Annotated in this window: 48 protein-coding genes, 1 other RNA gene, 3 pseudogenes and 1 other annotated feature; of the genes and pseudogenes, 30 read left to right on the forward strand and 22 right to left on the reverse strand. The window is 56.6% G+C overall.

The features are described from left to right. Positions 1–93 precede the first annotated feature (93 nt). The gene (hpxR, locus tag K5I40_RS20385; RefSeq protein WP_223074814.1) at positions 94–1,005 is read left to right on the forward strand and encodes a LysR family hpxDE operon transcriptional regulator HpxR; all 912 of its coding nucleotides are present in this window, start codon (positions 94–96) and stop codon (positions 1,003–1,005) included. 37 nt (positions 1,006–1,042) lie between these two features. Here hpxR and hpxO read toward each other — a convergent pair whose 3' ends face one another. Next, entirely contained in the window at positions 1,043–2,197 is a 1,155-nt protein-coding gene (gene hpxO / locus K5I40_RS20390; protein ID WP_223074815.1) for an FAD-dependent urate hydroxylase HpxO, read from the reverse strand. A 343-nt stretch (positions 2,198–2,540) separates the two neighbouring features. Here hpxO and K5I40_RS20395 point away from each other — a divergent pair, with 343 nt between their 5' ends. From K5I40_RS20395 to uraH, 3 genes are read left to right on the forward strand one after another with little or no spacing between them, the layout of a single operon-like run. Continuing rightward, the gene (locus K5I40_RS20395) at positions 2,541–3,923 is read left to right on the forward strand and encodes a nucleobase:cation symporter-2 family protein (protein WP_223074816.1); all 1,383 of its coding nucleotides are present in this window, start codon (positions 2,541–2,543) and stop codon (positions 3,921–3,923) included. Further along, positions 3,901–4,401 carry a 2-oxo-4-hydroxy-4-carboxy-5-ureidoimidazoline decarboxylase gene (uraD, locus tag K5I40_RS20400; RefSeq protein ID WP_223074817.1) on the forward strand — a complete coding sequence of 167 codons (501 nt, stop codon included), beginning with the start codon at positions 3,901–3,903 and terminating at the stop codon, positions 4,399–4,401. Before K5I40_RS20395 ends, uraD begins: the two co-directional genes overlap by 23 nt. Further along, positions 4,398–4,724 carry a hydroxyisourate hydrolase gene (gene uraH / locus K5I40_RS20405; protein ID WP_039030068.1) on the forward strand — a complete coding sequence of 109 codons (327 nt, stop codon included), beginning with the start codon at positions 4,398–4,400 and terminating at the stop codon, positions 4,722–4,724. Before uraD ends, uraH begins: the two co-directional genes overlap by 4 nt. A 42-nt stretch (positions 4,725–4,766) precedes the next feature. On the opposite strand, the gene guaD is transcribed toward uraH, so the two are convergent. Continuing rightward, positions 4,767–6,086: a guanine deaminase gene (guaD, locus tag K5I40_RS20410; protein WP_223074834.1), complete on the reverse strand. Its 1,320-nt coding sequence runs from the start codon at positions 6,084–6,086 to the stop codon at positions 4,767–4,769. Between the two features lie 105 nt (positions 6,087–6,191). After that, positions 6,192–7,679 carry an NCS1 family nucleobase:cation symporter-1 gene (locus tag K5I40_RS20415; RefSeq protein ID WP_039030070.1) on the reverse strand — a complete coding sequence of 496 codons (1,488 nt, stop codon included), beginning with the start codon at positions 7,677–7,679 and terminating at the stop codon, positions 6,192–6,194. A 144-nt stretch (positions 7,680–7,823) separates the two neighbouring features. On the opposite strand from K5I40_RS20415, the pseudogene K5I40_RS20420 reads away from it, so the two are divergent. From K5I40_RS20420 to puuE, 3 genes and pseudogenes are all read left to right on the forward strand, one after another. Continuing rightward, a pseudogene (locus K5I40_RS20420) lies at positions 7,824–8,539 on the forward strand (GntR family transcriptional regulator). Continuing rightward, positions 8,539–9,282 (forward strand): allantoin racemase, encoded by a 744-nt coding sequence (gene hpxA, locus K5I40_RS20425; RefSeq protein WP_039030072.1) that lies wholly within the window; start codon positions 8,539–8,541, stop codon positions 9,280–9,282. Before K5I40_RS20420 ends, hpxA begins: the two are co-directional and overlap by 1 nt. 16 nt (positions 9,283–9,298) lie before the next feature. After that, the gene (puuE, locus tag K5I40_RS20430; protein ID WP_223074819.1) at positions 9,299–10,243 is read left to right on the forward strand and encodes an allantoinase PuuE; all 945 of its coding nucleotides are present in this window, start codon (positions 9,299–9,301) and stop codon (positions 10,241–10,243) included. A 47-nt stretch (positions 10,244–10,290) separates the two neighbouring features. Here puuE and hpxZ read toward each other — a convergent pair whose 3' ends face one another. From hpxZ to hpxW, 4 genes and pseudogenes are all read right to left on the reverse strand, one after another. Continuing rightward, a complete protein-coding gene (gene hpxZ, locus K5I40_RS20435; RefSeq protein ID WP_139563446.1) occupies positions 10,291–10,677 on the reverse strand; it encodes an oxalurate catabolism protein HpxZ in 387 nt (128 codons plus the stop codon). Continuing rightward, on the reverse strand, positions 10,674–12,071 hold the full coding sequence (locus tag K5I40_RS20440; RefSeq protein WP_223074820.1) for an AtzE family amidohydrolase: 1,398 nt from the start codon (positions 12,069–12,071) through the stop codon (positions 10,674–10,676). The genes hpxZ and K5I40_RS20440 overlap by 4 nt, the downstream gene beginning before the upstream one ends. Further along, entirely contained in the window at positions 12,068–12,256 is a 189-nt protein-coding gene (gene hpxX, locus K5I40_RS20445; protein ID WP_223074821.1) for an oxalurate catabolism protein HpxX, read from the reverse strand. The genes K5I40_RS20440 and hpxX overlap by 4 nt, the downstream gene beginning before the upstream one ends. Before the next feature lie 9 nt (positions 12,257–12,265). After that, a pseudogene (gene hpxW, locus K5I40_RS20450) lies at positions 12,266–13,848 on the reverse strand (oxamate amidohydrolase). A gap of 165 nt (positions 13,849–14,013) precedes the next feature. Between hpxW and hpxU the strand changes: the two are divergent. The 7 genes from hpxU (at position 14,014) to hpxK (ending at position 20,418) form a co-directional block, all read left to right on the forward strand. Next, a complete protein-coding gene (gene hpxU, locus K5I40_RS20460; RefSeq protein ID WP_223074822.1) occupies positions 14,014–14,853 on the forward strand; it encodes a MurR/RpiR family transcriptional regulator HpxU in 840 nt (279 codons plus the stop codon). A gap of 214 nt (positions 14,854–15,067) precedes the next feature. Continuing rightward, positions 15,068–15,853, forward strand: a complete 786-nt coding sequence (locus tag K5I40_RS20465; protein ID WP_039030079.1) for a transporter substrate-binding domain-containing protein — start codon at positions 15,068–15,070, stop codon at positions 15,851–15,853. A gap of 9 nt (positions 15,854–15,862) precedes the next feature. Next, a complete protein-coding gene (locus K5I40_RS20470) occupies positions 15,863–16,528 on the forward strand; it encodes an amino acid ABC transporter permease (RefSeq protein ID WP_223074823.1) in 666 nt (221 codons plus the stop codon). Beyond that, complete coding sequence (locus tag K5I40_RS20475; RefSeq protein WP_039030122.1) at positions 16,528–17,184, forward strand: amino acid ABC transporter permease; 657 nt, start codon at positions 16,528–16,530, stop codon at positions 17,182–17,184. Before K5I40_RS20470 ends, K5I40_RS20475 begins: the two co-directional genes overlap by 1 nt. Further along, positions 17,165–17,902, forward strand: coding sequence for an amino acid ABC transporter ATP-binding protein (locus K5I40_RS20480; RefSeq protein WP_039030081.1), 738 nt, complete (start codon positions 17,165–17,167; stop codon positions 17,900–17,902). The genes K5I40_RS20475 and K5I40_RS20480 overlap by 20 nt, the downstream gene beginning before the upstream one ends. 15 nt (positions 17,903–17,917) lie before the next feature. After that, complete coding sequence (locus K5I40_RS20485; protein ID WP_223074824.1) at positions 17,918–19,159, forward strand: alanine--glyoxylate aminotransferase family protein; 1,242 nt, start codon at positions 17,918–17,920, stop codon at positions 19,157–19,159. Further along, a complete protein-coding gene (hpxK, locus tag K5I40_RS20490; RefSeq protein ID WP_223074825.1) occupies positions 19,156–20,418 on the forward strand; it encodes an allantoate amidohydrolase in 1,263 nt (420 codons plus the stop codon). The genes K5I40_RS20485 and hpxK overlap by 4 nt, the downstream gene beginning before the upstream one ends. A 104-nt stretch (positions 20,419–20,522) precedes the next feature. On the opposite strand, the gene ssrA is transcribed toward hpxK, so the two are convergent. Beyond that, positions 20,523–20,886: a transfer-messenger RNA gene (ssrA, locus tag K5I40_RS20495) on the reverse strand. Between the two features lie 90 nt (positions 20,887–20,976). Next, positions 20,977–21,459, reverse strand: coding sequence for an SsrA-binding protein SmpB (gene smpB / locus K5I40_RS20500; protein ID WP_039030084.1), 483 nt, complete (start codon positions 21,457–21,459; stop codon positions 20,977–20,979). Positions 21,460–21,615: 156 nt separating this feature from the next. Between smpB and K5I40_RS20505 the strand changes: the two genes are divergently transcribed. Together K5I40_RS20505 and K5I40_RS20510 are read left to right on the forward strand one after the other, a co-directional pair. After that, on the forward strand, positions 21,616–22,053 hold the full coding sequence (locus K5I40_RS20505) for a type II toxin-antitoxin system RatA family toxin (protein ID WP_205735749.1): 438 nt from the start codon (positions 21,616–21,618) through the stop codon (positions 22,051–22,053). After that, on the forward strand, positions 22,043–22,330 hold the full coding sequence (locus K5I40_RS20510; RefSeq protein WP_223074826.1) for an RnfH family protein: 288 nt from the start codon (positions 22,043–22,045) through the stop codon (positions 22,328–22,330). The genes K5I40_RS20505 and K5I40_RS20510 overlap by 11 nt, the downstream gene beginning before the upstream one ends. A gap of 97 nt (positions 22,331–22,427) precedes the next feature. Here K5I40_RS20510 and bamE read toward each other — a convergent pair whose 3' ends face one another. From bamE to nadK, 3 genes are all read right to left on the reverse strand, one after another. Further along, positions 22,428–22,769 (reverse strand): outer membrane protein assembly factor BamE, encoded by a 342-nt coding sequence (gene bamE / locus K5I40_RS20515; RefSeq protein ID WP_039030087.1) that lies wholly within the window; start codon positions 22,767–22,769, stop codon positions 22,428–22,430. 151 nt (positions 22,770–22,920) lie between these two features. Continuing rightward, positions 22,921–24,582 carry a DNA repair protein RecN gene (recN, locus tag K5I40_RS20520; protein WP_223074827.1) on the reverse strand — a complete coding sequence of 554 codons (1,662 nt, stop codon included), beginning with the start codon at positions 24,580–24,582 and terminating at the stop codon, positions 22,921–22,923. A gap of 85 nt (positions 24,583–24,667) precedes the next feature. Next, complete coding sequence (gene nadK / locus K5I40_RS20525; RefSeq protein ID WP_039030089.1) at positions 24,668–25,546, reverse strand: NAD(+) kinase; 879 nt, start codon at positions 25,544–25,546, stop codon at positions 24,668–24,670. A gap of 121 nt (positions 25,547–25,667) precedes the next feature. Here nadK and grpE point away from each other — a divergent pair, with 121 nt between their 5' ends. After that, complete coding sequence (gene grpE, locus K5I40_RS20530; RefSeq protein ID WP_072036665.1) at positions 25,668–26,261, forward strand: nucleotide exchange factor GrpE; 594 nt, start codon at positions 25,668–25,670, stop codon at positions 26,259–26,261. A 50-nt stretch (positions 26,262–26,311) separates the two neighbouring features. Here the strand turns inward: grpE and K5I40_RS20535 are convergent, their stop codons facing one another. Together K5I40_RS20535 and K5I40_RS20540 are read right to left on the reverse strand one after the other, a co-directional pair. Further along, a complete protein-coding gene (locus K5I40_RS20535) occupies positions 26,312–27,598 on the reverse strand; it encodes an HlyC/CorC family transporter (RefSeq protein WP_223074835.1) in 1,287 nt (428 codons plus the stop codon). A gap of 18 nt (positions 27,599–27,616) precedes the next feature. After that, entirely contained in the window at positions 27,617–28,408 is a 792-nt protein-coding gene (locus tag K5I40_RS20540; protein ID WP_039030092.1) for an inner membrane protein YpjD, read from the reverse strand. A gap of 166 nt (positions 28,409–28,574) precedes the next feature. On the opposite strand from K5I40_RS20540, the gene ffh reads away from it, so the two are divergent. The 7 genes and pseudogenes from ffh to K5I40_RS20575 all read left to right on the forward strand — a co-directional run bounded on the left by ffh (position 28,575) and on the right by K5I40_RS20575 (position 34,130). Beyond that, positions 28,575–29,936 carry a signal recognition particle protein gene (ffh, locus tag K5I40_RS20545; protein WP_039030093.1) on the forward strand — a complete coding sequence of 454 codons (1,362 nt, stop codon included), beginning with the start codon at positions 28,575–28,577 and terminating at the stop codon, positions 29,934–29,936. Positions 29,937–30,183: 247 nt separating this feature from the next. Continuing rightward, positions 30,184–30,432 carry a 30S ribosomal protein S16 gene (rpsP, locus tag K5I40_RS20550; protein ID WP_003863133.1) on the forward strand — a complete coding sequence of 83 codons (249 nt, stop codon included), beginning with the start codon at positions 30,184–30,186 and terminating at the stop codon, positions 30,430–30,432. Between the two features lie 15 nt (positions 30,433–30,447). Continuing rightward, positions 30,448–30,984, forward strand: a complete 537-nt coding sequence (gene rimM, locus K5I40_RS20555; protein WP_375540641.1) for a ribosome maturation factor RimM — start codon at positions 30,448–30,450, stop codon at positions 30,982–30,984. Positions 30,985–31,028: 44 nt separating this feature from the next. Beyond that, on the forward strand, positions 31,029–31,796 hold the full coding sequence (gene trmD, locus K5I40_RS20560) for a tRNA (guanosine(37)-N1)-methyltransferase TrmD (protein WP_039030094.1): 768 nt from the start codon (positions 31,029–31,031) through the stop codon (positions 31,794–31,796). 41 nt (positions 31,797–31,837) lie between these two features. Next, positions 31,838–32,184, forward strand: a pseudogene (rplS, locus tag K5I40_RS20565) (50S ribosomal protein L19). A gap of 130 nt (positions 32,185–32,314) precedes the next feature. Continuing rightward, a complete protein-coding gene (locus K5I40_RS20570; protein WP_309241912.1) occupies positions 32,315–32,710 on the forward strand; it encodes a DUF2946 domain-containing protein in 396 nt (131 codons plus the stop codon). 52 nt (positions 32,711–32,762) lie between these two features. Continuing rightward, positions 32,763–34,130, forward strand: coding sequence for a PepSY domain-containing protein (locus tag K5I40_RS20575; RefSeq protein WP_039030096.1), 1,368 nt, complete (start codon positions 32,763–32,765; stop codon positions 34,128–34,130). A gap of 4 nt (positions 34,131–34,134) precedes the next feature. On the opposite strand, the gene K5I40_RS20580 is transcribed toward K5I40_RS20575, so the two are convergent. The 4 genes from K5I40_RS20580 to K5I40_RS20595 form a co-directional block, all read right to left on the reverse strand. Then, positions 34,135–34,617: an OmpA family protein gene (locus tag K5I40_RS20580; protein WP_039030097.1), complete on the reverse strand. Its 483-nt coding sequence runs from the start codon at positions 34,615–34,617 to the stop codon at positions 34,135–34,137. Positions 34,618–34,630: 13 nt separating this feature from the next. Further along, a complete protein-coding gene (dgcN, locus tag K5I40_RS20585; protein WP_138370990.1) occupies positions 34,631–35,851 on the reverse strand; it encodes a diguanylate cyclase DgcN in 1,221 nt (406 codons plus the stop codon). After that, the gene (locus tag K5I40_RS20590) at positions 35,844–36,329 is read right to left on the reverse strand and encodes a YfiR family protein (RefSeq protein WP_231568133.1); all 486 of its coding nucleotides are present in this window, start codon (positions 36,327–36,329) and stop codon (positions 35,844–35,846) included. Before K5I40_RS20590 ends, dgcN begins: the two co-directional genes overlap by 8 nt. Positions 36,330–36,526: 197 nt before the next feature. Continuing rightward, entirely contained in the window at positions 36,527–36,901 is a 375-nt protein-coding gene (locus tag K5I40_RS20595) for a DUF2799 domain-containing protein (protein WP_039030099.1), read from the reverse strand. Positions 36,902–37,115: 214 nt separating this feature from the next. On the opposite strand from K5I40_RS20595, the gene aroF reads away from it, so the two are divergent. The 3 genes from aroF to K5I40_RS20610 are packed head-to-tail and all read left to right on the forward strand — an operon-like array spanning position 37,116 to position 40,251. Next, the gene (gene aroF, locus K5I40_RS20600) at positions 37,116–38,186 is read left to right on the forward strand and encodes a 3-deoxy-7-phosphoheptulonate synthase AroF (protein ID WP_039030100.1); all 1,071 of its coding nucleotides are present in this window, start codon (positions 37,116–37,118) and stop codon (positions 38,184–38,186) included. 10 nt (positions 38,187–38,196) lie between these two features. Then, positions 38,197–39,318, forward strand: coding sequence for a bifunctional chorismate mutase/prephenate dehydrogenase (tyrA, locus tag K5I40_RS20605; protein ID WP_223074828.1), 1,122 nt, complete (start codon positions 38,197–38,199; stop codon positions 39,316–39,318). Positions 39,319–39,378: 60 nt separating this feature from the next. Next, positions 39,379–40,251, forward strand: coding sequence for an SMP-30/gluconolactonase/LRE family protein (locus K5I40_RS20610; protein ID WP_039030102.1), 873 nt, complete (start codon positions 39,379–39,381; stop codon positions 40,249–40,251). Here K5I40_RS20610 and pheA read toward each other — a convergent pair. The 4 genes from pheA to bamD all read right to left on the reverse strand — a co-directional run bounded on the left by pheA (position 40,248) and on the right by bamD (position 43,017). Beyond that, on the reverse strand, positions 40,248–41,408 hold the full coding sequence (pheA, locus tag K5I40_RS20615) for a bifunctional chorismate mutase/prephenate dehydratase (protein ID WP_223074829.1): 1,161 nt from the start codon (positions 41,406–41,408) through the stop codon (positions 40,248–40,250). The genes K5I40_RS20610 and pheA overlap by 4 nt on opposite strands. Before the next feature lie 29 nt (positions 41,409–41,437). Beyond that, positions 41,438–41,563 (reverse strand) — a sequence feature (Phe leader region). After that, a complete protein-coding gene (locus tag K5I40_RS20620; RefSeq protein WP_193767862.1) occupies positions 41,515–41,562 on the reverse strand; it encodes a hypothetical protein in 48 nt (15 codons plus the stop codon). It overlaps the preceding feature by 48 nt. A gap of 103 nt (positions 41,564–41,666) precedes the next feature. After that, positions 41,667–42,008 (reverse strand): ribosome-associated translation inhibitor RaiA, encoded by a 342-nt coding sequence (gene raiA, locus K5I40_RS20625; protein WP_032613238.1) that lies wholly within the window; start codon positions 42,006–42,008, stop codon positions 41,667–41,669. Between the two features lie 271 nt (positions 42,009–42,279). Next, positions 42,280–43,017 carry an outer membrane protein assembly factor BamD gene (gene bamD, locus K5I40_RS20630; protein ID WP_039030104.1) on the reverse strand — a complete coding sequence of 246 codons (738 nt, stop codon included), beginning with the start codon at positions 43,015–43,017 and terminating at the stop codon, positions 42,280–42,282. A gap of 130 nt (positions 43,018–43,147) precedes the next feature. On the opposite strand from bamD, the gene rluD reads away from it, so the two are divergent. The 3 genes from rluD to clpB all read left to right on the forward strand — a co-directional run bounded on the left by rluD (position 43,148) and on the right by clpB (position 47,559). Then, the gene (rluD, locus tag K5I40_RS20635) at positions 43,148–44,128 is read left to right on the forward strand and encodes a 23S rRNA pseudouridine(1911/1915/1917) synthase RluD (protein ID WP_039030105.1); all 981 of its coding nucleotides are present in this window, start codon (positions 43,148–43,150) and stop codon (positions 44,126–44,128) included. Further along, on the forward strand, positions 44,125–44,856 hold the full coding sequence (gene yfiH, locus K5I40_RS20640; protein WP_223074830.1) for a purine nucleoside phosphorylase YfiH: 732 nt from the start codon (positions 44,125–44,127) through the stop codon (positions 44,854–44,856). Before rluD ends, yfiH begins: the two co-directional genes overlap by 4 nt. Positions 44,857–44,985: 129 nt before the next feature. Beyond that, positions 44,986–47,559, forward strand: coding sequence for an ATP-dependent chaperone ClpB (clpB, locus tag K5I40_RS20645; protein ID WP_223074831.1), 2,574 nt, complete (start codon positions 44,986–44,988; stop codon positions 47,557–47,559). Positions 47,560–48,019 lie beyond the last annotated feature (460 nt).

Raw genomic sequence — 48,019 nt, forward strand, 5'->3', positions numbered from 1 at the left:
TTAATTGTTGTGAGTTTATTGTTGCCATATTAGGGTGTTGACATCCATCGCCATTAATTCAGCTATGCGTTGCAAAAAAGAGAACAGGCCAGAATGAGTCCATTTTCGCGTTTTGCTGTCTATTTTACCGAAGTGGCCCGCAGCGGTAGCCTGCGCCGGGCGGCGGAAAAACTGCATATTTCCGCCTCGGCGATTAACCGGCAAATTTTGCAGGCCGAGGAGGCGTTCGGTACGCCGCTGTTTGAGCGTCTGCCCGAAGGGCTGCGTATGACCACCGCTGGCGAACTGCTGTATGAAAATCTGCTGCGCTGGCAAAAGGAGTTTCAGCTTACGCGGCAGAAATTTGACGAGTTGCAGGGGCTGAAGCGCGGCACCGTCAGCGTCGGCATGGTGCAGGCCCTGGCGGAAGGATGTTTTGCCGCCGCGCTGGCGGAGATTATTGGCAGCTGGCACTGGCTGGAGCTGAACCTGCAGGTGGCGGACAGCCATACCGTCAGCCAGCGGGTGCGGCAGGCGGATCTCGATTTTGGCCTGATCCTCGATTCCGAAGGCCAGGCCGGACTGAGCGTGCTGGCATTTGCCGAGCTGGAGATGGGGGTGGTGATGCGCCCGGATCATCCCCGGGCTCAGGCTGCGATGCTCTCACTGGGGGAATTAAGCGACGAGCGGCATATCATTGCCGGGGCACCGCTCATCGTGCATGAGCGGGTGTCGATGCTCTATCGCCATTATGATTTTTCCCCGGCAAATAGCGTGCGCTGCAACGACATCCGGCTGATTAAATCGCTGCTGTTGAAAGGCAGCGGCGTTACCGTCCTTAGCCGACTGGATGTTCTGGATGAGGTGAAGGAGGGGCGCCTGGCATTTATACCGCTGCGTAATAAGCTGCTGCGGCCGCTGACGCTGGCCCTGTGCACCGCACCCTCGCGCCAGCTTTCCCGCCCGGCGCAGATGGCTATCCAGAAGCTGACCGGGGTAATGGAGATGATGCAGGCTGCGCCCTAACCGGTGTTGTCCACAAAAGCCCGAACAGCCGCCGCGTTTAGCCCAACGGCCCGCCCTGAATGGTTTCACACAGGCCATTGATGATCCGCTCTCCGGTCTCAGCCTTCAGCTCCTGATACCACGCCTCTGTCAGCGCCCTGTCTTTACCGTGGGTGACATCGCACCGTTTGCGCGCCTTCAGCACCAGGTCGCGGACCCGGTCCCGGCGTAGCCTTTCATACTGGCCTAACACCTGTGAAATGTCCTGACTCTGGCGGAACAGATCCCCCAGCACCACCGCATCCTCCATTGCCGCGCAGCCGCCCTGGCCGATATCCGGTGTGGTGCTGTGCCCCGCATCCCCCAGCAGCGCTACTTTCCCGCGCACCAGTTTATCGAAGGGTTCGATATCATGGATCTCGATCCGGTTTGTGGTATGCGGGTCGAGAGTGGCGATCAGCTTTTGCACCTGCGGCGCCCATCCGCTGAAGTAGCGGCTAAGGTCAGCGCGCAGGGTACTGCGATCTTCCGGGAGGCCCAGCGGTAGCGGAACGTCGAAGAAAAAGTAAAAGCGGCCGCCGGAGACCGGCATCAGCGAGACGCGTTTCCCCTCGCCGACAAAGGTGGTCCATTGATTGCCGGGGGCGATGGTTTCATCTATATCCACCAGCCCATTCCAGTTGACGTAGCCCGCGTAGCGGCGCGGCGGGGTGTAGCCGAGCACATACGGGCGCAGCGCGGAATGGCTACCGTCGGCGGCAATCAGGAAATCCCCCTGTGCCGTTGAGCCATCGGTGAACCAGATGCAGACGCCGTCGGCACTCTCTTCGCAGCGGGTCACGCGTTTACCGAACTGCACGGCATCGCGTCCCCAGAAGTCGAGCATCTCGCGCTGCAATTCCGCACGGGATATCGGGCTGGGACGTCCGCCGGTGCGCTCCACCAGCGGAGCAAGGCTGAACTGCGTGAGGGTCTCTGCCCGGCGGTGTTCTTTATAGGCCAGAAAATGCATCGGGCCGCCGTAGCTGTCGATAATTTCGCCCATACCCAGGTGGCGCATGCATTTTACGCCATTCGGCCAGATGGAGATGGCGGCGCCCACCGGTTTGATCTCTTTTACGGCCTCAAAGACCTCGCACTCGATACCCGCATTTTTCAGCGCCACCGCCGCGCTCAGACCGCCAATTCCGCCCCCAATCACCAGTGCTTTCATATTCTTCTCCTGTTTTGCGTTGTAATAGCCTTGAGCAATTTGCGTACCACAATGACGATCGAAGGGATCTGGCGCTTTCCGGCGTCTCTTACGGCGGCATTTGCACAAAAGGAGGGCGTAATGGGGTGAATGTTGCTCTTTTGTGAATCAATAGTTTCCTGAAAGCTAATTAAGAATCTAATGTTTCATGGCGCTGGCGCGGTTCAGACCGCTGGTTATTGACTGAGGAAGCGATTAATTAACTGATATTAAAGGTGTAAATCCAGTAGTGACAAAAAGTGAGCAAATCTGGCCTGGTTTATGCAATTGCCACTGCACGCTTATTCGCAACGGGATGAAGACTATGTCAGAGGAAAAGAACGGTGGCTTACTGTACGGCCTTGAGCAGCAGATCCCGCCGGTTCCGGCTATTTTCAGCGCGCTACAGCATGTGCTTGCCGGGCTGGTGGGAATTATTACGCCGCCGCTGATTATCGGGGCTGCATTAGGGTTAGAGCAGTGGCTGCCTTATTTAATCAGCATGTCCCTGCTGGCATCGGGTATCGGCACCTTTTTACAATCTAACCGCCTGTGGGGCGTTGGCGCCGGCATGATCTGTATGCAGGGCACCAGCTTTGCTTTTCTCGGGGTGGCGATCGCAGGCGGCATGTGGGTAAAGGGGCAGGGGGGCACGCCGCAGGATATTATGGCTATGCTGTTTGGCGCCAATTTCGTTGCCGCACTGGTTCCCTGTATCGTCAGCCGCTTTATCGAACCCCTGAAGCGAATTTTTACCCCGATTATTACCGGTAGCGTTATTGCGCTGATTGGCATGAGCCTGATTAAGGTCAGCATCGTCAACTGGAGCGGCGGGGAGCATGCAAAAGAGTTCGCCAGTATGGGCAATATCACGCTCGGCGCCGTGACGCTGGGCACCATCGTCCTGCTCAGCTGCATGAAAAATCGCTGGCTGCGACTTTCGTCGGTGGTGATTGGCATTGCCGTCGGCTGCCTGGCGGCCGCCCTGAGCGGAAGTTTCCAGCTTAAGCCCGTTGGCGACGTCTGGTTCCGCCTGCCCCAGCTCTTCCCGTTTGGCTTTGAGTTTAACGGCGCGATCTTTTTGCCCATTGCGCTGGTATCGCTGGTCTGCATTCTGGAAGCCGTCGGCGATCTGACGGCCAACAGCCTGATTTCGCAGCAGTCCATCGACGATCGTGCCTTTCGTACGCGTCTGAAAGGCGGCATTCTGGCGGACGGGATCAGCTGTATGGTGGCGGCGATGCTCTGCGCTTTTCCGAACACCACCTTTGCGCAGAACAACGGCGTGATCCAGATGACCGGCGTTGCCAGCCGCTACGTTGGCCGCTATATCGGTGGGATCCTGATTTTGCTGGGGTTGTTCCCCCCCTTTGGCGAGCTCCTTCGTCAGATCCCGGCGCCGGTACTGGGCGGCGCGACGATGGTGATGTTTGGTTGCGTGGTCGCGGCGGGGATCCGCATCGTGACCCAGAAACCGCTGACCCGCCGCGATATGCTGATTGTCGGTCTGGCATTTGGCTTTGGGCTGGGTATCGAAGCCGTGCCTGAATTTCTGGCCCATTTCCCGCCGGTGGTTGAGAACCTGTTCGGCTCAGCGGCCACCAGCGGTGGTCTGGTCGCGATTATCCTCAATCTGATTATCCCGGAAGAGACATCAACCGCCGCGGCGGTAACAAGGAGCGCTGATGATCACGCTGAATCACTTTAACCGCCTGAGCGTCGCAGAGGCCGCTTCCCTGCTGGCTCCCTGCGTCGCCGTTCCCGGCTGGGCGACGGCGCTGGCTGAGGGGCGTCCCTGGCGCTCCCGTGAGGCAATGCTGAACGCCGCGCAGCAGCTGATGGCCTCCTGGGGAGAAGTTGAGCTGAACCAGGCCCTGAGCGCCCATCCGCGCATCGGCGAAAAGCCCGCGGGTGAGCAGCAGCACGCGGCGCTGTCGCGTCAGGAACAGGCCAGCGTTAACGATGGCGATGCCGCCCTGGCCCGGGCCCTCAGGGAGGGCAATGCCCGCTACGAGGCGCGATTTGGGCGGGTCTTTCTGATCCGCGCTAAAGGGCGCAGCGGGGAGGATATTCTACAGGCGCTGTCGCGCCGTTTAGGCAACAGCGACAGTGCAGAGGTGCAGGATGCGTTAGCGCAGCTGCGCGAAATTACGTTATTACGACTGGAAGGAGCCATTGGCGAATGAGTACCTTAAGCACCCATATTCTGGATATCTCTACCGGCCGACCGGCGCAGGGGGTGAAGGTAACGCTGGAGCGGGAAGGCGCGCAGATTGCCGCAGGCGTGACGGACGAGAACGGGCGAATCGGCGAGCTCGGCGCCGGGCAACTGGCGGCAGGGCGCTACCGCCTGACGGCGGCGACTGGAGAGTGGTTTGCCGCCGGTGGCCGGGAGACGATCTTTCTGAGCGCGCAGATTGATTTTGCCATCCGGGAGACGGCGGGCGATCGCTACCATCTGCCGTTTTTGATTGCCCCTGGCGGCTGGTCTACCTATCGCGGAAGTTAACGCAGTCTTTTACCGGCGTCATGTCAGACGCCGGTACCCTTGTTACTCTTCCTCTGCTTCCCCCCAGACGCATTTGCCGTTCACCCAGGTCTCGCTGATATTGCGCTCATCCCCCAGGGTCATCAACACGAACAGCTGCTCATAGATATCTTTGCAGCGTCCGCTGCGTAAGCGTTGCAGCGGCGTGACTGCCGGGTCAATGACCACAAAATCGGCCTCTTTACCCGGCTGGAAATTACCAATCCTGTCATCAAGACGCAGGGCGTGCGCACCGCCGAGGGTGGCATGGTAGAAGGCTTCGCTGGCACGCAGGCGATAGCTTTGCAGCTGGCCCACTTTATAAGCCTCTCCCAGCGTTCGCAGCATGCTGAACGTGGTGCCTGCGCCAACGTCGCTGCCGATCCCCATTCGCACCTTTTTCTGCCAGCAGGTGGGCAAACGGAACAGCCCGCTGCCGAGAAACAGGTTAGAGGTGGGGCAAAAGGCCACGGCGGAACCGGTATCGTGCAGGCATTGCCACTCTGCGTCCGCCAGATGGATGCCGTGGGCAAAAACGCTGCGCTCGCCGGTCAGTTGGTAGTGGTGGTAGACATCAAGATAGTGTTCATGCTCCGGCCACAGGCTTTTTACCCATGCGACTTCGCTGAGGTTTTCGCTCAGATGGGTATGCAGCCAGGTGTCGGGGAACTCCTCCCGCAGCTGTTGCACCGCAGCCAGCAGTGCTGGCGTGGAGGTGGGGGCGAAGCGGGGGGTAATGGCGTAACCAAGGCGCCCGCGCTGATGCCAGCGCTGAATCAACTCCCGGGTTTGCCGGTAGCTCTGCTCCGCGCTTTCGCTGAGATAGTCCGGGGCATGACGGTCCATCATCACCTTACCGGCAAGCAGGCGCATATTCAGCTTCAGCGCTTCGCTGAAAAGGGCGTCCACCGATTCAGGATGCAGGGTACAAAATACCAGCGCGGTGGTGGTGCCATGGCTCAGGAGCTGGCTGATAAAGAACTGTGCGATCTCCGTGGCGTAACCGGCGTCGGAAAACTGACCTTCCACCGGAAACGTATAGGTCGTGAGCCACTCCAGCAGCTGCTCGCCAAAAGCACCAATCATTTCGGTTTGCGGATAGTGGACGTGGGCATCGACAAAACCGGGGAGTAACAGTTTCCCGCTCAGATCGCGATAGCCTTTCAGTGGCTGCAGGTACTGCTCCCCCTCCAGCCAGGGGAGGAGCGCCACAATGCACCCGTCCCGGATAAAAAGTAAGCCATCCTCTACGTAGCGTGCGTGACGGGCGATATCGTCAGGGCAATCGGCAACGGTACCGATGTCGAAAAAGGCGCCGCGAAGGGCGATTTGGTAGTCCATCAGTCTCTGCCTTGTGGCTAAACGAAAGGGTAAACAGAGCGAGCAAAATTGATGCCAGTTTATCCGGAAGGAGGGAGCGCCGCGGCGGAGTGCCGCGGCGGGGCTGAATTACTCTTTCTGGGCAAGGGCGCCAAAACGGGCAGGCGCAGCGGCGCGATCCTCCCGCGCAATCCATCGGTAGGCGGCAGCGCTCACAAAGACGCCGATAAACCAGCTAAAGTTAGCCACTTCATGCAGGGCCGGAATAAAGCTGATGACCAGACCAATGGCGACGGAGGGAACCAGCGCGGCGATGGCCTTTGGGTTGAAGCCGTTGCGATACCAGTATTTCCCTTTTGGCGTATCGTCGAACAGGTCGTTAACTGAAACCTGACCGCGCTTAATCACATAAAAATCCACCAGCAGAATGCCGAACAGCGGGCCGATAAACGCCCCCAGCACGTCGAGGGTGTAGTGGATAAGCTCCGGGGAGTTAAACAGGTTCCATGGCGTCAGCAGGACCGAGCCGACGGCGGCAATCATTCCGCCGGTGCGGAAGCTGATCTTCTGCGGCGAACAGTTTGAGAAATCGAACGCCGGGGAGACAAAGTTCGCCACGATATTGATCCCGATGGTGGCGGTGATCATGGTCAGCAGGCCGATGGCGACGGCCAGGTCGTTGCCTACGCGGCTGACGGTTTCAATCGGATCGGTAATCATCCGGCCAAACAGGGACTGAGTACCGGAGACAATAACCACCGTAACGACAGAGAACAGCAGGAAGTTGAACGGCAGACCCCAGCGGTTGCCGCGGCGGATCTCGCCCATGCTTTTGCCGTAGCGCGAGAAGTCGCCAAAGTTGAGCAGCGGGCCGGAGAAGTAGGAGACCACCAGCGCGATGGCCGTGATCATCTGCCAGGTTTGCTCCCCGGTGGTGAGGGATTTACTGGCGAGGGTAAAGGAGATCCCGTCGAGCCCGGTTTTGTATACAATCCAGCCCGCCAGCGCCAGCATCACCACATAAACCGCCGGTCCGGCAATATCAATAAAGCGCTTAATCGCGCTCATTCCGTGCCAGAACACCATCGCCTGCAGCAGCCACATGGTAGCAAAGCAGAGCCAGCCGAGATGGGACAGACCCAGGAAGCTGGCTGAGGTAAGCGCCGACAGCGATGGCCAGAATTTCAGTAATACCAGCATCAGCGCATTGGCCGCCAGCCAGGTCTGGATGCCATACCACGCGAAGGCGATAAGCCCGCGGATCACCGCCGGGATGTTAGCGCCAAAGACGCCAAACGCCTGGCGGGAGATCACCGCATAGGGAACGCCCGCCATCTGGCTGGGCTTCGCCACGAGGTTAGCGCACAGCTGGACGATACAAATTCCCACCAGCAGGCACAGCAGAACCTGCCAGCTCGCCAGGCCGAGGGTAAAGAAGCTCGCGGCCACCACGTAGCCTCCCATACTGTGCACATCTGACATCCAGAACGAAAAGATGTTGTACCAGCTCCAGTTTTGATCGCGTGTCGGGGCCAGATCTTCATTGCAGAGCCGTGGGCTGTAACCCGCGTGAGGATCGGCGTCATTAACCTGATGCGTGTTTTGTCTGTTTGGCATGAAATCTGCTCCTGTAAGTGAAACCCGTTTTAAGTGGCTTACTGAGGCGTTGCAGGATCCAGGCCAGAAATCGTTCATTTTGTATACAATAATTTAATCGTATGTATACAAGATGCTATCTAAAAGTAAAAGCTGGGGTAATGAATGAGCAACCAACATCGTCTGCAGGCCGCGCCAGAGCTGCATGATAAGGACGAATCCATCTACCAGGCGCTGATGACGGCCATTGTCGAGCATCAGCTTCCCCGGGAAGCAGACTGCCGGAAGAGGCGCTGTCGGAGGTATTTGGCGTAAGCCGGACGGGGATCAGAAAAGTGCTTCAGCGACTCGCAACGGTGCAAATGGTCACGCTGGCACCCAAACGTGGTGCACAGGTCGCCAGCCCGACGGTTGAAGAGGCGCAGGCGATCTTTCGTACCCGTACCCTGCTGGAGGTCGCGAATTTGCCTGATGTGCTGGCCCGCTGCCAGCCAACCCACCTGGCAGGGCTGGAGGCGATTGTCCGCCAGGAGCAGCAGGCCCATGAACGCTACGACGGTCCGGCGGCGCTCCGCTACTCCGCCGGGTTTCATATTCAGCTGCAGGCGATCTCCGGCAATCAGGTGCTCACGGAAATGGTGACCCATCTGAGTCAGCGCTCCTCCTTAGTGATTGCGACCTGGGGATCGCCATGGCGTCAGGGCTGCCGCTGCAACGATCACGACCGGCTTATTCAGCTGCTGCGGGAGAAAGCGCTACAGCCCCTCAGCGATGCATTGACGCACCATTTTGAACATATCGCCGCCAGCCTCTGTTTTGAGCGCTCTGGCGTCACTCTGCCTGATTTCGCCCGGCTGTTTGCCGGTTTTAAGGAGCAATAATGGCCGCTATTTGTATACAAGTGATTAATCCCAATACCAGCCCGGGCATGACGGAAACCATCGGCGCTGCCGCGAGAGCGGTTGCCGCGCCGGGCACCCGGATACTGGCGGTCTGTCCCGAAGACGGGGTGGCATCCATTGAGGGCCATTTTGATGAAGCGATCGCCGCGGTCGGCGTGCTGGAGCAGATCAAAGCCGGTCGGGAGCAGGGTGTGGATGGCCACGTGATTGCCTGCTTTGGCGATCCCGGCCTGTTAGCGGCGCGCGAACTGGCGCAGGGGCCGGTGATAGGCATTGCCGAAGCGGCAATGCATATGGCGACCCTGGTGGCGACCCGTTTTTCAATTGTGACCACGCTGCCGAGAACCTTGATTATCGCCCGCCATCTTCTGCGTCAGTACGGCTTTGAACACCACTGTGCCGCTCTTCACGCCATCGATCTCCCGGTTCTGGCGCTGGAGGATGGCAGCGGGCTGGCGCAGGAGAAAGTGCGCGCCCGCTGTATCCAGGCGCTGAAGGAGGATGGTTGCGGGGCGATTGTGCTGGGCTGTGGCGGAATGGCGACGCTGGCCCAGGCGTTGACCCGTGAACTGCGCGTGCCGGTGATCGACGGCGTCAGCGCGGCGGTGAAGATGGTGGAGTCGCTGGTGGCGCTCGGGCTGTCCACCAGCAAGCAGGGCGATTTAGCTTATCCGGAGGCCAAGACGTTAAGCGGCAAATTTCAGACATTAAATTCATTCTGACGAGAAGAGGTGGGAGATGGCATTTTTGGCAGACGATTACCCGCGCGACCTGCGCGGTTACGCAGGCGAGCCGCCGCACGCGCAGTGGCCGAACAACGCACGGATTGCCGTGCAGTTTGTGCTTAATTATGAAGAAGGCTCCGAAAACCACGTGCTGCACGGCGATGCCGGTTCAGAACAGTTTTTGTCCGATATTATCGGTGCCGCCAGCTACCCTGACCGGCATATGTCGATGGATTCATTATATGAGTACGGCAGCCGCGCCGGTTTCTGGCGCATCCACCGGGAGTTCAGCCGTCGTGGATTGCCGCTAACGGTGTTCGGTGTGGCAATGGCGCTGGCGCGTCATCCGGATGTGGTGGAGGCGATAAAAGCGGCCAATTATGACGTGGTCAGCCACGGCTGGCGCTGGATCCATTACCAGAACATGCCCATTGAGCAGGAGCGCGAGCATCTGAATAAAGCGGTGCAGGTCTTCACCGATCTCTTTGGCAAGCCTCCCACAGGCTGGTACACCGGCCGCGACAGCCCCAATACCCGCCAGCTGGTGGTGGAGCACGGCGGCTTTGATTACGACAGCGATTATTATGGCGATGATTTGCCGTTCTGGAGCGAGGTGGCGTGCAGTGACGGCACGCGCAAACCGCATCTGATTGTGCCTTACACGCTTGATGCGAACGACATGCGGTTTGCCACCGCCCAGGGCTTTAATACCGCCGAGCAGTTTTACACTTACCTGAAAGACAGCTTTGATGTGCTGTATGAGGAGGGCGAGTCTGCGCCGAAAATGATGTCCATTGGGATGCACTGCCGCCTGCTTGGACGGCCGGGCCGCTTTCGGGCGCTACAGCGCTTTCTTGATTATGTGCAGCAGCATGACAACGTCTGGATCTGTACCCGTCAGCAAATTGCCGATCGCTGGCGTGACTTTCATCCGTACCAGACGTCACAAACCCAATAGCCCTGTCTTCACCCTCTCCCGTCCAGGAAGAGGGTATTTCCAGCACATTAAAGCATCAGGCTCACCTGGGCGGCGACAATTCGCCAGCCAGAGGGAAAGCGTACCCACGTCTGCTGCTGACGGCCAATACGCTCGCTGCCCTCGCGGGTAAACTCGGTGCTGCACACTGCGTAATCCTCGCCGAAGGTGGTGATGGTGGTATGCCGCAGCTCGCGCTGCAGGCCAGCGGCAGGGCGGGCGGCACGAAACGCGCGGATTTCGTCGATACCGTACAGGTTTTCCCCGGCCCCCAGCCTTACCGTGCGGGCGTCGTGCCAGAAAAGTTCATCCAGTACGGCAATATCATTGCTGACCAGCGCCTCTTCGTAGCGATAAAACGCCGCCGTTACCTCGGCAAGCACCTGCGGGCGGTTAATCTCTTCTCCGGTCATCATGCTGCCACCTCCGCCGGGCTGGCATCGGTGATACCCATCTCTTCCAGTACCCGGGCCACGCGCAGGCAGGCCTGCTCGTTAAACGGCGCGGCAATTAACTGCAGGCCAATCGGCTGCCCGCCCGCCGTGCGAAGCGGAACCGTGGTGACCGGCAAACCGATAAAGGAGATGGGCTGCGTCAGCATTCCCATACTGGCGCGGATCGGCAGGGGCTGGCCGTTGATCTCCATGATCTGCGCCCCGACAGGCGTAGCGGCACAGGGGGTTGCGGGGGCGATCAGCACCTCAGCATGGGCGAACAGGGCGTTAAACGCCTGCCGGGCATGGTTGCGAAAGCGCTGGGCCTGGATATACCAGCTGGCGGGGATCATCGCTCCCGCCAGCAGGCGCTCGCGGGAGTTAGGCTCAAAACGCTCCGGCTCGCGGCGTAGCGCTGGAAGATACTGATTTCCCCCCTCGGAGGCGCTGATAATAAAGGCTGCGGAGCGGGCCAGCTCCGCCTCCGGGAAAATGAGCTCCTCCTGAACGCCCAGCGCCCGGGCGACGCGGGCGACAGCCGCACGGGCGTCGTTATCGCACCAGGTGGAGAAATAGCCGCCAAGCGTGGCGCAGCGCAGGCCCTCCAGCCCACGGCAGAGCCGGTTCGCCGTGGGCTCGCTGGCTCTGTCGGCCTGAAAACTGTCCGCGGGATCCTGGCCCTGCAGCACATCGTATACCGTCGAGAGATCGCTGACACGGCGGGCAAACGGGCCGATGTGGTCAAGGCTGGCGACAAAGGGGTGGCTGCCGGCGCGGGACAAACGGCCGAAGGTCGGCTTCAGGCCAAAGATGCCGCACAGCGAAGCCGGAACGCGTATCGATCCGTTGGTATCGCTACCCAGCGAGAAGTGGACCAGCCCGGCCGCCACCGCAGCTGCCGACCCGCCGGAAGAGCCGCCAGCGATCCGGGAAAGATCGTGCGGATTGCGCGTGGCCCCGTAGTGGCTGTTTTCGGTGGTGAAACCGTAGGCGTAGGCATCCATGTTCAGCATCCCGGACAGCAGCGCTCCCGCGCTTTGCAGCTGACGCACCGCCCGGCTGTCGGCGACGGCGGGGGGGCGGTTGCTGAACAATTCTGCTCCGGCAAGGGTGGTGTGTCCGGCGACATCGAACAGATTTTTAACCGCAAAGGGAACAGCCGCCAGCGCGGGCAGGGGGCGCTTGTCCCGGCGCAGGCTATCAATCTGCTCCGCCTCAGCCAGCATCCGCTTTTCGCTGATGTGGGTCCAGGCGTTGATATGCGGATTGACGCGGGCGATATTCTCCAGGGTGTGGCGGGCAATCTCCACGGCGCTCAGCTCGCCGCAGGTTAACGCACGCCGTATCTCTTCGATCGTCATCTCAGGTAGCTTCATGCTTTATAGACTCCGGCGATTTCGACGCGGTCGTCGAGGGGATAAGCCAGCAACGGCTCAGCCATCGCCGCAATGCGGGTAAACTGCACGCTGAGCTCGGCGCGACGCGCGTCGTCCAGCTCCAGTGCCAGCAAGTGTTCCATTTGGGCGAGATAAGCATCCCATTCGGTTTGTGGTGTCGTCATGTTGAACTCCTAATATCCGGCTGCGGAGCCGTTGCTGCGCGGATCGCTGGCTCCCTCTAAAAGACCATCAGGGTGGCGGACAATCGCCCCTGCATGGCCCATGGCTTCGCTGAAATCTGCCAGCACGTCAACCTCATGCCCCAGCTGTCGCAGATGGGCGATGCTCTCTGCGCTGAAGCGCCCTTCCAGCTTGAGTGAATCGGATGTCTGTCCCCAGGTGCGTCCCAGCAGCCAGCGTGGGCGGGAGATACTCTCCTGCAGCGGCATATTTTGCATGACGTAGCGGGTGAAGAGGGCAGCCTGGGTTTGCGGCTGTCCGTCGCCCCCCATTGAGCCATATACCATGACCCGGCCATCGTTCAGGCGTGCCGCGGCGGGGTTTAACGTGTGAAACGGCTGTTTGCCCGGGGCCAGCGCCAGAAGATGCGCCGGGTCGAGGCTGAACGAGGCTCCGCGATTTTGCCAGACCAGCCCGGTGTCCGGCAGGACCACGCCGCTGCCAAATTCATGGTAAAGGCTCTGAATGAAGGAGACCGCCAGACCGTTTTTATCGATAACGCCCATCCACACGGTATCGCCCGGTCCTTTGCCTGCTCCCCAGGGGGCCGCGCGTTGATCGTCTATTTTCTCTGCCAGCGGCTGCAGCGCCGCAGGGGTAAGCAGACTCTGGATATCAACATCAAGATGACGTGGGTCGGTGATGTGGGCGTCGCGCAGGCCAAAGGCCAGCTTGGTGGCTTCAACAATGCGGTGGATGGTCAGCGCATCGTCAGCATCGGCCATCCCGAGACGATCGGTTATCCCGAGGATCGCCAGGGAGACCAGCCCCTGGGTCGGCGGCGCCAGGTTCCACAGCTCGCCGTGCTGATGATCGAGCCTGAGCGGAAGCGGGCGGCGGGCACGATGCTGATGCAGATCGCTGAGGGTAACCGGCATGCCGCACCTTTCCATGCCGCGGGCCAGATGTCCGGCCAGCGGCCCGCGGTAGAAACTGTCTAACCCTTCCTCCGTTAACCGGCGCAGGGTGTTTGCCAGCGCCGGTTGCAAAAACGGCTGCCCGCCTCGGGTGGCTGTCCGTTGACCAGAAAGGTATCGGCGAATCCGGGCTGGTGGCGCAGTTCGTCCAGTTTGCTTGCGGTGGCCCTGGCCTGAGAGGCGGTAACCGGAATGCCGTGAGTGGCGTAGCCGATAGCATCCTCAAGAAGGCGGGTCAGGGGCAGGTGGCTCCGGCAGAGATCGTGGGAAATCGAGAGTGCTTCTTCCCAGCCGCTGACGGTACCGGCCACGGTAAGCGCAGCCTGCGGGCCGCGATGGGGAATGTGCGCCAGCCCCTCATAGGCCTGCGGGGTTGCCCGCGCCCCCGCCGCACCGCTGGCATCGATGGCGATGGGATCGCCATCAGGAGGGACGATCAGCCAGAAACCATCGCCCCCCAGGCCGTTCATGTGCGGATATACCACCGCAATGGTTGATGCGGCGGCGACCATTGCCTCAATGGCACTGCCTCCTTCACGCAGAATCGCCAGCGCGCTTTGGCTGGCCAGGTGATGGGGAGTAACTGCCATCCCCTGGGTGGCAACATGACTTTGCATGGCGTGTCCTCTGATAACCGTTTGTGTGCGAAGCGTTGCAAAAGCTGTTCCATTTTTGAACGTAAAGTTTCATTCGCTGCAGGATGAGGGCATTTTGCGGAACTGGCATGCATTATGAAGGGGGTTAACGGTATAGTGCAGTGAAACAAAAGTTACAGAGGCCTTATGCAACAGCTTGATGAACGCCTGAAAGAGCAGTATGCGTCTTTATCGCCACAGGAGCAGCGGGTGGCGGACTTTATCTTCGATCATTTTGACGATCTCATCAGCTATAACAGCGCCGAACTGGCGCAGCTGAGCGGCGTCTCTAAAGCGACGGTCAGCCGCCTGTTTAAGCGACTGGGCTATGAAAAATATAAAGAGATGCGGGATGAACTGCGGACCCTGCGCCAGAGCGGAATGCCGATTACCGACAATCGCGACGCGGTGCAGGGCAACACGCTGCTGGCAAGACATTATAAACAGGAGATGGCAAATCTGACCCAGTGGGTCAACGCGCTGGATGTGCAGCAGTTTGCCGGTGCGCTTCAGGCTATGGTCGCCGCCCGGCGCATCTTTATTGTCGGCATGCGCAACTCCTGGCCTGCGGCGCTGCATCTGCGTCAGCAGCTCCTGCAGGCGCGGGGACAGGTGCTGGTGTTGCCTCAGCCGGGGCAGAGCCTGAGTGAAGAGCTGGTTGATTTAACCGCTGAGGATCTGGTGGTGGTGATGGCGTTCCGCCGTCGTCCGCGCATTATCCGCCCGCTGTTACAGCAGCTACAGAGCAAGGGTATTCCGGTCCTGCTGATGTGCGAGCCGCAGGCACATGGCCTCTTTCCGCTTGCGCGCTGGCAGCTTTGCGCCCCGCTGGATAGCGTATCGGCTTACGATAGCTACGCCTCGGTCAATAGCTTGATCAATCTGCTGGCGAACGCCTTCCTGCATGAAATTCTCGATAAAGGCCGACCGCGGATCCACGACATCGCCACGCTTTACCAGCAGCTGGATGAACTCGAACACCGATAATGGGGCGCCAGCATGGTGCCTTGCATCTTGTTGGTGCGAAAATAGTGCGAGGAATGCCCGCGGTCTTTCCTCCTTTTTGGTCGCTTCCCTCTGTTCTCACTGCGTTTAATCTCACTGATACCCCTTGCGTCAGGCTGAATTTTTTTTGGCACATTAGTTGCAAAACTGATTCATAAGAATCTTTTGTTTCATGCTAACGTAACGGGGAACCCTCATGAAGAAATTGCTTATCGCCCTGGTTGGGGCTGCCAGCCTGTTAACCCACCTTTCGGCGGCACAGGCTGACCAGCTGCAGGATATTGAAAAACGCGGTGTGATCCGCATTGCGGTACCGCAGGATTTCCCGCCGTTTGGATCGGTGGGTACTGATCTTCAACCGCAGGGCTATGACATTGATACGGCCCGCTATCTGGCTAAGGCGATGAAACTCAAACTGCAGCTGGTGCCGGTGACCAGCGCCAACCGGGTGCCCTATCTGCAAACCGATAAAGTCGACCTGGTGATTTCAAGCCTGGGTAAAAACGCCGAACGCGAAAAGGTGATTGATTTTAGCCGCGCCTACGCGCCGTTTTTCCTGGGGGTGTTCGGTCCTGCCGGGGCAGAGCTGAAAGATCCGGCGGCGCTCAGCGGCAAAAGCGTTGGCGTGACGCGCGGCGCGGTGGAGGACATGGTGCTGAGCAGCGTAGCGCCGAAAGAGGCGCAGATTAAGCGCTATGAAGACAACAACACCACGCTGTCGGCCTATCTTTCCGGCCAGGTGCAGTACGTGGCGACCGGTAATCTGGTGGTCGCGGCCATTTCCCGGCAGAACGCCGACAAAGCCCCGGTGCCGAGCTTTATGCTCAAGGACTCACCCTGCTTTATCGGCCTGAAAAAGAACGAACCAGCGCTCAAGGCGAAGGTGGATGCGCTGATTGAACAGGGAGTGAAAGACGGCACCCTTAACGCGCTGTCTGAGAAGTGGCTGAAAGCGCCGCTGCCTGCCAGCCTCGGCGTATAAGGCTGGTGCATGACGGAGCAACTTGATTTTTCTGCGCTCTGGCCTCTGTGGCCGGAGCTGCTGGCGGGACTGTGGGTCACCGTTCAGCTGACCGTACTGGCGACAGCTGGCGGTCTGCTGACAGGGATTATCGGCGCTGCCATTCGTAGCGGACCCCCCACGTGGTTAAGCCGGATTTGGGGCGGGTATGTGGAGATGATCCGCAACACGCCATTTGTGGTTCAGCTCTTTTTTATCGTCTTTGGCTTGCCGAATCTGGGCCTGAAGATGACCGCCGGCGAAGCCGCGCTGCTGGCGATGATCGTGAACCTCGGGGCCTACAGTACCGAAATTGTCCGCGCCGGTATTCAGGTGACGCCAAAAGGGCAGTGGGAGGCGGGGCGTGTACTGGGGCTGAGCCGCATGCAGACGTTTATCCAGATTGTTCTGCCGCCTGCGTTACAGCGCATTTATCCTGCCCTGGTTAGCCAGTGCATTATCGTGATGCTTGGATCGTCGGTAGTGTCACAGGTCTCTTATGAAGAGCTGACCTTCGCTGCCAACCTGATTCAGTCGCGCACATTCCTCAGTTTTGAGGTTTATCTGGTCACGACGGGCATTTATCTGGTGCTGTCGATAACGATGCGTCAGCTGCTGATGGCGGCGGGGCGAAAATGGCTGGGGGTACAGGCATGATGACAACCTTTACCGACTGGGACATTGTCCGCAATTTACTGCTGGCCGGGCGCTGGACGGTGCTGCTCTCCCTGGTGGCCTTTGTGGGCGGCGGGCTGGTCACATTGCCGCTTTTACTGCTGCGTCTGACCGGAGGCCGTCAGCTGAAACGCCTGATCCGCGGCTATGTTGAGCTGTTTCAGGGGACGCCGCTGCTCATGCAGTTGTTCCTCGCCTTTTTCGGCGTTGCGCTGTTTGGTATTGACGTTTCAGCCTGGACCGCAGCGTCAATGGCGCTGACGTTTTACACCAGCGCCTTTCTGCTTGATATCTGGTTTGGCAGCATTCGTGCCCTGCCAAAAGGGCAGTGGGAAGCGTCCCGCTGCCTGGGCCTGAGCTTTGGTCAGACGCTTTGTCGGGTGGTTGCGCCCCAGGCGATGCGCATCGCTATCGCCCCAACGGTAGGTTTTGCCGTTCAGGTGATCAAGGGAACGGCGCTGGCGTCAATCATCGGTTTTATCGAACTGACGAAGGCCGGGACGATGCTGACCAATGTTACGTATCAGCCGTTTAAAGTCTTTGCGCTGGTGGCGCTGGGCTACTTCATTCTGTGTTACCCGCTGTCCCGCTACAGCCGCTATCTGGAGAATAAATTCAATGCCTCTCATCACCATTAACCAGATGCAGAAGTATTACGGCGATAACCACGTGCTCAAGGGCGTCGATCTGGATATCGATATGGGTGAAGTTATCTCGATTATTGGCCGCAGCGGGTCAGGTAAAAGCACGCTGCTGCGCTGCATCAACGGCCTGGAGGGTTATCAGGACGGCAGTATCAAGCTCGGCGGGATGACCATTACCGACCGCGATTCCCAGGCGCGGGAAATCAGCCGTTCAATTGGGATGGTATTCCAGAACTTCAACCTGTTCCCGCATATGACGGCGCTGGAGAACGTGATGCTGGCCCCGCGTCGGGTGCTAAAAAAAAGCGCCGCCGAGTGCCGTGACCTGGCCCGACGTATGCTGGAGAAGGTCGGTCTCGGTGACCGGCTGGATTACTATCCCTCCAGCCTTTCCGGTGGCCAGCAGCAGCGGGTGGCGATTGCCCGCGCCCTGGCAATGTCGCCAAAAGTTTTACTCTGTGACGAGATCACCTCAGCGCTGGATCCTGAGCTCGTGGGCGAAGTACTCAAGGTGCTGGAGCAGCTGGCGGCGGAGGGTATGACCCTGATTCTCGTGACCCATGAAATGAATTTTGCCCGCGAAGTGGGCGACCGCGTGGTGTTTATGCATCAGGGGCGCGTCTGGGAGCAGGGTGACAGTAAAACGCTGTTTGCCAGTCCGCAGACCAGCGAACTGAAGCAGTTTATCTCCTCCGTGCGCGGTCTCAATTAATTTAAGGATTTTCAGATGGATATCTCTCAGTTTTCGCAAGTCAACCCGCCGTCGCGGCTGCTGATGGGCCCTGGCCCAATCAATGCCGATCCTCGTGTACTGCGTGCCATGTCAAGCCAGCTTATCGGCCAGTATGACCCGGCGATGACGCACTATATGAACGAGGTGATGGCGCTTTACCGTGGCGTATTCCGCACTGAAAACCGCTGGACGATGCTGGTGGACGGTACCTCGCGGGCGGGGATCGAAGCGATTCTGGTTTCAGCGATCCGTCCCGGGGATAAAGTGCTGGTGCCGGTGTTTGGCCGCTTCGGCCATCTGTTGTGCGAAATTGCCCGCCGCTGCCGGGCGGAGGTGCACACCATCGATGTCCCATGGGGAGAGGTCTTTACCCCGGACCAGATTGAAGACGCGATCAAACGGGTGCGTCCGCGTCTGCTATTGACGGTGCAGGGAGATACCTCCACCACCATGCTGCAGCCGCTGGCGGAGCTGGGAGAAATTTGCCGTCGTTACGATGTGCTGTTTTACACCGATGCCACCGCCTCGCTGGGCGGCAATCCGCTGGAAACCGATGCCTGGCAGCTGGATGCCGTTTCAGCCGGGATGCAGAAGTGCCTTGGCGGTCCGTCGGGTACCTCGCCCATTACGCTCAGCGCACGCATGGAGGAGGTTATTCGCCGCCGCAAATGCGTTGAAGAAGGTATTCGCACCGATGCGCATCTCGATGGTGTTGATGAGATGGTGTACTCCAACTATTTCGATCTTGGGATGATCATGGATTACTGGGGGCCGGAGCGACTCAATCACCATACTGAAGCCACGTCGGCGCTGTTTGCCGCCCGGGAATGTGCGCGTCTGATCCTTCAGGAAGGCCTGGATAAGGGTATTGCCCGTCATAAGCTGCACGGTGATGCACTGGTGAAAGGTATTCAGGGAATGGGGCTGGAGACGTTCGGCGACCTCAAACATAAGATGAATAACGTGCTTGGCGTGGTGATCCCTCGGGGTATCAACGGGGATCAGGTGCGCAAACTGATGCTCGACGATTTCGGTATTGAGATCGGTACGTCGTTCGGACCGCTTCACGGTAAGGTGTGGCGTATTGGCACCATGGGCTATAACGCGCGTAAAGCGTGCGTAATGACGACCCTCAGCGCGCTGGAATCAGTGTTGAACTATCTCAGGTTCCCGACAACCCAGGGCGCCGCGATGCAGGCTGCATGGGATCACTACTGTACTGAGAGCGGGCAATGAGTAAACCAATACGCCAGCAGGCGGAGTGGCAGCAGGCTGCTGCGAGAGTGATGGCGCGTGCCGACGTGCTGGCCGCCATCAGCGAGACGCCAGGGGCATTGACGCGTGTCTATTTATCGCCTCAACACCTTCAGGCCAATCAGCAGGTCGCGCTGTGGATGAGTCAGGCCGGAATGACCGTCTGGCAGGACAGCGTGGGCAATATTTGTGGACGTTACGAAGGTCAGCAGGAGGGCGCGCCGGCCATTCTGCTGGGCTCCCATCTTGATACCGTGCGCAATGCCGGGCGTTACGACGGTATGCTGGGCGTACTCACGGCGATCGAGGTGGTCCACAATCTGCATCAGCAGGGGAGGCATCTGGAGAAAGCTATAGAGATTGTCGGCTTTTGCGATGAAGAGGGAACGCGATTCGGCATTACGCTGCTCGGCAGTCGGGGGCTGACCGGTACCTGGCCTGAAGGCTGGCTGGCGCAGACAGATGCGCAGGGGATTAGCGTGGCGCAGGCGATGGTGCAGGCAGGGCTGGATCCGGCGCGCATCAGCCACGCTGCACGTCGCGCAGAGGAGTTTGCCGCTTATCTCGAACTGCATATTGAGCAGGGCCCTTGTCTGGAGCAGGAAGATCTGGCCCTGGGCGTCGTCGAGGCGATTAACGGTGCGCGTCGCCTGAACTGCTGCTTTACCGGTGAGGCTGGACACGCGGGGACGGTACCGATGAGTCATCGTAAAGATGCGCTGGCCGCCGCCGCCGAGTGGATGCTGCGCATTGAGACCATGACCGGTGAACGGGGCGGGAATCTGGTTGCTACGGTGGGCACGCTGCGCCTCGCACCGGGTGCGGTAAACGTTATCCCCGGTGACGTGTCGCTCACGCTCGATATTCGCGGGCCAGCTAACGAGCCGCTTGATTCGCTGTTGAATGCGCTACTGGCTGAGGCGCAGCTGATTGCTGCCCGCCGCCAGTTACAATTTAGCGCCGAGACGTTTTATCGTATTTCCGCTACCGCCTGCGACAGCCGTTTACAGCAGGTACTCCGCGACGCGGTGCATGCAGTGCAGGGACGTTCACTGACCTTGCCAAGCGGCGCCGGGCACGACGCCATTGCTATTGCCGGACGTTGGCCGGTGGGAATGCTCTTTGTGCGCTGCAAAGGGGGAGTCAGTCACCATCCCGCAGAATCGGTTACTGCAGAAGATGTTGCACTGGCGCTGGATGCCTTTTCACGTGCGGTCTTTGCGTTAGAGGGGCTGGAATAAGCTTTGTGTCTTGATTTTTCTGGATACAAAAAAGCCCGCAGGCTTGCGCCGTGCGGGCTTTCAGGACTTCGTATCAGGCTCTGGTGACCGTTAACAAAGAATTTTGGTGGAGCTGGCGGGAGTTGAACCCGCGTCCGAAATTTCTACATCCTCGGTACTACATGCTTAGTCAGTCTTTACATTCGCACGCCAGCTGCGGAATGACACGCCACTAACGAACTAGCCTGATTAGTTTTAACGCTTCAACCCCAGGCAGGATTTCCACGCGATCTCTTTTGGGTTTGACCTCTCTTTGATCCCCGTCTTAAGAGCGGAAGCTAGGGAGAGAGGGCTCTTAGCAGGTTATTAAGCTGCTAAAGCGTAGTTTTCGTCGTTTGCGACTATTTTTTTGCGGCTTTTTACGAGGCAAACCGCCCCTCGGCATGCACCTTGGGTTTCGCAAATCCCGTCGAATCCAGAATCAGCCCCAATAGTGTTACAGCAAGTATACCAGAATTCGCAGACTGGATACCAGTCCGGAACGCTAACTTATTGAATCGCTCAATAAGTATCCGAAAATTAACGGCCTGCGTGCTTCATGATGCGCGCTTTATCCACCTGCCATTCGCGATCTTTTGCATCGTTACGCTTGTCGTGCTGCTTCTTACCTTTCGCCACGCCGATTTTCACTTTGCACCAGGCGTTCTTCCAGTACAGCGACAGGGCGAGGACAGTGTAACCTTCGCGGTTGATACGCCCGAAGAGCGAATCCAGCTCACGCTTGTTCAGCAGTAGCTTACGGGTGCGGGTCGGATCGCAGACGTAGTGAGAGGAAGCAACGGTCAGCGGCTGAAAGTTTGCGCCAAACAGAAAAGCTTCGCCGTCTTTGAAGATCACGTAGCTGTCACCGATGTTGGCTTTACCCGCACGCAGCGATTTAACTTCCCAGCCCTGCAGCGCAAGGCCAGCTTCGAATTCTTCTTCAATGAAATACTCGTGGCGGGCACGCTTGTTGAGCGCAATGGTTGCCGAGCCTGGTTTATGTGCTTTTTTCTTCGTCATAAGTGTCGTAAAGCCGTAGGTAATCTGATGTCAAAAAGTCACCTCATTGCGTCCTGTGAGGTCTAACGCGCTATATTAGCACGAGATGAGGCTCAGCGTTTTTTTAACAGGTGATAAATGTTATTATTTGTAGGTTGTTTGATCAGGAAAAATGCTATGCCTCAGATTAGTCGTACTGCGCTTGTCCCATACAGTGTGGAACAGATGTACCAGTTAGTGAATGACGTTAAGTCATATCCGCAGTTTATCCCGGGGTGTACCGGGAGCCGCGTGCTGGACTCAGGCCCGACGCAAATGACGGCGGCGGTGGATGTTTCCAAAGCCGGGATCAGCAAAACCTTCACTACCCGGAATACGCTGACCGATAACCAGAGTATTCTGATGCATCTGGTGGATGGCCCCTTCAAGAAACTGATGGGTGGATGGAAGTTTGTTCCGCTGAGCGCCGATGCCTGCCGGATCGAATTCCATCTCGACTTCGAGTTTACCAACGCCCTTATCGAGTTGGCGTTTGGTCGCATCTTCAAAGAACTCGCCGCCAATATGGTTCAGGCGTTCACCGTGCGCGCCAAAGAGGTCTACAGTGCAGCCTGAGATCGTGGTGGAAGTGGCCTACGCGCTGCCGGAAAAACAGTATCTTCAGCGCGTCACGCTGGAAGAAGGGGCGACCGTTGAAGAGGCGATCCGGGCTTCTGGCCTGCTGACATTACGTAACGATATCGATCTGGCGAAAAACAAGGTCGGGATTTACAGCCGTCCGGTCAAGCTGGCCGATATGGTTAAGGACGGCGACCGGGTAGAGATTTACCGACCGTTGATTGCCGACCCGAAAGAACTGCGTCGCCAGCGTGCGGAGAAAGCTGCTAAATAAGCGGGGTTTCCCGGTGGCGCTGCGCTTACCGGGGCTACAGGCAGCGCGAGAAAACAAAAAAGGTGCTCATTGAGCACCTTTTTGCATTTCTGAAACCTTACTCTTTGGTGAGCGCCGGTTTGTTGTCGATGTTGGTCAGCACGCCGCTGCTGTTGAAGGTCAGCGTCAGGGTCTGCTGCGACACATCTTCATGACCAGGCTTCTGGCGGAAGACATAGAACCAGGTGTTAGTGCCGAACGGATCGGACATCATCGGTGTGCCCAGAGCATAGGCAACCTGCTGCTGCGTCATACCGACACGGATTTTGGACACATCGTTAGGAGCGAGATAGTTCCCCTGGTTGATGTCAGGGCGGTAAACCACTTTTTCCAGAGTGGAACAGCCTGCGGTCATCATCAAAAGAACCGCAGCGGCAGCGGTCAGCGTTTTACAGCGCATAGTGATTTGATTCCTTTTCGGGCCCGGGCAATACGCGACGGCTCATATGTAATATGCCGATGATAATAGACCTTTCACCACATTAAAACCTCTGGCGTCCGGTCTGTCGGCGTTTTTATTGTTCTGTATGACCCTGAGATACCGAAAAAGTTTAGGCTGCCAGCAGTTCTTTCGCGTTTGCCAGGGTATTGCGGGTGACTTCACTGCCGCCCAGCAGACGCGCCAGCTCCTGCAGGCGGGCACGTTTGTCCAGCGGCTGCATGTGCGTTTCGGTCATCTCGCCGTCGGTCTCTTTGCTGACGAAGAAATGATGATGCCCGCAGCCGGCAACCTGCGGCAGGTGGGTAACGCACATCACCTGGGTGGACTCGCCAAGCTGACGAAGCAGTTTACCTACCACCGCCGCGGTCGGGCCGCTGATACCGACATCCACTTCATCGAAGATCAGCGCCGGGGTTTCCATTTTCTTCGCGGTGATCACCTGAATCGCCAGGGCGATACGCGACAGCTCCCCGCCAGACGCGACCCGGGAGATAGCCTGTAGCGGCTGACCGGGGTTAGTGGTCACGCGGAATTCAACGCGGTCCGCGCCGTCAGCCGTCAGGTGGTTAGCTTCGAAATTCACATCGATGGTGAAAACGCCGTGCGGCATCGACAGCAGATGCATGCTCTCGGTAATGTGCTGGCTGAGTTCCTGCGCATAGCGCTGACGAACGTTGTGCAGCTGCGTAGCCGTTTCCAGAGCCTGCTGATGATGCACGCTGACCGCCAGAGAGAGGGTCTCCAGCGAGTCGGCCTGATCGTCAAGCTGATGCTGCTCATCCAGCAGAGCCTGGTGGAAGCCAGGCAGCTCCTCGGGTGAAACGTGGTGCTTACGCGCAAGGGAGATCTGGCGCGAAATGCGCTGTTCCAGCTCAAACAGGCGGTTGGGATCGAGATCCAGACGCTCGCAGTAGTGGCGCAGCTCGTCACTCGCTTCGGAGATCTGAATCGCCGCCTCTTCCAGCATATCGAGCATGCCGGAGACTTTACTGTCCATGCCTGCCAGTTCGGTGACTAACTGACGCACGCTATAAAGCTGGCTTTGCAGATTCACCTCTTCGCCGTCGGCCAGTAAGTTCAGCGCCTGCTGGCTGGTGGAGAGCAGCTGGCCGCTATTGGCCAGACGCTTGTACTCTTCGTCAATCTGCTCAAACTCACCCGCCTGCGGGCTGAATTCGTTCAGCTCTTTCAGCTGATACGCCAGCAGTTCGGCACGGGCCGCACGCTCCTGGCTCTGCTGTTGATGCAGCGCCAGTTCGCGGCAGCTCTGGTGCCACTGACGGTAGTGATCAGCCATCAGCTGCGTCAGCGCAGACTCACCGGCATAGCCGTCGAGCAGGGATTTCTGCTGTTCAGGTTTAATAAGCTGCTGATGGGCGTGCTGGCCGTGGATCTGGATTAACAGCTGACCCAGCTCGCGCAGCTGGGACAACGGCACCGCAGTACCGTTGATAAAGCCACGGGAGCGGCCGTCGCTGCTGAGGACACGGCGAAGTAAGCACTCACGCCCATCTTCAAGCTGGTTCTGCTCGAGCCAGCGCAGGGCGGCGGGGGTGTCCTTGAGGGAAAAACGGGCGCAGAGATCGGCGCGGCTGGCACCTGCGCGCACCATGTTGCCATCAGCACGACCGCCGAGGCAGAGCCCAAGCGCGTCAATCGCAATAGATTTACCGGCCCCGGTCTCCCCGGTGATAGCCGTCATCCCGCTGTTGAAATCAATTTCGAGCTCACGAACGATGGCGAAGTTGCTGATGGTCAGTTGTGCCAGCATAAACGTTTTCCTGTATGAAAAACCATGACTGTGTTTGTGTACAGTATAATCTGGTTTTTTATACAGTAAAGTGCTGGATGCTATTTCAGAACAATTTTTTCGACCAGCCGAGCTTGGAACTTAATGTGTTGAAATAGCTGTAGTCTTTCGGGTGGATGAGATTCAGGTGGTAATCACAGCGGCGGATCAGCACGTCTTCGCCTTCCTGAATCGGCAGCGCGATTTGGCTGTCGCAGCTGATCTCAAGGTCGTTGCGGCGGTGCGAAAAACGCAGGCGAATGGTGCTGCTGCTGTTTATCACCAGCGGGCGGGCCGAAAGGGTATGCGGGAACATCGGCACCAGCGTAATGGCATCCAGGGATGGCGTCAGGATCGGGCCGCCCGCCGAGAGCGAGTAGGCGGTGGACCCGGTCGGGGTCGAGATAATCAGCCCGTCGGAGCGCTGCGAGAAGGCAAAGATTTCGTCGATATAGACTTCAAACTCAATCATATGCGCCACTTTCCCCGGATGCAGCACCACTTCGTTAATGGCGGTGCTGATCCGTTTCTGGCAGTCCTGCTGGCACACCTGGGCCTCCAGCAAAAAGCGCTTTTCGCTGATGTAGTGGCCTTCCAGCACGTCGGCGAGCTGCTGCTGGGCGTTATCCGGGTCGAGGTCGGTTAAAAAGCCCAGGTTGCCACGGTTGATGCCAATGACTTTAATATCGTAACGGGCGAGGGTGCGCGCGGCGCCCAGCATATTTCCGTCGCCACCGACCACCACCGCCAGGTCGGCCTGTTGGCCAATTTCCGCCAGCGTACCGGTTTTGACGTTTTTTAACTGCAATTCCTGGGCAATTTGCTGTTCAACAATCACGTCATAGTTTTTCGCGCACAGCCAGCGATAGAGCATTTCATGTGTCGTCAACGCAGTAGGGTGACGTGGATGACCGACAATCCCAATACACTTGAAATGGTTGCTCATTTTCTGAAGGTCCTTGTGCGAATGAATGATGACAATGTGGCTTGTTCCCTTGAATCCCGGAAACTGATCCCCATAATAAGCGAAGTTAGCGAGTTGAATGCAGAAAAACGCGGAGAAATTCATGAGTAGTAAAGAACAGAAAACGCCTGAGGGGCAAGCCCCGGAAGAAATTATCACGGAGCAGCACGAAGAGGTTGAGGCTGTAGAGCCTGAGGCTGGTGCTGAGCAGGTGGATCCGCGCGATGAAAAAATTGCGAATCTGGAAGCTCAGGTAACTGAAGCCCAGAACCGCGAGCGCGATGGCATCCTGCGTATCAAAGCCGAAATGGAAAACCTGCGTCGTCGTACCGAGCTGGACGTTGAAAAGGCGCATAAATTTGCGCTGGAAAAATTTGTCAACGAACTGCTGCCGGTCATCGATAGCCTGGATCGCGCGCTGGAAGTTGCGGATAAAGCGAACCCGGATATGGCTCCGATGGTGGAAGGGATTGAGCTGACGCTGAAATCCATGCTCGACGTAGTGAAGAAGTTTGGCGTGGAAGTGGTCGCCGATACCAACGTGCCGATGGATCCTAACGTGCATCAGGCGATTGCGATGGTTGAGTCTGAAGACGTTGCTGCCGGTAACGTGCTGATGGTGATGCAGAAAGGCTATACCCTGAACGGCCGTACCATTCGCGCGGCGATGGTCTCCGTGGCGAAAGCTAAGGCGTAATTTGCCTCCCGTAGTGCCGGGTGGCGGCGTCGCCTGCCCGGCACTACGTTTTACTCCGTGATGCTCTCCCTGAGCGGTTTGACCGGCACGACCTTCACCTGCTTAATCATATTGTCCTGCACGTCCAGGATATCAATATCATACTGACCAATCCGCACCCGCGTGCCTGCCGCCGGGATCTCCTCCAGCGCTTCCAGAATCATGCCGTTAATGGTCCGGGCTTCCTCTTCCGGCATCTGCCAGTTAAAGGCTTTATTGAGTTCACGAACGTTCGCGCTGCCGTCAATCAGCACCGAGCCGTCGTTTTGCGGCGTGACTTCTTCGGCAAGGGTAGGGGACATGGAGGTGGTAAAGTCGCCGACAATCTCCTCCAGAATATCCTCTACCGTCACCAGGCCCTGGATATCGCCATACTCATCCACCACCAGGCCCACTTTCTTTTTATTACGCTGGAATTTGATCAACTGGGTGCTGAGCGGAGTGCCTTCCGGGATGTAGTAGATCTCATCCGCCGCGCGCAGCATCACCTCTTTGGTGAACTCTTTTTTCTCGGTCATCAGACGATAAGCTTCACGCACGCGCAGCATGCTGATGGTGTCGTCCAGTGAATCCCGGTACAGCACGATGCGACCGTGCGGGGAGTGGGTCAGCTGGCGGACAATGGCTTTCCAGTCATCGTTGATGTCGATACCGACGATCTCATTGCGCGGCACCATAATGTCATCCACGCTGACCTTCTCCAGGTCCAGCACCGACAGCAGCATATCCTGATTGCGGCGGGAGATTTGCGAGCGCGACTCGTGCACGATGGTGCGCAGCTCATCTTTGCTCAGCGCGCTGCTGACCACCACATCCGCTTTGATACCCACCATGCGCATCAGCACGCGCGTCACGCCGTTTAACAGCCACACCAGCGGCATCATCAGGATCAGTAACGGCGCCAGCAGGAAGCTGCTGGGATAGGCGACCTTCTCAGGATAGAGGGCAGCGATGGTCTTCGGTAACACTTCGGCAAAGACCAGCACCACGAACGTCAGCACCCCGGTGGCGATAGCGACCCCGGCGTTACCGTACAGGCGCATGCCGACAATGGTGCCCAGCGCGGAGGCGAGGATGTTAACCAGGTTGTTGCCGATGAGCACCAGGCTTATCAGGCGGTCCGGTTTACGCAGCAGTTTTTCTACACGACGCGCAGCGCGGTTACCCTGTTTGGCGCGATGACGTAACCGGTAACGGTTGAGCGTCATCATGCCGGTCTCCGAGCCGGAGAAATAGGCGGAGATAACTACCATCACGATCAGGGTAACGATCAGCGTGGTAGTGGAGATGTGTTCCAGGGGGAACTCCTTTGTTGCTTAGCCGGCGAGTTGCTGGATGACGCGGCTACCAAAATAGGCCAGGGTCAGGATGCCTGCTCCCGCCACGTTGAACCAGACCACGCGGCGACCGCGCCAGCCTTCATGATAATGGCCCCATAACAGGACAATATAGACAAACCACGCGATGATGGAGAGCACGGCCTTGTCGATATTCTCCATGCTGAAGAGATTGTGCATATAAAACAGGCCGGTACTCAGGGTCAGCGTCAGCAGGACCACCCCGACCTGAGTGATGTGAAACATCTTGCGTTCGATGGTCATCAGCGGCGGCATTTCGTTACTGAAGGCCAGTCTTTTGTTCTTCAGCTGGTAGTCAATCCAGGCCAACTGGAGGGCATACAGCGCGGCAATGATCAGCGTGGCATAGGAGAACAGCGACAGGCCAATATGCACCATCATGCCCGGCGTTGTTTCAAGATGGGTGATGAACTCGTTCGGCACGAAGGTGGCAAAGGCCAGATTGATCAGCGCAAAGGCGTAGACAATCGGCAGCAGCAGCCAGCCGCGGTTTTTCGAGGCCACGATGGTCATCACCGTACAGATCATCAGGCTGACCAGCGAGCCGACGTTCAGCAGGCTCAGATTCTGCCCGCTGCCGTCGCCTGGCAGAATGCGCGCTTCGAGGGCAAAAGCGTGGCTTATCAACGCGATGACCGCCGACAAAATAGCCATTCGCCGCCAGCCGCTGTTTTTTTGCAGCAGGCCAGGAATGATCAGCGCAAGGCTGACAGAGTATGCGACGAGGGCGATCAGAGCGAAAACAGGCATATAGGTGTCGACAGTTGTCCTGATAAGAAAGAGATGCAGTATAACGTTACGTGAGGCGTGCTCCAACCGTTGCATAACAACAAAGGCGCCTTCATGTTATACTCCGGCAAAATTCTGTGTACGTGTCGCGCCAGCGACCTAACGTTTCTACCCCAGGCGAGAGACAATGTTTGATAATTTAACCGATCGTTTGTCGCGCACGCTGCGCAACATCAGCGGCCGTGGACGCCTTACCGAAGACAACATCAAAGAGACGCTGCGCGAAGTGCGCATGGCGCTGCTTGAAGCAGACGTCGCGCTGCCGGTCGTCCGTGATTTCATCAACCGCGTAAAAGAGAAAGCGGTTGGTCATGAAGTTAACAAGAGCCTGACCCCGGGTCAGGAGTTCGTCAAAATCGTCCGTAACGAACTGGTTTCGGCGATGGGCGAAGAGAACCAGAGCCTGAACCTTGCGGCGCAACCGCCAGCGGTGGTGCTGATGGCCGGTCTGCAGGGTGCGGGTAAAACCACCAGCGTCGGTAAGCTGGGTAAATTCCTGCGCGAAAAGCACAAGAAGAAAGTGCTGGTCGTCTCTGCCGACGTTTATCGCCCGGCGGCGATCAAACAGCTGGAAACCCTGGCCGAACAGGTTGGCGTGGAGTTCTTCCCGTCCGACGTCGGACAGAAACCGATCGACATCGTTAATGCAGCGCTGAAAGAGGCGAAGCTGAAGTTCTTCGACGTGCTGCTGGTGGATACCGCCGGTCGTCTGCACGTTGACGAAGCGATGATGGACGAAATCAAACAGGTGCATGCCGCGATCAATCCGGTAGAAACCCTGTTTGTTGTCGACGCCATGACTGGTCAGGATGCGGCAAACACCGCAAAAGCGTTCAATGAAGCGCTGCCGTTAACCGGCGTGGTGCTGACCAAAGTGGACGGCGACGCCCGCGGCGGTGCGGCGCTCTCTATTCGTCATATCACCGGCAAGCCAATTAAGTTCCTCGGCGTCGGTGAGAAGACCGAAGCGCTGGAGCCGTTCCACCCGGATCGTATTGCCTCCCGTATCCTCGGCATGGGCGACGTGCTGTCGCTGATCGAAGATATCGAGAGCAAAGTCGACCGTGCGCAGGCCGAGAAGCTGGCCTCCAAGCTGAAAAAAGGCGACGGCTTCGATCTGACCGACTTCCTGGAGCAGCTGCGCCAGATGAAAAACATGGGCGGTATGGCGAGCCTGATGGGCAAGCTGCCGGGCATGGGGCAAATTCCGGATAACGTGAAAGCGCAGATGGACGACAAGGTTCTGGTGCGGATGGAGGCGATTATCAACTCCATGACGCTGAAAGAGCGTGCCAAGCCGGAAATCATTAAAGGCTCCCGTAAACGCCGTATCGCGGCGGGTTGTGGGATGCAGGTTCAGGACGTTAACCGCCTTCTGAAACAGTTCGACGACATGCAGCGCATGATGAAGAAAATGAAGAAGGGCGGGATGGCCAAAATGATGCGCGGCATGAAGGGCATGATGCCACCAGGCTTCCCTGGTCGCTAATTGGCCTGGCTTGTTTGCCATTTTGGCACCGGGGTGTGCTCGCCATCCTCACGTACAGCGTGTACGCTCCGGTGGCTGCGCGCACGCTGGCACCAAACTGGCTGCACCGCCGACAGCCTTATTACGGTGGATTAGCAACTGCTGATTGCATTTTCCCCAAAAATCAGTAAAATTTTCGGGCTTTTAATATGACACCGGGCTCCTTCCCTCGATGGGGCCCGGTGTTTTATTCACACAAGAGGATGTTATGGTAACTATTCGTTTAGCACGTCACGGCGCGAAAAAGCGTCCGTTCTACCAGGTTGTTGTTACTGACAGCCGTAATGCACGCAACGGTCGCTTCATCGAGCGCGTTGGTTTCTTCAACCCACTGGCCGCTGGCGCAGAAGAAGAAACCCGTCTGGATCTGGATCGTATCGCTCACTGGGTTGGCCAGGGCGCTACCGTTTCCGATCGCGTTGCTACGCTGATCAAAGCAGCAAACAAAGCAGCTTAATCTGTCACGGTGGTCATGATGAGCAAAAAAGCACCTGTTGAACCGATTGTATTGGGCAAAATGGGTTCTTGCTACGGTATCCGTGGTTGGCTCAGAGTGTTTTCCTCCACCGAAGACGCCGAAAGCATTTTTGACTATCAGCCCTGGTTTATCCAGAAGGCGGGTCAGTGGCAGGAAGTCGAGCTGGAAAGCTGGCGTCACCACAATCAGGACATCGTTATCAAGCTGAAAGGCGTTGACGATCGCGATGCCGCGAATGCGCTGACTAATTGTGAAATTGTCGTGGATTCGTCGCAGCTGCCTGAGCTGGATGATGGTTACTACTGGAAAGACCTTATCGGTTGCCAGGTGGTCACCACTGAAGGTTACGGTCTGGGAAAAGTCATCGATATGATGGAAACCGGATCGAATGACGTTCTCGTCATTAAGGCAAACCTGAAAGATGCGTTTGGCATCAAGGAGCGGCTGGTTCCGTTCCTCGATGGGCAGGTTATCAAGAAAGTCGATCTCGCTACTCGTACTATCGAAGTAGATTGGGATCCTGGTTTTTAAATTCTCCTGAAAACGGTAAAAGACGGCGCTATGGGGATTGGCTTGTGTTTATAGGTATCGTTAGCCTGTTTCCTGAAATGTTCCGCGCGATTACTGATTACGGGGTAACTGGCCGGGCAGTAAAAAATGGCCTGCTGAGCATCGAGAGCTGGAGTCCACGTGACTTCACTCATGACCGGCACCGTACCGTGGACGAACGTCCTTACGGCGGCGGACCGGGGATGCTCATGATGGTTCAACCCTTGCGGGATGCCATCGCAGCAGCAAAAGCCGCGGCAGGTGAAGGCGCAAAGGTGATTTATCTGTCACCTCAGGGACGCAAGCTTGATCAAGCGGGCGTCAGCGAACTGGCAACGAATCAGAAACTGATTCTGGTGTGTGGTCGCTACGAAGGGATAGATGAGCGCGTAATTCAAACCGAGATTGACGAAGAATGGTCTATCGGCGATTACGTTCTCAGCGGTGGTGAGTTACCGGCAATGACGCTGATTGACTCGGTTTCCCGGTTCATTCCGGGCGTTCTGGGCCATGAAGCTTCAGCAACAGAAGACTCTTTTGCTGATGGATTGCTGGACTGTCCACACTATACCCGTCCTGAAGTGTTAGAAGGGATGGAAGTACCGCCGGTATTGCTGTCGGGAAACCATGCTGAGATTCGTCGCTGGCGTCTGAAGCAGTCGCTGGGCCGTACCTGGCTTAGAAGACCTGAACTTCTGGAAAACCTGGCTCTGACTGAAGAGCAAGCAAAGTTGCTGGCCGAGTTCAAAACTGAACACGCGCACCAGCAGCAGAAACATGATGGGATGGCCTGAGGCCCCCGAATATCAGTTTACCCAGGATAAGAGATTAAATTATGAGCAACATTATTAAGCAACTTGAACAAGAGCAGATGAAGCAGGACGTACCTTCCTTCCGTCCGGGTGATACCGTGGAAGTGAAAGTATGGGTTGTTGAAGGTTCCAAAAACGTCTGCAGGCATTTGAGGGCGTGGTTATCGCTATCCGTAACCGCGGTCTGCACTCTGCATTCACTGTTCGTAAAATTTCCAACGGCGAAGGCGTTGAGCGTGTCTTCCAGACTCACTCACCGGTAGTTGACAGCATTGCTGTTAAACGTCGTGGTGCTGTACGTAAAGCTAAACTGTACTACCTGCGTGAGCGTACTGGTAAGTCTGCTCGTATCAAAGAGCGTCTGAACTAAGATTCGCTTGTGCGACATCCTGTAAAAAGGGCTGGCCGAAAGGCCGGCCCTTTTTTTATCTCCGTGAGTCCTGCACGTTAACGTCTTCGTCATAAATCGTTTACAATGCCCTTGCTTCAACGGAGGGTAAGTGACGACTAAACAGCATCAGGCAACATGGCAACGTATCGCGGCAGGTCTCGCGTTATTTGCGATCCTGATGATCGTCTTTGCGCCGCTTGTCTCTGTCTCGTTGCAAAAAGATCCCATGAGCGCCATGCCCGGCATGCATCATGAGATGACTATGATGACTGAGCACCATGCCCCCTCCGAAACCATGCCGGTCGACCACGCCGAAGCCTGTGGTTACTGCGTGCTGTTGGCCCATGTTCCGGGGGTGATGCTGGCGCTGGTGATGCTGCTGTGCGCGGTATTACTCAGACAGCGGCTGACGCCACCGCGTCCTGCCGTCCGCCACTGGCGTTACTTCCCCTGGCTCTGCCCCGATACGCGTGCCCCGCCGCGCCTGTCTGCTTATTCCATTTAAAAAAATGTGCACCCCGGTGTACCGATAACTTTTTGCCTAAAAAAGGGAAAGCATGACTACCTGCACTTCGCGCGCTGCATGGGGCAACCTGCTGCGTCGTCTTCACTTCTATATTGGTCTGTTTGTCGGGCCATTTATCTTTATCGCCGCGCTCTCCGGTACGCTGTATGTCGCCACACCGCAGCTGGAAAATGCGCTTTATCATCATGCCCTGTTCAGCGAGGCCCGGGGGACAGCGCGCCCTCTTGCGGAGCAGATCGCTGTCGCGGAAAAAGTGACTGGCGGAGAGCTGCGCCTGCATGCGGTTCGCCCGGGTCTGGCCGATGGCGACACTACCCGGGTAATGTATGCCGACCCGGCGCTGAAGGCCTCAGAGAACCGGGCCATCTTTATCGATCCGGTCAGTCTTGAGGTTCGGGGAGATATGACCGTCTACGGCACCAGCGGTATTTTGCCGTTCCGCCAGACAATCGATTATCTGCATCAGTCGTTGATGCTGGGTGACGTGGGGCGTCTCTACAGCGAGCTGGCCGCGTCGTGGATGTGGATTGCCGCGCTGGGGGGCATTGCGCTGTGGTTTTATACCCGGCCAAAACGGCGTATCAATAACCGCTTCCAGAACCGCCGTCGTCTGCACGTCACCCTCGGCTGGTGTCTGCTGCTGGGCATGCTGCTGTTCTCGGCGACCGGCCTGACCTGGTCCCAGTGGGCGGGCGGTAACGTGGATAAGCTGCGGGCAGAGATGAACTGGCTCACACCGCAGGTGAAAACGCAGCTGCACGGCCCGGCGGAAATCGCCGATCCGCATGCCGATCATCACGGTCATCACATGTCGATGCCCATGCCGGAAATGAAGCCCGATCCGGCGCTCTACGACGGCGTGCTACAGGCGGCGAATGCGGCGGGTATCAAGGCCACGAAGCTGGAGATCCGCCCGGCGAAGAGTGATGCGACGGCGTGGACGGTGACGGAGATCGATCGTCGCTGGCCGACGCAGGTGGATGCGGTGGCCGTTGACCCCGCGACCCTGGCGGTCATCGATCATACCCGTTTTGCGGATTACCCGCTGATGGCCAAACTGACCCGCTGGGGGGTGGATTTCCATATGGGCGTGCTGTTTGGTCTGCCTAACCAGCTGGTGTTGATCGCCTTTGGCGTCGCGCTGTGCGTGATGATTGTGTGGGGATACCGGATGTGGTGGATGCGCAGGCCCCGTCAGACGGCAACCGATCCCGCGCAGACTCTGTGTCAGAGCTGGCTGGCGTTGCCGCTGTGGGGGCGGTGCGTCTCTGTCGGTATCGCCGTATTACTGGGGCTGGCGATGCCAGTCATGGGATGCAGCCTGGCGCTGTTTATCGTTATTGACTGGCTGCGCTGGCGGGCGGCATCAGGATTAGCCCTGGCCGGAACGCCAGAGTAATGACTCAGGGCGTGCCGATCACCACCGCAACGCGACGGTTTTCAGCACGTCCCTGGGCAGTTTTGTTGTCCGCAACGGGGTACTGTTTACCTAAGCCCTGGGTCGTCAGATTGCTGCGGGGAATACCTGCACCCTGAGCCCAGGCATCGGCAACCACGTTAGCCCGCTTCAGGGAGAGGTCTTTGTTGTAGCTCTCTTCGCCGTAGTTGTCCGTATGTCCGTCCATCCGGGCGTGCTTCAGGCCCGTGGCCGCAAGACGCGATGCCATGCTTTTAATCTGCTGTTCGCTTTCCGGGCGCAGCTGGTACTCGTTTTTACCAAACAGGATCTTCGCAGAGAGGCCAAGCGACCAGTCGCCGTTAGTCTCGTTAAAGCCGTATGATTTCATGGCGGCAATCTGTTCAGCGGTAAATTTGCCCTGCGGCGCCTGGCATCCCGCCAGCAGCATTGATGCCATCAACAGCGGTGCGGCGTATCGCCTTAACATAATGTGTTCCCTTCTATGCAGTGTTTTTAGAACGCTGATGCTTCACCAGATACATATTTCGGTCAGCTTGATCCAGTAAGGTTTCAACGGAGTGATGCTCCCAGCTCAGCGCGAAGCCAATGCTGAGCGACATTCTGGTGCTGAGGCCGTTTTGCAGGTCATAAGACGGGCTGAACTGTTGCGTCAGCGCGGCGCAGAGGCGCAGGACCTCGTGTTCCGAATGGATGCCATACAGAATAATGGCGAATTCATCCCCGCCCAGACGATAGGGCTGATGACGCTCGCCGCTAAACTCGACCATGCGGCGGGCCACTTCAATCAGTACACAGTCCCCGGCGGCGTGCCCCCAGGTATCGTTAATCAGCTTAAAGTCATCACCATCCAGGAAGAGCAGGGCGGAATTGGTCCGCGCTAAGGAGTCATTCATCAGCGCCGTGATGCTGGTACGGAAAGCCGCCCGATTCGCCAGACCGGTGAGCGGATCGTGCATGGCGGTGCGCAGCAGTTGGGCATTTTTGGCCTGCAGCTTTAACTGCCACTCCTCCATTTCATCCAGCAGACTGTTGAAGTCCTGACCGAAGCGATGAAATTCATCGATGCGCTCCTCGGATACCCGGCGGGAGAAGTTACGGTTTGACCGGACGTCGTGCACCACCTCGGTTATGTTTTGCAGGGCGGTGACAACGCCGTTATGCAGGGTGCGGGTGATGATTAACGCCACCATGGCCGCAAACAGGATGCAGCCGGTTAACACCGCCAGGGAAGTCCAGAGGAAGTGGCTGATCAGGCTGTCACGCGCGGTAAGGTGTAACTCACCAATCGGCAGGTTATTGTGCCAGACGCGCTGGCGGATGGGCTGAGGGAATAACCACTGGCTGACCAGTTTACTGAGGGGATCGGCCCGATCGTTCGGCCCCATCGTCCATGTAGCAAAAGGATGATCGTAGCGGTCCAGCAGTACCGCAGAAGAAAACTGCCCCTGTTTGCCGAGTGTGGCCAGCGCTTCGTTGGCGGCGGTCGTATCATTAAACACCAGCGTCGCCTCCAGGCTGCGACTCACTGTGGCGCTGGTTAATTCAAGGTTTCGTTGTGCGTACTGTTTCAGTGATACCACCGAAGCGATGCACAATAATAACCAGACCAGCGTCATCGTAATGAGGACGCTAATTATACTGATGCGCCTCAGAGTCCTTTTGAACGTCAGACGAGGCGCTGATGTAAATTCCTTATTCATCCTTCGTATTCCGTGCAAGCATTAACACATCAGGATTGACTCTGACTCCGCTGCGCGACAGCACATCCAGATTTACGGAAAATCTGACTTGTGTATTATCAAATATCAGGCAAAAAGCACTGCCAATAACGCATTGCGAATTTTGCTCGGCAATTAACAGCAACGGCCTGGAATTGAAGGCGGTGCTTAATTCAAGTTGGGCGGTCGGAGACTCGCTGCCAAAATAGAGCGCGTTGCAACCTGCTCCCAGTGCTTCCTGATCGCTATGGATAATCACGGGAATGTAGGGCAGTGCATCCGGGCCCTGAGCACTGAGCGCCTCAACGTGACTGGAAGAGGCAAAAATGCACAGGGTTGGCTGACCAGAGAGGGCAGGCCAACGGGTATAACTGACGATCCCGGAGACAATTGAGCGTACCGATTTATCCGTTCTGGATAATGTTCCGCCAATAGCCTGTTCGCAGGATAATAACAGCATCAGCACCAGGGCTACCCGGCACCAGGAAATGAGAAGAAAGTTACCCACCAGAATCCGCCATACCACTCTGGAAATATTTGCCCTTGAGTTTCGGCGCAAGAATACCATTTTTACGTGGGCAGTCATTACGCCGAAATTCTGTTCAGAGACTTAAGTAAAATCTGACGTTTTTATTTGCAGAGTGCGTGTGGGCGGTATTAATTTAAGCGACTGGCTTTTGTTCCTTCATCCATTCCCTGCTGCCAGGCGGTTCGAAGTTGAGTGGCGTTATCCGCAGTATCACAGCTGGCAGGAAATATTTTCCCTGCTAATCCCCAGGCGTAAACGAAATTTTCCTGACATATTTTCTCGCGCCCCTCTTTATAACCGCTGAGATAGGCAGAGCGATCCACCTTAGGATCATTAAAATTCGCGGCAAGCGACTCACTGGATTTAGCGGCCACGCCATTCATGGCATCTTCTTTACCGGCATCATACCAGTCGGTACCCGTCCATGTCGGCTGATGAGTGTAAGGATCGATTTGACAGGCGGTTAGCAGCAGACCCAGAAGCGGGATAACAATCAGGCGCATAAGACATTCTCCTTTTTCCATTGAGCATAGCCTGGCGTTAAAAATGCGGGCTGTAATTTTTACGTTACAGTTTAATCGGATGTTTTTTGCTTAAAACTGTATTTTGTAAAGTATTATTTACGGATTTTGGATTGAAATCTTTACTTGTTATGGTATCGTTGGGCTTCCTCAGTGAGGAAACAACTATCGCAAACGAGCTTCCAGGATCGCAATCATGCAAAAAGACGCGCTGAATAACGTACACATTACCGATGAACATGTTTTGATCACTCCGGATCAACTGAAGGCGGAATTCCCGCTGAGCGTTGAGCAAGAGGCGCAAATCGCGCACTCCCGCCAGACCATTTCCGACATTATTGCCGGGCGCGATCCGCGTCTGCTGGTGGTATGTGGTCCGTGCTCTATTCATGATCCAGAAGCCGCCATCGAATATGCGCATCGTTTTAAAGCCCTGGCCGAGGAGGTCAGCGATAGCCTCTACCTGGTCATGCGCGTCTATTTTGAAAAACCTCGTACCACCGTCGGCTGGAAAGGGTTGATTAACGATCCGCACATGGATGGCTCGTTTGATGTGGAAGCCGGTCTGAAGATTGCGCGTAATCTTCTGGTGGAGCTGGTTAACATGGGACTGCCGCTGGCAACAGAAGCGCTGGATCCAAACAGCCCGCAGTACCTGGGCGACCTGTTCAGCTGGTCAGCAATCGGTGCGCGTACCACTGAATCGCAGACGCACCGTGAAATGGCCTCGGGCCTCTCTATGCCGGTCGGTTTCAAAAACGGTACCGACGGCAGCCTGGCGACAGCCATTAATGCCATGCGCGCCGCTGCCATGCCGCACCGTTTTGTCGGCATCAACCAGGCAGGCCAGGTTTGCCTGCTGCAGACCCAGGGCAACCCGGATGGGCACGTTATCCTGCGCGGCGGTAAGGCACCAAACTACAGCCCGGCAGATGTTGCTCAGTGTGAAAAAGAGATGGAACAGGCAGGACTGCGCCCGGCGCTGATGGTAGATTGCAGTCATGGTAATTCCAATAAAGATTACCGTCGTCAGCCTGCGGTGGCGGAATCCGTCGTCGCGCAGATTAAAGATGGCAACCGTTCGATTATTGGCCTGATGATTGAAAGCAACATCCATGAAGGCAATCAGTCATCTGAGCAACCACGCAGCGCCATGCAGCACGGGGTATCCGTGACGGATGCCTGCATCAGCTGGGAAACCACCGATGCGCTGTTGCGTGAGATCCACAAAGATTTGAACGGCCAGCTGGCGACGCGTCTGGCTTAAGAGGTTAGTTATGGTTGCTGAATTGACCGCCCTGCGCGATCAAATTGACGAGGTAGACAAGGCGCTGCTGGATTTGCTGGCACGCCGCATGGCGCTGGTCGCCGAGGTGGGTGAAGTCAAAAGTAAATACGGCTTGCCGATTTACGTGCCGGAGCGTGAAGCCTCCATGCTGGCTTCACGCCGTAAAGAAGCCCAGGCGCTGGGCGTCTCGCCGGATCTGATTGAAGATGTGCTGCGTCGCGTGATGCGTGAGTCGTACTCCAGCGAAAACGACAAGGGATTTAAAACCCTCTGTCCAACGCTGCGCCCGGTGGTCATTGTCGGTGGCGGCGGGCAGATGGGGCGTCTGTTCGAGAAGATGCTGACGCTTTCCGGCTATCAGGTGCGCATCCTTGAAAAAGAGGACTGGGCTCAGGCGGAAGCGATGGTTGCCGATGCCGGTATGGTTATTGTCAGCGTACCGATTCACGTTACTGAAGAGATTATTGCCAGACTGCCACCGCTGCCGGAAGACTGTATTCTGGTCGACCTGGCCTCGGTAAAAAATGGTCCGCTGCAGGCGATGCTGGCCGCGCATAATGGCCCGGTGCTGGGCCTGCACCCGATGTTCGGCCCGGACAGCGGCAGCCTGGCGAAGCAGGTTGTGGTCTACTGCGATGGTCGTCAGCCAGAAGCCTACCAGTGGTTCCTGGAGCAGATTCAGGTATGGGGCGCGCGACTGCACCGTATCAGCGCCGTCGAGCACGATCAGAACATGGCCTTCATCCAGGCGCTGCGTCACTTCGCGACCTTCGCGTATGGCCTGCATCTGTCGGAAGAGAACGTGCAGCTTGAGCAACTGCTCTCGCTGTCGTCCCCTATTTATCGCCTTGAACTGGCGATGGTCGGGCGGCTGTTTGCCCAGGATCCACAGCTGTACGCGGATATTATTATGTCCTCGGGCAACAACCTGGCGCTGATTAAACGCTACTACCAGCGTTTTGGCGAGGCGATCACTCTGCTCGAGCAGGGCGATAAGCAGGCCTTTATCGACAGTTTCCGTAAGGTCGAGCACTGGTTTGGCGATTACGCCCAACGCTTCCAGAGCGAAAGCCGCATCCTGCTGCGACAGGCGAATGACAGTCGCCAGTAATCCGATGATGTATATACTGAAAGCCAGCACTGCTGGCTTTTTTCATTTTGGGGATTTGTCATGGCTGAACCACAGATACTGTTTGATTACACGGGGCATCTACCGGAATGCCCGACCTGGAGCGATGCAGAAAACGCGCTCTACTGGGCGGATATTCTTGAAGGCGAGATCCACCGCTACCATTTGTCGACAGGTGAACACAGCGTTCTATCCTTTCACGAAGAGGTGGGCTGTTTTGCCCTGCGCGAAGGAGGGGGCTTTATTGTCGCCATGCGCAACGCCATCTGGCTGGCGGACAAGCACGGGCTGCTGCAGCGAAAAGTGTGTGATAACCCATCGAACCCGCAGCTGGCGCGCTTTAATGACGGGGGAACCGATCACTTTGGCCGCTTCTACGCGGGCACGTTCTGGGCGCCGGGGGATTACAACGGCGCCTTGCTGATGCGCATCGACAATGACCTCACGCCTGAGGTTATCCAGTGTGATATTCACGGTCATAACGGCCTGGCATTCAGCGATGACCGGCGCTGGATGTACACCTCAGACACGCCCAACGCGGTTATCTACCGTACGCCGCTGGATGAGCAGGGCGAACCGGGTAAACGGGAAGTCTTTCGCCGATTCCAGCCGGGAGAGGGGATACCCGACGGAGCAGCGGTGGATGTGGAGGGGTGTTACTGGAGTGCGCTGTTTGACGGCTGGCGCATCGCACGTTTTTCACCGCAGGGCGAGCAGCTGGAAGAGTATCGTTTGCCGGTGCGCTACCCGACGATGGTCTGTTTCGGTGGTGAAGATATGCAAACGCTGTTTATCACCACCACCCGTGAGAATATGGATCCGCAGGAAGTGGCGGAATATCCTCTTTCCGGTGCCATTTTCACCCTTCCCGTCAGCGTGGCAGGGGTGAAAAAGGGGCCGTTTATTACGCGTTAAGCCGGATCGACCGGTACGACGTTTTCGCTCGGATAGCAGCCAAGCACCTTCATTGAACGGGTAATGTCACCCAGTTCGCGCAGGGCTTTCTGCAGGGATGCAGATTCCAGGTTGGCCTGAATATCGAGATAGAACATCTCTTCCCACGGGTTGCCATAGATAGGGCGCGATTCCAGCTTGGTCATAATCAGATTGTGATTACGCAGCACCAGCAGGGCCTCAACCAGCGCACCGGCCTGCTGGCCCGTTGCCATCAAGAGGGTGGTTTTCGCCGGCACCTGATCGGAAACGTTGATCGCCTTACGCGCCAGGACGATGAAGCGGGTGATGTTCTGCGTCTGATTGGCCAGGTTACGTTCCAGCACCTGTAATCCATACAGCGCCCCGCCCGCTTCGCTACCCAGTGCGGCCACAGCAGGGGAATTAGCCTGAGCGACCTTTTCCATGGCTGCCGACGTGCTCTCAGTATATTCAATTTTCCAGCCCGGATAGCGATTCAGGAACTGGCTACACTGCTGGAAGGGCTGCGGATGGCTGTAGACCGTCTTGATTTTGTCGAGGTCGGTCGTCCCGGAGACCAGCACGCAGTGGTCGATAGGGATTGTCAGCTCGCCAACCAGCGACAGGGTGGTGTGCTGAAGCAAATCGTAAACGTCGTTGATCGCCCCGGAACTGGTGTTTTCAATCGGTACGACAGCGTAGTCCGCCTGGCCGGTTTCCACCTGATTAAAAATATCAGCGAACTTCGCGCAGCCACTCTCAATAAATTCTTCGAAATGGCGGGCAGCATACTGACGTGCCGCAAGGTGGGAATAGGAGCCTTTGGGCCCCAGGAAGGCAATACGCGCCGAGTGCGGATTGGTTTTGTTCAGATGCTGCTGCAACAGCGCCTGCTGGGTCAGGACGGAATCTTCGATAATCAGCTGGAACAGGCGGGTGATGTAGTGGGCATCCAGATGGTGCGTCTTGCCAAGGTTAATCAGGCGTTCCAGCAGGTCGCGCTCACGGTCGATATCACGTACCGGGCGATGTGATGCCAGCTTTGCTTTACCTACCTCGACGGCAAGCGCACGGCGTTCAGCCAACAGCGAAAGCAGTTTTTCATCCAGTGAGCTGATCTTATCTCGCAGATCCAGTAACGGGTTTTCCGATGTCATAGCGTTGCCTTTGTCATTTATCGTTATCAATAAAAAAGGCCCCCCGGTGTGGGAGGCCTTATTGTTCGTCTTCGCATTCTTTATCACACGACGAAACGCCTCCCAATCAGGGGAAGGTAAAAAAGAATGCGAAGAAGAACGGCTTAACGGTCATGGATGATTCCTTCAGAAGACAGACTTAAAGTACCTGCACTGTTTTCACCCTGTCAATAAAAAACGCGCCCGAAGGCGCGTTGGCGATAGACTCAATGTAAGGGATTACTCATCTTCAACTTCTTCTGCGAAGCTGGCGTCTTTCACCGATGTTGTGGCGCGACGGGCTTCACCTTTGTGTTGCACTTTATTGAGCTGCCGTTCCAGCTTGTTGATCAAATCGTTGATGGCGGTGTACATATCCTCATGTTTCGCGCTGGCGACCAGATGGCCGTTTGGAGTATTGATAGTTGCGTCAGCGATGAAACCCTGTGGCTCCTTAGAGAGAATGATATGCGGGTTAATCAGGTGTGTTTGCCATTTATCCAGTTTGGCGAGACGGTCTGCGACGTGCTGGCGGATTGCCGGAGTAATTTCCATTTGTTTACTGGTAATGTTCATTGTCATAAATTTTACCTCTTGTCTTTCCCGTCTTGGTGATTCCAGCATACCGTTCCTAATGTCAAAATGTGTGATGTAAATCACATTTTAATGTCACTTTTTGTCAACGGATTCTTTTTGTGAGGCAGGACAGTAAGAAGTAAGATTTACCTTGTCGAAGGAAGAAATTGCGGCCATAGTTGATAGGATTGGTGCGGGCTAAACCGCTTCAGCTTAGTGCGAAAACGGATAAAAAAACGGCAGCCACTGGGCTGCCGTTTTGCATCTTACTGAATGATCAAGAGCTGCTGCTGTTAGCGGCAATAATCTTCGCCACTTTTTCAGCCTGAGATGTCATCTGCAGCTCGCGATAGGCGTTTTCCATCAGCTTCAGGCCATCACGTGTTGCCTGAGTATCCGGATAATCACGCAGCATGCCTTCAACACGGTTCACGACGGCAACGTATGCGCCACGACGGGTATAGTATTCCGCCACAGAATATTCGTATTTCGCCAGACGGTCTTTCAGGAACACCAGACGCTTGCTGGCATCCGTTACGTACTGACTGTTCGGATAGCCGCGAACCAGCTTGGAGAAGTCATTGAACGCATCGCGCGCATGCTGAGGGTCACGGTCGGAACGATCGACGCCGAAGAAGCCCTGTAGCGCACTGTCGTCCAGCGCCATATTGGTCAGCCCGCGCATGTACATCACGTAGTCGATATTCGGATGGGTCGGATTCAGACGCATGAAGCGATCAATCGTCGCCTGGGCCAGTGGCAGATCGGCATTTTTATAGTAGGCGTAGATCAGATCCAACTGTACCTGCTGGGAATACGGGCCAAATGGATAGCGATTATCCAGCGCTTCCAGTTGCGTTATCGCCTGTTTCCAGTTACCGTCCTGCAGCTTTTGCTGAGCAGTCGCATAGATTTCATTCGGCGGATTGTCAGGGACCTGTTCATTCGAACCGGAGCAGCCTACCAAAGCCAGGCTCAACGTGGCCGCTGCCACCAGATATTTCATGCGCGTCATGACGTTTTGACTTTCCTCAAATGTTTGTCCGGGAGAATCTCTTTCCTGCTCCCGATTAAGACCAGCTACAATAGCACACTATATTAAACGGCAAAGCCGTAAAACCCAACGTTAAACGAAGAAGCAGTCTATGGCACAACGAGTAGAACTCACCGCAACAGTCTCCGAAAAACAGCTCGGACAACGCTTAGATCAGGCTTTGGCCGAAATGTTCCCTGATTATTCGCGTTCACGCATAAAAGAATGGATCCTTGACCAGCGCGTGATGGTAAATGGCAAGATCTGGGACAAGCCAAAAGAGAAAGTGTTGGGTGGGGAAGTGGTCGCCATCAATGCTGATATCGAAGAAGAAGTCCGTTTTGAGCCGCAGGATATCCCGCTGAATATCGTCTACGAAGACGACGACATCCTTGTCATCAATAAGCCGCGCGATTTTGTTGTACACCCTGGCGCAGGTAATCCTGATGGCACGGTGCTGAATGCGCTGCTGCACTACTATCCGCCGATCGCCGATGTACCGCGTGCGGGGATCGTTCACCGTCTGGATAAAGACACCACCGGCCTGATGGTCGTGGCGAAGACCATTCCGGCGCAAACGCGTCTGGTGGAGTCCCTGCAGCTGCGTGAAATCACCCGTGAGTACGAAGCGGTGGCCATTGGTCATATGACCTCGGGCGGGACGGTTGAGCAGCCTATCAGCCGCCATCCGACCAAGCGTACCCATATGTCTGTCCACCCAATGGGTAAACCGGCAGTGACGCACTACCGCATCATGGAGCATTTCCGCATTCATACGCGCCTGCGTCTGCGCCTGGAAACGGGACGTACTCACCAGATCCGTGTTCATATGTCGCATATCACCCATCCGCTGGTGGGCGATCAGCTTTATGGTGGCCGTCCGCGTCCGCCGAAAGGCGCATCCGAAGAGTTCATCGCCATGCTGCGTAAATTCGACCGTCAGGCTCTGCATGCCACCATGCTGCGTCTCTATCATCCGATCACCGGTATCGAGATGGAGTGGCACGCGCCGATCCCACAGGATATGGTGGAACTTATCGACGCTATGCGTGCCGATTTTGAAGAACATAAGGATGACGTGGACTGGTTATGACCAAATTGATTGTCCCGGAGTGGCCCGCGCCAGAGGGCGTGGCAGCCTGTAGTTCAACCCGCATCGGGGGCGTGAGTGAGGGAGCCTGGGGATCATTAAACCTGGGCGCTCACTGTGGCGATAATCTTGAGCATGTTGAAGAGAATCGCAAACGCATGTTTGCTGCGGGCCAGTTGCCGTCGAAACCGGTCTGGCTTGAACAGGTGCATGGTACCGCTGTGCTCCGGCTCAGCGGAGAACCCTACGCTTCGAAACGTGCTGATGCCTCGTACAGCAATACTCCGGGCACAGTTTGTGCCGTCATGACCGCCGACTGCCTGCCGGTGCTCTTCTGCAACCGTGCGGGCACCGAAGTTGCCGCAGCCCATGCTGGCTGGCGCGGATTGTGCGCTGGCGTACTGGAAGAGACTGTCGCCTGCTTCGCTGACAGTGCGGATAACATCATCGCCTGGCTTGGCCCGGCCATTGGGCCACAAGCCTTTGAGGTGGGCCCGGAAGTGCGCGAGGCCTTTATGGCGCACGACCCGCAGGCGGAAAATGCTTTTTGCGCGGCGGGAGATAAATACATGGCGGATATTTATCAGCTTGCCCGCCAGCGCCTGACGAACCTTGGTATCAGCCAGATCTATGGCGGCGATCGCTGCACTTTCACCGAAAAGGATGATTTCTTTTCCTATCGTCGCGACAAGACGACCGGGCGTATGGCAAGTTTCATTTGGCTGATATAACCTATAGAATCAAGACGATCCGGCACGCGCCGTTTTCTTTTCGCATAATTCAGGTCATTCACCTTGAATAATTGAGGGATGACCTCATTTAATCTCCAGTAGCAATTTTGACCTGTTATGGGAGGAGTTATGCGTCTGGATCGTCTTACTAATAAATTCCAGCTTGCTCTCGCCGATGCCCAGTCTCTCGCACTGGGGCACGACAATCAGTTTATCGAACCACTTCATTTAATGAGCGCCTTGCTTAATCAGGAAGGGGGATCGGTACGTCCTTTACTGACATCTGCCGGTGTTAATGCGGGGCAGTTACGCACAGCCATCGATCAGGCTCTGAGCCGTTTACCGCAGGTAGAGGGCACTGGCGGAGATGTACAACCGTCTCAGGATCTGGTTCGCGTACTGAATCTTTGCGACAAACTGGCGCAAAAACGCGGCGACAACTTTATTTCATCAGAACTCTTTGTTCTGGCGGCGCTTGAATCACGTGGCACCTTGACCGACCTGCTGAAAACGGCGGGTGCAACCACCGCCAACGTGACCCAGGCGATTGCACAGATGCGCGGAGGTGAGAGCGTGAACGATCAGGGTGCCGAAGACCAGCGTCAGGCATTGAAGAAATATACCGTCGACCTGACTGAGCGTGCCGAACAGGGCAAGCTTGACCCGGTCATCGGGCGTGATGAAGAGATCCGCCGTACGATTCAGGTCCTGCAGCGCCGTACCAAAAATAACCCGGTGCTTATTGGTGAACCGGGCGTCGGTAAAACCGCCATTGTCGAAGGGCTGGCCCAGCGTATCGTCAACGGTGAAGTCCCCGAAGGTTTGAAAGGCCGCCGTGTACTCGCGCTGGATATGGGCGCGCTGGTGGCAGGTGCTAAATATCGGGGTGAGTTTGAAGAACGCTTGAAAGGCGTCCTCAACGATCTGGCGAAACAGGAAGGCAACGTCATCCTGTTCATCGATGAACTGCACACGATGGTTGGGGCAGGTAAAGCCGACGGCGCTATGGATGCCGGGAACATGCTGAAGCCGGCGCTCGCACGTGGTGAACTGCACTGCGTCGGGGCCACCACGCTTGATGAATATCGTCAGTACATCGAAAAGGATGCCGCTCTTGAACGTCGCTTCCAGAAAGTGTTTGTGGCTGAGCCTTCAGTGGAAGATACCATCGCCATTCTGCGTGGTCTGAAAGAGCGCTATGAGCTGCACCACCATGTGCAGATCACCGACCCGGCCATCGTGGCGGCTGCAACTTTGTCGCATCGTTATATTGCCGATCGACAGCTGCCTGACAAAGCGATCGACCTGATCGATGAAGCAGCTTCCAGTATTCGTATGCAGATTGACTCCAAGCCGGAAGAGCTGGACCGACTCGATCGCCGTATCATCCAGCTGAAGCTTGAACAACAGGCGCTGAAGAAAGAGTCTGATGAAGCGAGTAAAAAGCGCCTGGATATGCTTAATGAAGAGCTGGACGATAAAGAGCGCCAGTATTCAGTGTTAGAAGAAGAGTGGAAAGCCGAAAAAGCCTCCCTCTCCGGTACCCAGACCATTAAAGCCGAGCTGGAGCAGGCAAAGATCGCCATCGAGCAGGCACGTCGTGTGGGCGACCTGGCGCAAATGTCCGAGTTGCAGTACGGCAAAATTCCGGAACTGGAAAAACAGCTGGCAGCAGCAACTCAGGCTGAAGGTAAAACCATGCGTCTGTTACGTAATAAAGTGACGGATGCTGAAATCGCTGAAGTACTGGCGCGCTGGACAGGGATCCCGGTAGCCAGAATGATGGAGAGCGAGCGCGACAAATTACTGCGCATGGAAGAAGACCTTCATCATCGCGTGATTGGTCAGGATGAAGCGGTTGAAGCGGTATCGAACGCTATTCGCCGTAGCCGTGCGGGGTTGTCGGATCCTAACCGTCCGATTGGTTCCTTCCTGTTCCTGGGGCCGACCGGTGTGGGTAAAACAGAACTCTGTAAGGCGCTGGCGAACTTTATGTTCGACAGTGATGATGCGATGGTGCGTATCGACATGTCTGAGTTTATGGAGAAACACTCCGTGTCGCGTCTCGTGGGGGCACCTCCAGGATATGTCGGTTATGAAGAAGGTGGGTATCTGACAGAAGCGGTTCGCCGTCGCCCGTACTCCGTCATCCTGCTGGACGAAGTTGAAAAGGCCCATCCGGATGTTTTCAACATTCTGCTGCAGGTGCTGGATGATGGTCGCCTGACGGACGGGCAGGGCAGAACGGTCGATTTCCGTAACACAGTGGTTATTATGACCTCGAACCTGGGTTCCGATCTGATTCAGGAACGCTTCGGTGAACTGGATTACGGTCATATGAAGGATCTGGTGCTGGGTGTGGTAAGCCACAGCTTCCGTCCTGAGTTCATCAACCGTATCGATGAAGTCGTGGTCTTCCATCCGCTGGGTGAAAAACACATTGCTTCTATTGCTCGTATTCAGCTGCAGCGTTTGTATAAACGTCTGGAAGAGCGTGGATATGAAATGCAGATTGCGGATGATGCGCTGCAACTGCTGAGTGCGAATGGGTACGATCCTGTTTACGGGGCTCGTCCTTTAAAACGCGCCATCCAGCAGCAGATAGAAAACCCGCTGGCGCAGCAAATTCTTTCAGGGAAGCTGCTTCCGGGCAAAACCATTCAACTGGTGAAGAAAGACGACCAGATTGTGGCAGTGCAGTAAGTCACAAAACGACAAAAACGAGCCCCGCAGGGCTCGTTTTTGTTTAAAAACCAGGCAAGAATAGCAATCCGGAAACGGATTTGCCTGGAAAGTGAGCGGTTAGAAAATAATTTTCACTTTACACTTGCCAGCCAGGAATAACTGCCTATAATGCGCCTCCACTGACACGGAACAACGGCAAACAAGCCGCCGGGTCAGCAGAGAAAAGCGTGAAACAAACGCTTGACTCTGAAGCGGGAAAGCGTAATATGCACACCCCGCGCCGCAGCGAAAAAGCGAAGCGGCACTGCTCTTTAACAATTTATCAGACAATCTGTGTGGGCACTCAAAGTGACATGGATTCTTAATGTCGAAAGACAATAAATGAATACCAAGTCTCTGAGTGAACATACGTAATTCATTACGAAGTTTAATTCACGAGCATCAAACTTAAATTGAAGAGTTTGATCATGGCTCAGAT

The sequence above is a fragment of the Leclercia sp. LTM14 genome (assembly GCF_023736175.1).
In the GTDB taxonomy this organism is placed as follows: Bacteria; Pseudomonadota; Gammaproteobacteria; order Enterobacterales; family Enterobacteriaceae; genus Enterobacter; species Enterobacter barmai.

Coding starts and splice junctions, on each gene's coding strand:
- aroF (WP_039030100.1), top strand. CDS start 37,116: ATGCAAAAAGACGCGCTGAATAACGTACACATTACCGATGAACATGTT.
- hpxA (WP_039030072.1), top strand. CDS start 8,539: ATGGCCGCTATTTGTATACAAGTGATTAATCCCAATACCAGCCCGGGC.
- nadK (WP_039030089.1), bottom strand. CDS start 25,546: ATGAGCAACCATTTCAAGTGTATTGGGATTGTCGGTCATCCACGTCAC.
- hpxO (WP_223074815.1), bottom strand. CDS start 2,197: ATGAAAGCACTGGTGATTGGGGGCGGAATTGGCGGTCTGAGCGCGGCG.
- K5I40_RS20415 (WP_039030070.1), bottom strand. CDS start 7,679: ATGCCAAACAGACAAAACACGCATCAGGTTAATGACGCCGATCCTCAC.
- dgcN (WP_138370990.1), bottom strand. CDS start 35,851: ATGAATAAGGAATTTACATCAGCGCCTCGTCTGACGTTCAAAAGGACT.
- pheA (WP_223074829.1), bottom strand. CDS start 41,408: ATGACATCGGAAAACCCGTTACTGGATCTGCGAGATAAGATCAGCTCA.
- K5I40_RS20610 (WP_039030102.1), top strand. CDS start 39,379: ATGGCTGAACCACAGATACTGTTTGATTACACGGGGCATCTACCGGAA.
- hpxX (WP_223074821.1), bottom strand. CDS start 12,256: ATGACGACACCACAAACCGAATGGGATGCTTATCTCGCCCAAATGGAA.
- recN (WP_223074827.1), bottom strand. CDS start 24,582: ATGCTGGCACAACTGACCATCAGCAACTTCGCCATCGTTCGTGAGCTC.
- K5I40_RS20540 (WP_039030092.1), bottom strand. CDS start 28,408: ATGCCTGTTTTCGCTCTGATCGCCCTCGTCGCATACTCTGTCAGCCTT.
- tyrA (WP_223074828.1), top strand. CDS start 38,197: ATGGTTGCTGAATTGACCGCCCTGCGCGATCAAATTGACGAGGTAGAC.
- rpsP (WP_003863133.1), top strand. CDS start 30,184: ATGGTAACTATTCGTTTAGCACGTCACGGCGCGAAAAAGCGTCCGTTC.
- K5I40_RS20465 (WP_039030079.1), top strand. CDS start 15,068: ATGAAGAAATTGCTTATCGCCCTGGTTGGGGCTGCCAGCCTGTTAACC.
- hpxZ (WP_139563446.1), bottom strand. CDS start 10,677: ATGATGACCGGAGAAGAGATTAACCGCCCGCAGGTGCTTGCCGAGGTA.
- ffh (WP_039030093.1), top strand. CDS start 28,575: ATGTTTGATAATTTAACCGATCGTTTGTCGCGCACGCTGCGCAACATC.
- puuE (WP_223074819.1), top strand. CDS start 9,299: ATGGCATTTTTGGCAGACGATTACCCGCGCGACCTGCGCGGTTACGCA.
- hpxR (WP_223074814.1), top strand. CDS start 94: ATGAGTCCATTTTCGCGTTTTGCTGTCTATTTTACCGAAGTGGCCCGC.
- K5I40_RS20595 (WP_039030099.1), bottom strand. CDS start 36,901: ATGCGCCTGATTGTTATCCCGCTTCTGGGTCTGCTGCTAACCGCCTGT.
- hpxU (WP_223074822.1), top strand. CDS start 14,014: ATGCAACAGCTTGATGAACGCCTGAAAGAGCAGTATGCGTCTTTATCG.
- yfiH (WP_223074830.1), top strand. CDS start 44,125: ATGACCAAATTGATTGTCCCGGAGTGGCCCGCGCCAGAGGGCGTGGCA.
- uraH (WP_039030068.1), top strand. CDS start 4,398: ATGAGTACCTTAAGCACCCATATTCTGGATATCTCTACCGGCCGACCG.
- K5I40_RS20475 (WP_039030122.1), top strand. CDS start 16,528: ATGACAACCTTTACCGACTGGGACATTGTCCGCAATTTACTGCTGGCC.
- K5I40_RS20470 (WP_223074823.1), top strand. CDS start 15,863: ATGACGGAGCAACTTGATTTTTCTGCGCTCTGGCCTCTGTGGCCGGAG.
- K5I40_RS20485 (WP_223074824.1), top strand. CDS start 17,918: ATGGATATCTCTCAGTTTTCGCAAGTCAACCCGCCGTCGCGGCTGCTG.
- K5I40_RS20575 (WP_039030096.1), top strand. CDS start 32,763: ATGACTACCTGCACTTCGCGCGCTGCATGGGGCAACCTGCTGCGTCGT.
- raiA (WP_032613238.1), bottom strand. CDS start 42,008: ATGACAATGAACATTACCAGTAAACAAATGGAAATTACTCCGGCAATC.
- smpB (WP_039030084.1), bottom strand. CDS start 21,459: ATGACGAAGAAAAAAGCACATAAACCAGGCTCGGCAACCATTGCGCTC.
- clpB (WP_223074831.1), top strand. CDS start 44,986: ATGCGTCTGGATCGTCTTACTAATAAATTCCAGCTTGCTCTCGCCGAT.
- K5I40_RS20505 (WP_205735749.1), top strand. CDS start 21,616: ATGCCTCAGATTAGTCGTACTGCGCTTGTCCCATACAGTGTGGAACAG.
- K5I40_RS20480 (WP_039030081.1), top strand. CDS start 17,165: ATGCCTCTCATCACCATTAACCAGATGCAGAAGTATTACGGCGATAAC.
- K5I40_RS20580 (WP_039030097.1), bottom strand. CDS start 34,617: ATGTTAAGGCGATACGCCGCACCGCTGTTGATGGCATCAATGCTGCTG.
- K5I40_RS20440 (WP_223074820.1), bottom strand. CDS start 12,071: ATGAAGCTACCTGAGATGACGATCGAAGAGATACGGCGTGCGTTAACC.
- bamD (WP_039030104.1), bottom strand. CDS start 43,017: ATGACGCGCATGAAATATCTGGTGGCAGCGGCCACGTTGAGCCTGGCT.
- bamE (WP_039030087.1), bottom strand. CDS start 22,769: ATGCGCTGTAAAACGCTGACCGCTGCCGCTGCGGTTCTTTTGATGATG.
- rimM (WP_375540641.1), top strand. CDS start 30,448: ATGATGAGCAAAAAAGCACCTGTTGAACCGATTGTATTGGGCAAAATG.
- K5I40_RS20590 (WP_231568133.1), bottom strand. CDS start 36,329: ATGCTGTTATTATCCTGCGAACAGGCTATTGGCGGAACATTATCCAGA.
- uraD (WP_223074817.1), top strand. CDS start 3,901: ATGATCACGCTGAATCACTTTAACCGCCTGAGCGTCGCAGAGGCCGCT.
- hpxK (WP_223074825.1), top strand. CDS start 19,156: ATGAGTAAACCAATACGCCAGCAGGCGGAGTGGCAGCAGGCTGCTGCG.
- rluD (WP_039030105.1), top strand. CDS start 43,148: ATGGCACAACGAGTAGAACTCACCGCAACAGTCTCCGAAAAACAGCTC.
- grpE (WP_072036665.1), top strand. CDS start 25,668: ATGAGTAGTAAAGAACAGAAAACGCCTGAGGGGCAAGCCCCGGAAGAA.
- K5I40_RS20395 (WP_223074816.1), top strand. CDS start 2,541: ATGTCAGAGGAAAAGAACGGTGGCTTACTGTACGGCCTTGAGCAGCAG.